Raw genomic sequence first — 55,362 nt, 5'->3', positions numbered from 1 at the left:
TGGCCGGGCGCGCTGCGGCGGCCGGGGCGGCCGATGCGGTTGCGCCGGCGGCGGCCTTGGGCTTGCTGCCCAGCTTCTGGCGCAGTTCGATCTGGCCGGGGCGGAAACCACCGCGCATCGCGTCGACGCCCTCTTCCAGGGTGCCGTAGGACGTCTGCGCGGCAACGCGGTCGATGCGGATGGTGCAGCACGGATGCTCGCTGCGGCCGAGCGAACGGCCGGTCTGCGGGTCCTTCAGCTCTTCGCCCAGGCGCACGGCCTGCCAGCGCTGGCCGACCTGCACGGTGTCACCGCCCTGGCTCAGCACCACCTGGTCGCCATCGACGGACACCACCGACACCGGGAACAGCGTGGTGACGATCGTGCTGCCGATCTGCCCGGACAGCGAGTCCATCATCGAGGCGGCCATGCTGCGGCCATTGACCACGCGCGGCAGCGTGCTCGGGCCGGTCGAGGCCAACTGATGGTCGAAGCTGTCGGACATCACCACCTGGCCGGTGGTGGCGTTGACCAGGCGCAGGGTGATGCGGCCGCCACCGGAATACGAGGTCACCTGGCGATCGGACATGCGCAGGTTGCGCACGCTGCGCGGGTACTCAAACCGCTCGATGGTCGGAATCAGGATCAGGTCGGTCGCCAGCTGCTGGCCAACGCGCGCGGTGTCCTGCAGGCGCACGTTGCCACTGTTGATGTGGTCGATCTCGGCCTGCAGCTCGTCGCCGAACTCGCGGTCCAGCACGATGAAGCGCTGGGTCTGGGTAAGCGTGTCGGACAGCCGCGCACGGATCGCCTGGGCGACCTCGTCGGCGTTCACCCGGCCATCGCCAACGGCATAGCTGCCCGACTTGGTGCGCGGCAGGGCCACCACGATCTTCGGCTTGCCTTCTTCATCCGGTGCGCGGTACTGGGCAATCTGCGCACGTACACGCACCTTCCAGTAACTGCGCATGCTGCGCCGGGTGACGTCCGAATCGAAGGAGCTGGCACCGCGCTTGGCGTCTACCTTGACCTGCTCTTCGTAGTTTTCCTTGACGCTGGCCGAGGCCGAGCCGCCCTTGGCGGAGGCTTCGCCGGAAGCGCTGGCCGAGGCCGAACCCTTGAAGCTCCAGCCTTCGTCGCTGGCGCGCACGCGGGCGATGGTTTCTTCGTCGAGCTGGCTCACTTCATCCTGCGAGAGGATTTCATAGCCCAGCACCGCGCCCTGCGAGCCGGCAATCATCTGCTGGGAGAACGCGTCGGCGCGGATATCGCCGACGTGTTCACCGTCCACGTCCACATGCAGGCCTGCGCGCAGGCTCTGCATCTGGCTGGCCACGCGTACGCCGTTGACCTGGGCCACGGCCGACTGCAATGCCGCCAGCACCGCCAGTTCCGGGGTGCTGCCGATACCGTCGGCCTCACGCGCGACCTGGGTGGTGCCGCCGAAATCCGGCGTGCCACGCAGGGGCGCTTCCTGCACCGGCGCATTGCTGGCCAGTGCACTGGCAGCCTTGTCCTTGGCCGGAGCGGTTTCTGCCGGTGCATCCTGCTTGCCGCAGGCTGCCAGCAGGGCCGCTGCCAGGCCCAGGCCGATCAATCGAGTCGTCGTACGCATGCGGAGCTGCCTCGTATCAGAGCGAATCCAGCATCGAATCGGCGTTGGACGGCACCTTCACCTTGCTCTTCTTGGCGAAGGTCACAGCCGACTTGGTCGAGCCGTACAGGCCCTTGATGAAGCCCGGCGATTCCTTGGCAACCCAGGCACCGGCGGCCAGCTTGCGGCCAACGGTGGCCATCTGGGTGGCGCCCAGGTTCTTCATGCCGGCCGCAAAGCCGCTGGCTTCGCCGCTCAGCTTCTGTGCTTCGGCAGCCGAGGCCAGCAGCGAGACCAGGCCTTCGGCGTAGTGCTGCTTGGATTCAGCGTTCAGTTCCGGCTGTGCGGCCTGGCGCTCGTCGATGGCGGCCTGGGCGGCTTCGCTGACCGACACCGACTTCTTCATCGCATCGACGTTCACCGAACCGGACGACAGCGCTTGGCGCTCGGCTTCCAGCAGCTGCACCTGCTCGGCCAGGCCGAAGGCACGGGCGAAGGAGGTCTGTGCCTGCAGCGAGTGCGACTGCGAGCTGACGAAACGACGGACCAGCGCTTCCTGCGCGGCTTCGTCCGGGGCGGCAGCGCTGGCGCTGCTGCTGGAGCTGCCGGTGGCGCCACCGGCCAGGTCCTTCAGCTTGCCGAACTGGGCGTGGGCCGGCATCGACAGGGTGGCGGCCGCGATGGCAACGACGAGAGCGGTATTACGGAACATGGAAGAGTCCTTTGGGAGAGACGGCCGCAATGCGGCGCGCGGGATCGGGGATAGCAGCGGGTCAGTGCCGAGCACGCTCGGCACCCACCAGGGCCGGTAACGCCGGGCCATGCCCGGCGAGCGCAGCGGTAACGTCAGCGGACCGCCTTGACGTTCAGTTCGTTGATCATCTGCTGGGCGGCCTTTTCGGCAGCCAGCTGCAGTGCATTGGTGCGGGCGACGGTTTCGTTCGGGCCGGTACCGGAGAACTGCACCGGGCCCACCGACGACACGGTGCGCGGGAAGCGACCGGTCACGTCCAGCACCTTGCCGGTGACAGTGACGAACACGCGGGTGTTGCCGCTGGCCGGATCACGGTCGCGCATGCCGACGTCGAGGGTACCGACGGCGATGTACGGGATGTTCGCCGCGCGGATGCCGTTGGCGGTATCGCGCAGGGTGGCCGCGGAGAGATCGTTGCCGGTGCTGAAGTCCTTGCGGATGCGCTCGATGCTGAGCAGGCCGCGCGACTCGCCTTCCACGTATTCGGCTTCAACCACTTCGTAGCCGGCGGCGCTGAAGGCACCGGTCATGGCCGTGTTGACTTCGGCGGCGTTGGCCACCTTCCAGCTGATGTTGTCGCTGCGGGCGGTGGTGCTGCCGCCGCTGGTAACCGACACCGAACCGTTCTGGTTGATGCTGCCGTTGGTGCTGACCGAGTTGCCGCGGAAGCTGTCGCCCTCACGGGTGTTCTCGCTGTAGCTGCTGCTGGCGTCGACGCGGCGGTATTCCTTGTCCTGGAACGACTGCACGGTGTCCTGCGAGCGCGCCATGAACAGGAAGGTCAGCAGCGAGCGCTGTGCGGCGGTGGCACCGGCCACGGCCGAACCGGCATCCAGCTTGGTCTGCAGCAGGGTGGTGTTGATTTCGGCGCGGACGGTGACGCTGTAGGTCTTGGCCTTCTTGTCTTCGTTGTCCGACAGCTGCACGGCGCTGAGCACGTAGCGGTCGATTTCACCGAGGAACTCGGCGCGACGCGATTCGAACAGGCGCAGCTTGGCCGCACCGGATTCGGCGATGTACGCCTCCAGTGCATTGGCCTTGGCCTTGTTCAGGGCCTGCGCACGTGTATCGGCACTCAGGCGCAGGCTGTAGCTGGCCGAACCGGTACCGCGCGAGCTGGCGGTCTGCGCGGCGACCGGCGAGGCCACCGCCAGGGCGATGAGGATGAGCAGGATGGTACGCATCAACGACATGATTTGATCAACTCCTGGAGGGCTTGGGTCTGTTGCTGCAGCGGGCGTCCGCCGGGCTTCTGCTCGTCCAGCCAGGCGCGCGAATCGGCACGCTTGGCGGCGGCGCCGGCGAAGGCATCGAAGCCTGCCAGCAGGGTTTCGTAGCTGGCCGACCACTGGTCGACCTGCCACTGCGTGACCGGCACCACCTTGGTGGCGCCCTTGCGCAGCGGCTGTTCGAAGTACACCTTGCCGGAGAACGGCTCGGTGACCTTGGCGGTGAAGAACGCGCCGAACAGCATCGTCTTCATCGCCGGCGTTTCACTGATGACGCCGTTCTTCAGCGCATCCACCTGCAGGCTGATGACGTAGTCGGCCTCGGGGATCTTCAGCTGGTAGACCTTGCCGTCGGCAAAGCGCGCGGCCATGGCACCGCCGATCGCCTGGCCCGAGGCCGGCGGCAGCAGGCCGACACCGGTATTGGACGACAGCGTCTTGGACAGCTCATGGGCCAGCGTGGCGCGCAGCGGACCGGCCCACTTCGGGTCGGGCAGCTTGGCCAGCGTGGCGTCGGACAAGGTCACCGCACCCACCTGCAGGCGACGCGTGGCCGCTTCCGGCAGTTTGGCCTGGGCCAGGGTGGTGGCCAGCACCTGCGACAGGCTGGTATCGGCACCGCCGTACAGCAGATCGGCGACGATCGCATCGATATCGTCGCTGTCCGGGCGGTACTCCTGCACGTCGATGCGCTGCAGGGTAAGCGGATAGGAGGCGATCACCTGGCGCTCGCGGAAATCGAAGAACAGCGCCTGCAGTGCCACTTCCACCAGCACCTTGTACTGGTCGCCGATCGGTTCGACCGATACCAGCTCGCGGTCCAGCGCAGCGGCCAGCACCACGGCGCTGGTGGTGCCATCGAGCATCGCCACCGGCTGGTCGATCAGTTCCAGGTTGGCCGGTGCGCGGCGCTTGAGCGCCTGTGCCAGGGTCTGGTTGAGCGGAATCAGGCCACGCTTTTCCAGCACGGCATGCGCATGCGGGGTGGTCGCCTGTACGGCGGCGGCGTCAGCGGTATAGGCAAAGCCGGCCCAGTAGGCCTGCTGCGATTTGTCTGCGGCCTGGCTGGCCAACGGCCATACGGCCAGGCACAGGGCATAGGCAAGCAGGCGCGCAAAAGCGCGCGGTGCGCTCTTCGTCCTTGAAAACATCCAACCGCTCCTCGGTCACGACACACGAATGACAGGCGCGAACACGCCCGCTGGGCGCGAAACATAGCCGCTCCGGGGCAAACCGACAAGTGCTGACCTTGTCGGCTTCAATTTTCCTGCGGCAGGCCGGCCCGTTGCCGCAGCAGGGTCCGCTCTGCCTGGTTCTGGCTCAACGCCGCTGCCGAGGCGAATGCGTCACGCGCGTCCTGCTCACGTCCCAGCTGCTGCAGCAGTTCGCCGCGCACCACCATCAGCGGTGCGTAGCCCTGCAGGCGGGGCTCATCCAGCAGCGGCTGCAACAGTGCCCATGCCGCGAACGCGCCTTCGCTGCGCGACACCGCCACCACCCGGTTCAATGCCACCACCGGCGATGGCATTACCTGCAGCAGCTGCGCATACAGTGCAGCGATGCGCGCCCAGTCGGTGTCTTCGGCACGCCGCGCACTGGCATGGCAGAAAGCGATCCGCGCTTGCAGCACATAGGGGTCATCGCCGCCACCCGCCGACACCGCACGCGCCAGTGCCTGCTGGCCGCGTTCGATCTGCAGCCAGTCCCAGCGCGCCCGGTTCTGCTGGTCCAGCAGGATCGGCGCACCCTGCGCATCCACCCGTGCCGCCGCGCGCGAGGCCTGCAGTTCCATCAGCGCCAACAGACCCAGTACCGGCGGCACCGACATGCGATGGGCGAGGATGCGCGCCAGCCGCAGCGCCTCAGCGCACAGCGCCGGTCGCATCCAGTCGTCGCCTGCACTGGCTGCATAGCCTTCGTTGAACACCAGGTAGATCGCCTCCAGCACCGAGGCCAGTCGCTCCGGCAATGCATCGGCACGCGGCACTTCGTAGGGGATCTGCTTCTGCGCCAACGTGCGCTTGGCACGCACGATGCGCTGGGCGATGGTCGGCTCCGGCTGCAGGAACGCGCGGGCGATCTCGGTCGTGGTCAGCCCGCCCAGCAGGCGCAGGCTCAGCGCTACCCGCGCGTCGGCAGGCAGGACTGGATGGCAGGCCACGAACATCAGCCGCAGCAGGTCATCGCCGATGTCGTCTTCCAGCGCCTGGCTGTCGTCCGGCGCGGGCAATGCGGCCGGATGCAGTTCCTCTCCCCATTGCGCATGCTGCTGCGCCACCCGACGGTGCTGGCGCAGCACATCGATGGCACGGTTGCGCGCGGTGGTCATCAGCCAGGCTCCAGGATTGTCCGGGATGCCCTGCACCGGCCAACGCTCCAGCGCGGCCAGCCAGGTGTCCTGGGCCAGCTCTTCGGCACGACCGACATCGCCGCCGAGCAGGCGCGCCAGGCGCGCGATCAACACTGGCGATTCCATCCGCCAGAGGGTGTCCAGGCGCTGGCTCAGGGCGGGCTCGTGCATGCGCCGATCACAGCATGCGGGCCCGGCCCGCACAAGCGCCGGCGTTCACGCTTCCACGATCGGCTTGAAGCCGCCCCAGAACATGCGCTTGGTATCGAACGGCATGTCCTTCGGGCCGATATGCGCCAGCCGCGGGTCGGCCATCACCTTCTTGTTGATGCGGTCGCGCGCGGCACGCGTGCGGAACACCACGAAGGCCACGATCACCGTTTCGCCCGGCTTGAGCTTCACCGCCTGCGGGAACGAGGTCGATTTCCCGGGTTGCACGTCATCGGCCACGCATTCCATGTACTGCAGCGCGCCGTGGTCCTTCCACACTGCGCCGGCCTGGCGGGCAAGGCGGCGATAGGCCGCCACCTTGTCCTGCGGGCACGGCAATACGTAAGCATCCACGTAAGCCATGGGGATTCTCCCTGCGGCGGCCGCTCAGCCCGGCTCGCCGTCCATGTGTGCGATTTCCCAGAGGTGCCCATCTAGGTCCTGGAAGCCGCGCTGGTACATGAAACCGTAGTCGCGCGCCGGTTGCGGTTCGCTGGCACCGGCGGCCAGCGCCTTGTCCACCATGGCGTCCACCGCCTTGCGGCTGTCAGCCGACAGGCAGGTGATCACCTCGGTCTGCGCATGCGCGTCGGCGATGCCCTTGGTGGTGAACTGCTGGAAGAACGGCTTGACCAGCAGCATCACGAAGATGCTCTCGCTGACCACCATGCAGGCGGCATTCTCGTCGGTGAAGGCCGGGTTGAAGCTGTAGCCCAGCGCGGCGAAGAACGCCTTGGCTTTTTCCAGATCCTGCACGGGCAGGTTGACGAAGATCATCTGCGGTTGCGGTGTACTCATCGGTGCGGTTCCCTGCGATGGATGGAGAAAAGGAAAATCAGGGCTGCTTCATGCAGTTGACCATCCACGGCTTGCCGTAGCGGTCGGTCAACATGCCCCAGCGGTGGGCCCAGAAGGTTTCGGCGATCGGCATCTGCACCTGGCCACCCTCGGCCAGCGCCGCGAAAACGCGCTCGGCTTCTTCGATGCTGTCCACGTCGACGTTGATGGTGGTCGAACCACCCTCGCCGCCGCCGGGACCATCGGCTGCCATCAGGATCGCCGCGCCGATCTCCAGCTGGCTGTGGGCCACATGGTCGAGGGTGTCGGCCGGCATTTCATTGCAGCCCGGCGAGCCGTCGGACGGCGGCATGTCGCGGTACTTCATTTCCGACGTGACCTGGCCGCCGAGTGCCTTGGCGTAGAACGCCATTGCGTCGTGGGCCTGGCCGCTGAAGCCGAGGAAGGGAATCAGTTTCATGGGAATGCTCCGTAGGATGGGATGAATGCGCGGCCGTGCTCAGGCACGGTCGAGCTGCTCACGCAGACGCTGTTCCTGCTGCTGTAATTCAGGGGTGAAGGCTTCGCCGAAGTCTTCGGCGGAGATCAACGGGCGCAGTTCGAGGGCACCGCCCGCGCCGAAGGGCGCACGGCTGGCCCATTCGGTGGCCTCGTCCAGCGAGCGCACCTCCCACAGCCAGAACCCGGCGATCTGCTCGCCGGCCGGGCCGAACGGGCCGCTCTCGACCCGGGGCGTACCACCACCGAAATGGACGCGCCGGCCGCGCTGGGTGGCATGCAGGCCTTCCCCGGCAAGCATGATGCCGGCGGCCACCAGTTGTTCGTTGTAGGCGCCCATGGTGGCCAGTTCCTGTTCGCTGGGCATGCGCCCGGCTTCGGAATCGGCATTGGCTTTGACGATCACCATCACTTTCATTGCGGTCTCCGCTGGGCTGCGGGTGCGTGCCCTTCCCTCTTACAACGAACCAGGGGCGCGAGGATCGACACCGTCGTGCAAATTATTTTTCCTGCGGAGAGCGTGCCTTCGGCGGGGATCGGCGAACGGCGGGGCCCCTCCGTGGTGGGGTTGGTTGGTCGTGAAGAGCTGCATCTCTGTGGGTTGGCCGGGCGAGTGGGCTGCGCAGGGGACGCCGTGAATACGTCCCTGTAGGCTCGGGCGCGCCATCCATGGCGCTTACGCCCCTGCGCAACCCACCCGCCCGGCCACGGACAGATTCCTGCCTCCGATCCACCACGGGAAGATCAGGAAAAAAAAGGCAGAAGCAACAGCAAAGGCGGTTGGCTGGCAGCCTCGGCTTTGCGAGCGAAGCGACCCGCTTTTGCCTTTGTTTGTGATTTTCCGTGGTAGACGCCGCAGGAAACTGTCCAGGGCCGGGTGGGTAGGCGGGGCGGGGGTGTCCGCGGCATGGATGCCGCGGCCAAGCCCCCAGGGATGGGTTCACGGCGTCCCCCGACCCGCCTACCCACCCGGCCAATCCCATGGCTCACGCTTGTGCTTGTGCTTCCACCACGGAGGGCCCCCGCCGTTCGCCGATCCACGCCGAAGGCGCGCTTCCCGCTCTGCCTTTCGCAGTGCAGCATGCCCCCGCGCAAACCTGCGCGATCATGGACCCCCGCCCCCGCCAGGACTCCGCCATGCAGCAGTACCTGCTTCTGATCTACATCGACCCGTCACTGCTGCGCACACTGCCCATCGACGACTTCAATACGTTGATGCGCGACTGCCTCGCCCATGCCGACAAACTGCAGGCCGAAGGCACGTTGCTGGCCGCGCAGAAACTGCAGCCGATCGAATCAGCACAGACCCTGCGCGTGCGCGATGGCCACAGCCGGGTACTCGATGGCCCCTTCGCCGAAACCCGCGAACTGCTGGCCGGCTTCAACCTGATCGTCGCTCGTGACCGCGATGAGGCCATGCGTATCGCCCAGGGCTTCCCGTGGGCGCGCTTCGGCAGCATCGAGGTGCGGCCGCTGGAAGACATGGACGCCGAGCGCGAACGCTGCGGCGCCCCGGCCGCGGCTACGGCAGCAGCCGTACCCTGATGTCGCGCGGGCCCACGCCTTCGTTGCCGCTGTAGTCGCGCGCACTGGCACGCACGATGTACTCGCCCGGCGGCAACGCCGCCGGCTGCCAGCGCCCGGTTTCCATCAGCCCATCGCGCACGGTGTTGGTCACCAGATAACGGAAGCGGGTGACCGCGCTGCCATGCACGGTGATGCCGCTGTCGGGTGCGTAAGCCACTTTCACCGCCTGCTTCTGCGGTGGCATGCGGTTGAAGACGATGTTCCAGCGCGGCTGCTCGTAGCCCTGCAGTGGCTGCCCGGCGGCATCGAGGATCTGGTAGCCCACCTGGTACGGCCCCAGCCGGCGACGCGGCAGGTTGTTGTCCACCTGGTCCCAGGCCTCCACCACGATCTGCACGCCGCGTCCCTGCCGGGCCAGCATCACCACGCCATCGCTGCCGGCGGCCAGTGGCTGGTCGTTGTCGTCCAGCAGCGCCACATCGGTGATGCGCGGCGCGAAGTGGTCGGCATAGTTCTTGAACCCCAACGCCACCGCATTGGTCTCGAAACCGCCATGGCCCACGGCCAGGTGCACGTGCGCCTGGTTGTTGATGCTGCCCAGGCGGTCGCCGACGTGGATGCGTGTACCACGGCGCACGCGGATGCGCTCCAGCGTGCCGTCTTCGGCGTACAGCGGCTGCCAGCGCGCGTCGAACGGTTCGCCGCGTGGCGTGCGACCGACGCGCATGTGGATGTATTTCAACCGGTCCACGGCCAGGCCCTCAGCCTGCCCACCGAGGCTCCAGGCGGCAATCGGGCTGCTGATCTTGCCCTCGGCGATCGCCAGCACGGTCTGGCCGACATCGCCGCGCACATCGAAGCCGCCGTGCAGGTGGTGGCGGCTCTCGCCCTGGAAGGTGCCGCGCACCTCGCCGAGCGTGCCGACCACTTCGTGCCAGCCATCCTGCGGTGCCAGTGGCCAGCGCCCGCCACTGTCCGGCAGCGCCGCATCCGAGGCCGGGCCCACCAGCGCCGGTGCGGGCAGTTCACCCACCGGCAACGGGCGCAGGCGATGCAGGCGATAAGCCGCGGAATCGGCCACCAGCAGGGTGCCGTCGGCCTCCACCGCCAGACCGCTGGGGCGCGCCAAGCGTGGCAGGCGGTCATTGCCCAGCAGTGCCAGCTGATGCCCCTGCGGGGTCACCTGCACGATGCGTCCATCCAGGTCACCCACGTACAGCACGCCGTCATGCGTGGTGGCCAGTGACAGCGGGCCATTGATGACCTCCCCGCGGCCAACGACGGTGCTGACCATGCCATCGGTGCCGACGCGACGCACTGCGTTGTTGAACAGATCGGCCACCAGCAGTGCGCCGTGCGCATCGAAGGCCAGCGCCACCGGCGTATCGAAACGAGCGTCAGCGCCAAGTGCATCGGCGAAGCCCGGGCGGTCGCCGCCGGCCAACGTACGCACGTTGCCATCGGTACCGATCACCCGGATGCGGTCATTCCAGGTATCAGCCACATAGACCTGTCCCTGCGCATCCACGGCGATGCCCATCGGCCCATCGAAGCGCGCCTGCGCGGCAGGACCATCGGCGAAGCCTTGCTGGCCACCGGCCAGCGTCGTCACCTGTCCATCGGTACTGACGCGCCGGATCGCATGATTGCCGGTGTCGGCCACATACAGGTTGCCCTGCGCATCGGCGGCAATACCCGAAGGCGTGTTGAAACTTGCCTGCAGGGCAGGCCCATCAACACGACCCTCGCCCTGCCCCGCTACCGTTTCAATACGGCCATCGGGCAGGCGGCGGCGAATGCGGTTGTTGTCACCGGCATCGGTGAAGTAGACGCTGCCATCGGCGCTGGCCAGCAGCGCGTAGGGGTCGGCAAAGCGTGCCTGTGCGGCGGCGCCATCGCGATCACCGGGATGGCCATCACCAGCCAGCAGTTCGATCTGTGCGGTCCAGCCCAGCGGCGTGGCGGCCGGACCACTCGCTACTGTCGGGCCCGATGCCGGAAACTCCCACCAGGTTGCCGCCAGCGCCACCGCTGTTGCCACCACTACGCCTGCCGCCATCCAATGCCGCCGTGCCATCGTTCCTGTTCGCCTGCCAGACCGTGAAGAGGGTCAGACGATAGTCGCTGCACTCCCGGCTGCCAAGGCCGCGCCGCAGCAAATGCGGGGGTGCTTGTGGTGGCAGCCCTTTGCGGGTTCAAATCAACGCACTTCGCATTCAAATCAACGCACTTTCCAAGGATGGATGCCGTCATGTCCCGACCTACCCTGCCTCTCGCCGCGCTGCTGCTCACCGTGCTGGCGGCAGCATCTGCACACGCCGTCGAGCCCCATCCCGAGGCGCCAGCGCAGGAGATTGCGGATACCCCCTTTTCCGCCTACCAGCAACGGTGGGAGTCGGCGTTGATGATGGCCGGCAGCGGCAACATGCTGGGTGCCATGATCGCGTTCGAACGGCTGATGGACGATCCGTTGTTCGCCCGTCTCGAGCCCGCCGTGCGTGGGCGCAACGCGCAGATCGCCGGTGCCACCGCGTTGATGCAGCATGCCCCCGGCGTTGCCCGCCGCTACCTGCAGCAGGCACTGACCGCGCTGCCGAACGACCCGGCCACGCTGGCCACCCTGGTATCGGTGGAACTGGCCGAGGACAACACCGCCGCCGCAACCCTCCACCTGCTGCAAGCGGCCACCCATGCAGATGGCCCCGTGCAGGTTGATACGCAGACCGTCAGCTACCTGCAGTACACGCTGCGTGCGCAGCCGGCTCAACGCATGGCCCTGCTGAAGAGCCTGTTCGACAACCAGTGGACGGGGGATGGCGTTGAACCCACCGGCCTCTGGCTGGTGCTGGCGACATTGCAGGTCGAGCACGGCCACAGCGCAGAGGCAGCTGCCACGATTGCCCGCATCGATACACCGTTGGAGGTGATCGCATTACGCAGCGACAAGCGCTTCGACCGCTACGTCGATCGCCGCGATCCGCGGTTCGATCCGCAGCAGGTGGCACAGCGCAAGCTGGATGACCTGCGCGTGTCGGGCCTGCTCGACCGCCGCTTGAATGCCAAGCTGGCTGCGTTCGGCTTCATCCAGCTGATGGTGGGCGAGAACGAGCAGATCGTGCAGTTCACCGATGACATGGCGCGGATGGTCAGTGCCGGCCAGCGTCCTGCGGGTGAGGAGGCAACGTGGCTGGCGTGGCTGCTGGACTACCGCACGCTGGCACTGCGCCGGCTGGATCGCATCGACGACTCGGTGGCGGCCGCACGACTGACCGATGCGGTCGGTGCCCTTGGCCCGGACGCGGCCGAGCACCGCATGAACCTGGCCTTCATGCTGTCTGCCACTGGCCACGAACGCGAGAGCGACACCCTGCTTGCCGGCATGGACGGGCTGTCGCCCTTCGGGCTGGCGGCGCGCGCCTACCTGACCTTCGTGCATGCGCGCGAGAACAACGATCCGGCGGCAGCGGCGGCGGCCCGCGCGGAAATCGCCAGCCACCGCAAGGACGCACCCCAGATCCATATGGAACTGCTGATTGAAGAAGGCGACATGGAGGCCGCCGCAGCCGCGCTGATAAGCCAACTGGAATCCGCAGAGGATCGCACCGACGCACTGCTCAGCCTGCAGGACATGCGCGTGTATCCCTCGCTGCCCGCGGAGCGGGTGGCCGACGAACGCTGGCGCGAACTGAAACAGCGTGCCGATGTGCGTGCCGCGATCAACCGCGTCGGCCGGATTGAGCGCTACCCTCTCTACAGCATTTCCACATCGCGCTGATCGCCGGTCATTTCGCCGGCACTTCGATACGGATGCCCATCGCTTCGCGGTAGCGCGTATACAGGGCCATCACCTTGTCCACGTAGGCCAGGGTTTCGGCATACGGTGGCACGCCCTTGTAGCGCGCCACCGCACCGATGCCGGCGTTGTAGGCCGCCGCTGCCAGCGGACGGTCGCCGTTGTAGCGACGCAGCAGCGCGCGCATATAGCGGGCGCCGCCGTCGATGGACTGCTGCGGCGAGAACGGGTCGCGCACGCCGTATTCCAGCGCGGTGTCCGGCATTAGCTGCATCACGCCCTGCGCGCCCTTGCTGGACACCGCCAGCGCGTCGAAATTGCTTTCGGCGTGGGCGATCGCCCGCAACCAGGCATCGTCCACGCCGGTGGCCTTGGCCGCCGCCTTGAACTGTTTTGCGTGCTGGGCCAGCTGGGGCTTGCCGACCTTGCCCAGGCCTTCATGCGCCGGTTCGCCCGGCGGTGTGGCCACGGTGAACTTCAGGAACACCCGTGAGCCGGGCAGGTTGCGGGTGGAGTAGACAAGCTTGCCGTCCTGCTCGCGCTCGTACAGCACGCCACTGAACACGCCCATGTTGCCCCACAGGTTGGGGGTCTGCACGGCGCTGTCGTCGATCTCCTTCGGCGTGCAGCGCGAGCCGGGCTCCGGTGCGGTGGCCAGGCTGACGGTGTTGCCCTGCACGCAGCGGTAGACCGTGCGCGCTGTCGCCAGCCCCGGCCACAGGCTAGACAGCAGCAACAGCGCGACGAGGGCGGGACGGAGGGACATGGCGGCGGGATGATCCGGCTGCGGCCGCTAACGCTGAGTGAATGGGGGTTCGGCCGGGCGGCGCCCGGCACCCGCAGACGCAACGGCGCCAGCAACAGCAACAGCAACAGCCGAAGCAACAGCAGAAGCTGGTTTCCTGAAGGTAGGCGGGGTGGGTCCGGTTGCGGGGGACGCCGTGAATACGTCCATGTAGGCTCGGTCGCCGCATCCATGCGGCTCACGCCCCCGCAACCGGACCCACCCCGCCTTCGACAGATTTCCGCGATCTGGGAACGGTGTTCTGTGCTGCTGTTGGTGGGTGTCGACCATGCGGCTGTTGATGGGTGTCGACCACGCGGCTTCTGGTGGGTGTCGACCTTGGTCGACACGTGTAGATCCACGCCATGCGTGGATGGGACTCGCCGAGGCCGCTCGATCTGTTGGCGAGGGTCTTGCTGACTACTGCGCCATCTCCCGCGGCTGCTGGTGGGTGTCGACCTTGGTCGACACGTAGATCCACGCCCCATGCGTGGATGGGGCTCACCGGGGCCGTTGGATCTGTTGGCGAGGGTCTTGCTGACTATCTCGCCATCTTCCGCCGCAGCCAATAACCGGCGCCCAGCAGCACGAACCACGCTGGGCTGGCGATCAGCGCCTGGCGGGTGTCGGCCTGCAGGCTCAGCAGTACCAGCACGGCGGCGAAGAACAGCAGGCAGGCCCAGCACATCGCCACGCCGCCGGGCATCTTGAAGATCGAGGCCGCGTGGCGCTCGGGGTAGCGGCGGCGGTAGACCATGTAGGCCACCAGGATCAGCGACCAGACGAAGATGAACAACACCGTCGCCAGGGTCGTCACCAGGGTGAAGGCGGTCACCAGGTTGGGGATCAGGTAGATCAGCAGGGTGCCGCCCAGCAGGCACAGGCAGGAAAACAGCAGGCCCCGTGCCGGCACTGCAGCGCGCGAGAGCTTGGACAGGCCACGTGGCGCGTGGCCTTCCTCGGCCAGGCCATACAGCATGCGGCTGGTGGAGAAGATGCCGCTGTTGGCCGAGGACGTGGCCGAGGTCAGCACCACGAAGTTGATCAGGCTGGCGGCGGCGGGAATGCCGGCCAGCACGAACAGCTGCACGAACGGGCTCTTGTCCGGCACCACCTGGCGCCATGGGGTCACCGCCATGATCGCGATCAGCGCCAGCACGTAGAAGATGATGATGCGCACGGGGATCGAGTTGATCGCCTTGGGCAGGTTGCGCTCGGGGTCAGCCGTTTCCGCAGCGGTGGTGCCCACCAGCTCGATGCCGACGAAGGCGAACACCGCGATCTGGAAACCGGCGAAGAAACCCACCAGGCCCATCGGGAACATGCCGCCGTCATTCCACAGGTTCGACAGCGATGCGGTGTGGCCGCTGGGCGAAGTGAAGCCCCAGGCCACCAGTCCAGCACCGGTGATGATCAGCGCGCAGATCGCCACGATCTTGATCAGCGCGAACCAGAACTCCATTTCGCCAAACAGCTTCACCGTCACCAGGTTCAACGACAGCAGCAGCATCACGCAGGCCAGCGCCGGTTTCCACGCTTCCAGTCCCGGGAACCAGAACTGCGCATAGGCGGCGATGGCGATCACGTCGGCGATGGCGGTGACGATCCAGCAGAACCAGTACGTCCACCCGCAGAAGAACCCGGCCCACGGCCCGAGCAGATCGGTGGAGAAATCGATGAAGGATTTGTACTGCAGGTTGGACAGCAGCAACTCGCCCATCGCCCGCATCACGAAGAACAGCATCGCGCCGATGATCAGGTAGACCAATACGATGGACGGGCCGGCCAGGCTGATGGTCTTGCCCGAACCCATGAACAGGCCGGTGCCGATGGCACCGCCGATGGCGATCAGTTGCAGGTGGCGGTTGGACAGGCTGCGGCGCAGGTGCTCGGGGGGCGTGGCGGGCTCGGTCATGGGCGCGGGAAGGGGGCGGGTGAAGCGTTCGACGTTAGTCCTCCCGCTGCCACAACGCCAGCGCCGGACGGCCCAGGGCCGTCAGCAAGTGTCACTTTCACCACAATGTGACCCGTTACCGCCTTTGTCCCATTCCGCCCAGCCCTGCGCCGTGTTCATATACCGCCATCGCCCAAGGACCGGCCCCGCCCATGTGCCCAGCCCTGCACACCTCTCTGGAGCCCCGGTCATGAGCCGACTGCGGGTCATCATCGGCGGCACCGTCCTGGCCGTGCTGGCCGCTGCAGTGCCGATCGCGGTCATGGTCTATGCCACCTGGGACCGTGCCGTAAGTGTCGAACAGCAGCGGCTGCATGCCATCGCCGAGCGCAGCCTGCGCCGTACCGAAGTGTCCTACCAGGAAGCACTGGCGGCATTGAAGTCGGCCGAGGCCACCGTGCTGCCGCCCTGCGGGGCCGAACACATCCAGCGCATGCAGACCCTGGTGATGACCACGCCGTCGTCGGACCAGATGGGCTACTTCGAGGGCGGCAAGCTGCGCTGCACGTCGTGGGGGCCGTTCCAGCAGGATGTGGACCAGCCCACGCCGGACCACGTCACCAGCGATGGTGCCGGCATCACCGTCAACGTGCGCCCCGAGGCGGCTGGCCGGCGGCCGATGCTGTCCATGATGTACGGGTCCTATGACGTGCTGGTCGACCCTCGGCGCTTCGTCGACGTCATCGTCGATCCGGACGTGCGGCTGGCCCTGGCAAGTCCGGATGGACGGCTGCTGACCCAGCAGGACGGCATGGACCCGGCCCTGCTGCAGCGCCTGCTGCGTGAGCCCGGCGAAGGCCTGGACCGCGACACCCTGTATGCCAGCGCGCGCAGCGGTGAATGGCTGGCAATCGCCACGGCGCCGCGCACCGCGCTGGCGGCCACGTTCCGGCAGCAGGCGTGGCTGTTCGTGCCCTTGGGCCTGCTGATGGCCGCCGCCGGTGCCGGGCTGGTGATCTGGCTGTCGCGACGACGGCTGTCGATGCGCGGCGAACTGGGCATCGCCATCCGCCGCCGCGAACTCTACCTGCACTACCAGCCCATCATCGAACTGGACACCGGCATCTGCGTCGGCGCCGAAGCGCTGGTGCGCTGGCAGCGCCCCGACGGCACGCAGGTGCGTCCGGACCTGTTCATTCCCTTGGCCGAAGAAGCCGGGATGATCGCCGCCATCACCGACCTGGTGATCGAGAACGTGGTTGCCGACATGCGTGAGCTGCTGGCCGAGGATCGCAGTGCACACATCGCGATCAACCTGGCGGCCGAGGACATCAGCAGCGGACGGGCGCTGAAGGTGATCTCGCAGCGCATGGCCGGCAGCGGCATCCTGCCGCAGCAGATCTGGCTGGAGGCCACCGAACATGGCTTCCTCGACATCGACCGTGCCCGCACCATGCTGGCCGCGGCGCGGCGCGCGGGCCACAGCGTGGCCATCGATGATTTCGGCGTCGGCTATTCCAGCCTGCAGTACCTGCAGCAGCTGCCGCTGGATGCGCTGAAGATCGACAAGTCCTTCGTCGATGCGATCGGCACCGAAAGCGCGACCAGCCCGGTCACGCCGCACATCATCGGCATGGCCCGCGAGCTGGGCCTGTGGGTGGTGGCCGAAGGCGTGGAAACCGAAGCGCAGCTGGCCTACCTGCACAGCCAGCACGTGCAGTTCGGCCAGGGCTGGCTGTTCTCGCGGCCGTTGCCGCGCGATGAGTTCATCGCCTTCCACCGCAAGCGCCAGCAGCAGTACGGCGCGGCGCGGGAGCACATGCAGAATCCGCGCAGCGTGCCGTTCGAGCGCGAGCAGGCGGGGGAGTAGCCGGCGAACGGCGCCGCCCCTCGTGGTGGGTCGCATAAAGCTGTTCGTGGGCTGGCCGGGCGGTACAGATCTCTGCGGCGTTCCACCACGTAAAAGAGAAGAGAAAAGCAACAGCGGGTCGCTGCGCTCGCGCGCGCTGTTGAGCTTCGGCTGGGGTAGTGCCGGCCGCTGGCCGGCAACCCCGTCTTCCTCGATCGACGCCTACGCCCAGGCCTTCGGCCGCGCCCACACCCACAGGCCGCACACCACCAGCAGCAGCAACGGCAGCCAGGCCAGGTGCTGGGCGCCGCTGGCCTGCAGCATCAGGCCGCCGCCCACGCCGCCGGCGGCGATGGCCAGGTTCCAGCCGGTCACCAGCATCGACTGCGCCAGGTCGGCGGCGGCACCGGCGCGGCGGGCCAGGGCGGTCTGGAACAGGGTGGGTACGGCACCGAACGCGACGCCCCACAGCATCGTCACCAGCAGCAGCACGCCCGGCACGCCTGGCCAAAGCAGCAGCGAAACCACCGCCATCACGAAGCCCACCACGCTGGCCCACACCAGCGCGCGCAGGTGGCGGTCCACGCCCCAGCCGGCGATGGCGATGCCCACGATCGCGGCAATGCCGAATGCCAGCAGCAGCCGGTCCAGCCACGCCCCGGCGCCGGCCTGCACTGCCAACGGCTCGATGTAGGTGTACAGCACGTTGTGCGCCAGCACGTACAGCACCATCACCAGCAGCGTGCTGCGGATGCCGGGCATGCGCCAGACCGACCCCAGCGACAGGCGCCGGCCTGCACCGGCCGCCGGCAACGCGGGCAGCGCCCATCGGGCGTAGCCGAGCAGCAGCACCGCCAACACGCTCATCAACGCGAACGCCCAGCGCCACCCGATCTGCTGGCCCAGCAAGGTGCCGGCCGGCACCCCCAGCGACAGCGCCAGCGGCGAGCCGATCATCGCCACCGCGATCGCCCTTCCCTGCAGTTCCGGCACCACCATGCGCGCGGCATAGCCGGCCACCAGCGACCACAACAGGCCCGCCCCCACACCCGCCAGGAAGCGCGCCACCAGGGTCAGCACGTAGTCGTGGCTCAGCGCGGTCACGGTGTTGACCACCATGAAGCCGGCAATCGCCGCCAGCAGCAGCGGACGACGTGGCAGGCGCTGGGTCAGCGCGGTCATCGGCAACGCAGCCAGCACCGAGCCCAGTGCATACACGCTCACCAGCTGCCCTGCGGCCGCGTCGCTGACGCCGAGGCTCTCGCCCATCAGCCGCAGCACGCCCGCTGGCAGCGTTTCGGTCAGCAGAGTGATGAAGCCACCACCGGCCAGTGCCAGCAGCCCGCGCCACGGCAAGCGCGTTGCTTCACCCGCCGGAGCCGCTGCATCGATTGCGTGGCCGCTCATCGCACCGTCTCCAGATCGGCGTACACCGCATCGCGCAGTTCATCGACAAACGCGCCATGCATGCCTTCGTACAGCGTGTTGGTCAGCGCGACCACGCTCAGGCCACGCGCCGGGTCCACGAACCAGCTGTGGCCGTAAGCACCGCCCCAACGCCATGTCCCTGCGGTCTGCGGTGTGCCGCTGGCCGCTGCATCACGCAGCACCGCAAAGCCGAGGCCGAATCCCCAACCCGGCGGATCAACCGGTCCCAGCTCGCCGACCTGCGGGGTTCCCATCTGTGCAACCACGCTGTCCGGCAGCAGCTGCGAGGCGCGCACATCGCGCAACGCTTCCAGCACGGCCATCACCTCATCGGCACTGCCCACCAGCCCCGCGCCTGCCGACGGATAGCGGTGTGAGTCGGTCGCCCGCGCCACGCTGTATTCGATGCCCACCGAGCCCTCGAACGCAGGCACCACCTCGCCCTCCCGCAACCGATGCGGCTGCGGCATGTCACTGACATACGGCGTGGCCAGACGACTACCCTCGGCGGTGGCGAACGCGGTGTCGCGCAGGCCCAGCGGCTGCGCCAGCAGCCGGTCGAACAACACCTGCAACCTTTCGCCGGTGGCCGCTTCAGCCACGGCGCCCGCCACATCCACGCCCAGCGAGTACAGCCACTGGCTGCCCGGCGCGAACAACAGCGGCGCCTGCGCGATACGCTGCACGTTCTGCTGCAGCGTCACCGGGTTCGCGTCCATGCCATCGCTCACACCCGCCTGCGCATAGGGCCCCTGGGCATCGGCTTCCAGGAAGCGGTAGCCCAGCCCACTGCTGTGGCTGAGCAACTGGCGCAGGCTGATCGGCGGGCGGCTGCCATCGGCGAGTGCCGGGCGGAACGCCGGCAACCAGCGCTGCACCGGCGCGTCCAGGTCCAGCACCCCGTCTGCTACCAGGCGCAGGATCACCGTGGTCAGCAGCGGCTTGCTCACCGAGGCCAGCCGGAACAGGTGGTCGCGGCGCATCGGCGTGTTCGATTCACGGTCGGCCAGGCCACTGGCGCTGGCGTGGCGCAGCACGCCGTGCTCGCGCACCAGTACCACCGCACCGACCAGGCGCTGCGGATGCACGGTCCGCAGCAGTGCGCTCACCGCGGGCAGCGCCGGTGCGGTATCAACAGGAAGGGCGAGTGTCATCGGGGTGATCCGTGGGGAGAGGCCCGCCACGGTAGGCAGCTCCGGCGCCGGCACAAAGCGGGGCGGGGCTCCGTGCATCATGGACCGCAAGGTCCGCAATCGGCATGATGCCCGGAACCACTGGGCCGCACCGCCCCGCCAGGCCCGCGCACCGCAGTGTTGCGCGGGCCACGTCAGCGGGCCGGACTGCCGCACCCTACCCTGCCCACTTTCGCAGCGACCTTCCCCATGTCCGTCCTCGACAACCTGGCCAACCTGCAGACCTTCGTCCACGCCGCAGACACCCGCAGCTTCGTCGACACCGGCCGCATGCAGGGCATCTCCGCCTCGGCCGCCGGCAAGTGCGTGGCCCGGCTTGAACACGCACTCGGCGTGCGCCTGTTCCACCGCAGCACGCGCAGCATCACCCTCACGGCCGAGGGCCAGCTGTTCCTGGCACGCTGCCGCCGCATCCTCGACGAACGCGATGCCGCACGCACCGAACTGGCCCAGCAACATGCAACCCCCAGCGGCACCCTGCGCATCAGCCTGCCGCTGGTGGGCGACCTGACCCTGCCGCTGATGGCCGAGTTCATGGCGGCCTACCCGGACATCCGGCTGGAGCTGGATTTCTGCGATCGCCTGGTCGATGTCATCGAGGAAGGCTTCGACGCCGTGCTGCGCGTTGGCGAGCCCAGCGATTCACGCCTCACCGCACGCCGCCTCGGGGTGTTCCCACGCCGCGTGGTTGCATCGCCGGCGTACCTGCAACGGCATGGCGTTCCACGCACGCCGGCCGACCTGCTGCAGCACCGCCTGCTGCACTACCGCTTCCCCAGCACCGGCAAGCTCGAGCCATGGCCCATCCTCTGGCCCGAAGGCGAAACGGCACAGGATCTGCCGGTGCACCTGGTCGCCAACACCATCGAAGCGCGGGTGGCACTGGCGCTGCGCGACGGAGGCCTGGCGTTCGTGCCGGTGCATTCGGTGCGCGATGCACTGGCCGATGGCCGGCTGGTCACCGTGCTTGAAGAGCACGTGCATTCCTGCGGCATCTTCCACCTGCTGTGGCCCTCCGGCCGCCACGTGCTGCCGAAGCTGCGGGTATTCATCGAATTTGTCGGCGCGCGGCTGGATACGGTGCCCTGACCCAGCGCCACGGCCGCGACCATTCAGCTCGCGGCGCTATACTGCCCGCTCATTCCCCACCGAGGCTCGCGACCAATGCGCCAGTGATGCCGCCGTCTTCGCACTAGACGGCCCGACTCTTCCCGCCCCTGCGCGCAGGGGAGAACCAGGCATCCATGGAGGTCGCATGACTTCGCATTCCCTCACGCTCGATCGCGTGTCGTATCGGTTGGCCGATGGCCGACCGTTGTTTTCCGATCTGTCCTTTTCCTTCGAACCGGTGGCCACCGGGCTGGTCGGCGCCAATGGCGCCGGCAAGAGCGTGCTCGCGCGCCTGCTCGCCGGCCAACTGTCGCCCGACGATGGCCGCGTGCACCGCAGTGGCCAGGTGTTCCTGTTGCCTACGCCGGGCTATCCGCCACGTGGCACGGTGGGTGAACTGGCCGGCGTCGGCGCCGAACTGGCGGCACTGGCGCGCATCGAAGCAGGCAGCATCGATGAAGCCGATTTCGCCTGCGTGGGCGACCACTGGAACCTGCGCGAACGCCTGCAGCAGCAGTGGCAGGCGATGCAGTTGCCGACCGACCTTGATCCGGCGCAGCCCGCCTCCCGGCTCAGTGGCGGCCAGGCGATGCAGGTGGCGCTGTCCGGTGCGTGGGCCAGCGGCGCGGACTGGCTGATCCTCGACGAGCCGAGCAATCATCTCGACGCCCGTCATCGCCACCAGCTGTACGTACAGCTGCAGCAGTGGCAGGGCGGCCTGCTGGCCATCAGCCACGACCGTGGCCTGCTCGCGCAGATGGCGCAGATCGTCGAACTGGACGCGCACGGCCTGCATCGTTACGGCGGACCGTGGCAGCACTATGCCGACACACGCGCCGCCGAACGCGAGGCCGCCGCCGCGCAGCTGGAGCATGCCCGTGCCCAGCACCGGCAGCAGCAACGCAGCGCGCGCGAACAGAACGAGCGCCAGCAGCAGCGGCAGGCACGTGGCAACCGCGAAGCGCGCGAGGCCAACCAGGCACCGATCCTGCTCGGTCGGCAGAAGCAGCGCGCCGAAGCCAGCCACGGCCGTGCGCAGCAGATCCAGAGCGACCGCCTGCAGGCCAGCGCGGCGCAGGTGCGCGCCGCCGCTGCGGCAGTACACGTGGCACCAGAACTGGCGTTGTTCAGTGGCGAGAGCGAGCGTGGCCAGGCCCGCCTGCTGCAGGCCCACGATCTGGTGCTGCCGCATGGCTGCAACGCGGCGCTGCAGCTGGAGATCCGGCGCGGCCAGCGCATCGCCGTGGTGGGCGACAACGGCAGCGGCAAGTCGACGCTGCTGCGCGTGCTGGCCGGGCAGCTGGCGGCGCGCAGCGGTCAGGTGCAGCGGCATGCGCCGCTGGCCCTGCTCGACCAGCAACTGCTGGGGCTTGCAGGTGAGCAGAGCATCCTTGATGCCGTGTGCGCTGCGAATCCCGCGGCCGATGCGGGTGAACTGCGTACGCGTCTTGCCCTGCTGGGCCTGGATGCGCAGCGCGTCCAACGCCCGGCCAGCAGCCTCAGCGATGGCGAGCGGGTGAAAGGGGCACTGGCCAGCGTGCTGTACGCCGATCCTGCCCCGCAGCTGCTGTTGCTGGACGAGCCGGGCAACGCCCTGGACCTTGCCGCGCTGCAGGCGCTGGAAGAATTGCTGGCGGCGTGGCCGGGGGCCTTGCTGATGGTCAGCCATGACACCCACCTGCTGCAGGCGCTGCGGCCAACGCAGGTGCTGCAGGTCGGTGATGCAGGTTGGCGGTGGCGCGATGCGTTGTAGGGCCGAGCAGGTGCTCGGCTCCTGCAGGCATTCATCCACGCATGGCGTGGATCTACTACCAGCCTCTCATCCACGCATGGCGTGGATCTACTGCCAGCCTTTCATCCACGCATGGCGTGGATCTACTGCCAGCCTCTCATCCACGCGTGGCGCAGACGCATCAACGCTTCCACACCGGGAACGCCTGCGGCATCTGCTGCCACAGCAAGGGCCCGGCCTGCAGCTCGGTGTCGTTGAGCAGGCACGCATCCAGCGTGGCACGCACCACACGCTCGTCCATGTGCACGCCGATCACCACCAGTTCCTGCCGGCGGTCACCCCACAGCGGATGCCAGAGGCGTGCCATCGCCGAGTGCGCGGCCGCGTCCGGGAATTCCCGTACGTCCGGCAGCGGCGCGCTCCAGCAGTCGGCCTGCTGCCGGGCCCAGCCCAGATCGCTGTAAGGCAGCGGCGTTGGCGGCAGCAACGGCGTGGTGTCCTCCTGGCCGGCGCGCACCCGCTCGCGCGCCGCATACCAGAAGCCCGCCGCCTGGGTGCGTGTGGCCGCGCCCACACTGTTCAACTCACCCACCCAGTCCATGCGGTTGGCCAGCCAGAACCAGCCCTTGCTGCGGATCACCCCGGGCATGCCGTGCTGCAATGTGCGCGCGAAACGGGCGGGATGGAACGGCCGCCGTGAGCGATAGACGAAGCTGCCGATGCCGTACTCCTCGGTTTCCGGCGTGTGCTCGCCACGCAGTTCCTTCACCCAACCGGGGGCCTGCTGCGCGCGCTCGAAATCGAAGCGACCGGTATCCAGCAGCTCGGCAAGCGGCACGTCGCCGAAACTGGACAGCAGCAGCTTCGCGTCGCGATTCAAGCCGCGCAGCACGGCCAGCGTGTCCTGCAGCACTTCGTCGTCCACCTGGTCCACCTTGCTGACCACGATCACATCGGCGAATTCCACCTGCTCGCACAGCAGGTCGACCACGCCACGATCATCATCCGGCCCCGCCTGCTGGCCACGCTCGGCCAGGCGCAGTGTCGAACCGAAATCGGCCAGGAAGGCACTGCCATCCACCACCGTCACCATCGTGTCCAGCCGTGCGATATCGCTCAGGCTGAAGCCGTGTTCGTCGCGCACCGCGAAGGTGGCCGCCACCGGCATCGGCTCGCCGATCCCGGTCGATTCGATCAGCAGGTAGTCGTAGCGGCCGCTGTCGGCCAGGCGCCGCACCTCCTGCAGCAGATCGTCGCGCAGCGTGCAGCAGATGCAGCCGTTGCTGAACTCCACCAGCGTCTCTTCGGTGCGACGCAGTTCGGCGCCGCCATCGCGCACCAGCTGCGCATCGATGTTGACCTCGCTCATGTCGTTGACGATCACCGCCACCCGCAGGCCATCGCGGTTGCGCAGGATCTGGTTGAGCAGGGTGGTCTTGCCGGCACCGAGGAAGCCGGAAAGCACGGTGACCGGAAGGCGGCGGTCGGCGCGGGAAACAGTGTTCATGTCGGAGCGGGCTGGCTGCGGAATGGAAATGTTACTGTATAACAATTGTCGCGCAAGGAATCCTCCCCGCATGAAGTCGCCCTCTGCCGCCCTGCTTGATGCCGGCGCCGTCGCCCTGTCCAGCCTGTGCCTGCTGCATTGCCTCGCGCTGCCCCTGCTGGCGGCCGCACTGCCGCTGTTCGGCGTCTGGGGCGAAGCGGAGTGGGTGCACCTGGTCTTCGTGGCCATCGCCCTGCCAATCACCGGCTTGGCCCTGTGGCGCGCCGAACGCCGCCAGCCGCTGCCTGCGCTGGCATGGCTGAGCGCGGGCATGGGCCTGGCGCTGTTGATGGCCGGGGCGCTGGCACTGCCCTCGCACGCCTGGGAGACCCCGCTGACGGTCACCGGCAGCCTGCTGCTGGCCGCCACGCACCTGTGGAACGCGCAGCACCGGCACCGCAGAAGCTAGTGCCGGCCGCTGGCCGACAACTGCAGGCATCGTCCGCAGGTCATGAGGTTGCCGGCCAGCGGCCGGCACTACCCAGCTATTTGCCGTAACGCCGCAGCAGTTCCACCAGTACCTCGGCTTCGGCCGCCCGTTGCGCCGGGTCGTCCGCGCCCACCACGTGTTCCTGCAGATGCTCGTGCAGCAGTTCCATCAGCAGGCTGTGGGCAGCGCCACGCACGGCCGCCACCTGCACCAGCACATCGGCGCAGTCGCCTGCCTCGCCCTCGGGCGTGTTCAATGCCTGTTCCAGCGCCGCCACCTGCCCGCCGATGCGACGCACCCGGGTCAGCAGCTGCTTTCGATTTCTGTGTACATGGGCCATCGCGGGATCATATACCCTATGGGGGTATCCACCCAAGCCTGACCGCCGCCATGCACCTGGACGCCCTCGCCGCCGCCCGTCGCCACGAGCACCGCTTCGACGACGGCAATCCGCTGGCCGAACGCAACACCCGCCGCGCGATGTGGCTCACCGTCAGCATGATGCTGGTGGAGATCGTCGGTGGCTGGTGGTTCAACTCCATGGCCGTGCTGGCCGACGGCTGGCACATGAGCTCGCACGCGCTGGCACTGGGCCTGTCGGTGTTCGCCTACCGCTGCGCACGGCGCTACGCGCACGATCCGCGCTTCGCCTTCGGCACCTGGAAGATCGAGATCCTGGCCGGCTATACCAGCGCCATCGCCCTGCTCGGCGTTGCCGCGCTGATGGCCGTGCAATCGCTGGAACGCCTGTGGGTGCCCGCGCCCATCCACTACAACGAAGCCATCGCCATTGCCGCGGTCGGCCTGGGTGTGAACCTGCTGTGCGCGTGGTGGCTGCACGACAGCCCCGGCCACGCCCATCACCACCATGGACACGGGCACGACCATGGCGATCATCATGGTCATCACCACGATCACGACCACGACCATTCCCACGGCCACGACCTCAACCTGCGGTCGGCCTACGTGCACGTGCTGGCCGACGCCGCCACCTCGGTGCTGGCCATCGTCGCCCTGCTGGGCGGCAAGCTGCTCGGCCTGACCTGGCTGGATCCGGTGATGGGCCTGGTCGGCGCGGTGCTGGTCACCGTCTGGGCAATCGGCCTGCTGCGCGACAGCGGCCGCATCCTGCTCGACGCGCAGATGGATGCGCCGGTGGTGGCCGAGGTACGCGAAGTGATCGAGCAGGGTCCGTGGCCGGCACGCCTGGCCGACCTGCACGTGTGGCAGGTGGGGCGCGGCAAGTACGCCGTCGCCGCCAGCGTGGTCACCAGTGATGCCACGCTCGATCCGGACACCGTGCGCCAGGCGCTGGCGATCCACGAGGAACTGGTGCATGTCACCGTGGAGATCCACCGCAGCGCGTGACGCCAGCAGGGCGACGGTTCTTGCCGAAAATCTGTACCGGCCACGGCTGCGTGCTGCCTACACTGGCCGCACCTGCCCCGTCGGGACATCCCATGCGCACGCTCCGCCTGCTGCTGCCCGGTGCCCTCCTGCTGCTGGTGGCCTGTTCCGGCGACACCCAGCTGCCGTTCTCCTCCGACCCGATGCTCGGCTGCTTTGCCACCAGCCCGCGCAAGTCCGCCGAGTTCCGCATCGAAAAGGAAGCAAGCCAGTACTTCGTCTCGTTCGAACGCGATGGCCACTGGCAGCGCGAACCCAATGCGCTGTACAAGGCCAGCCGCAGCGACATCCAGCAGTACTTCCGCGATGACGCTGACCAGATCGACAGCGCGCTGATCCGGATGGCCGGCGGCTTCGGCATCTTCCGCGTCAAGGACGGCGCCACGCTGAAGGCCCGGGCACGCGACAGCGACTACATGGCGCTGCTGCTGATCGGCGCCGGACCGGTGTATGCGGTGAAGTGCCAGTAGCGGCCACATTGCAATTCTTCCCATGGCCTCAGCGATGCCGCTGGCACACGCTGCCGGTTTCGAGGAGGAATTCCGATGACCGTTCTTCTCCTGCTGGCCGCAATCGTTGCAAAGACCCAGGGTGCTTACGACGAGGTGCGTGAGACCGCTGATGGCGAGATCCTGGTGATGCGTACCTTCGACTGGGAGATCGAAGGGCAACGCGCCGAGCGCGTAACCGTGCACTGGCTGCTGCAGGAAGACGGCAGCATGCGCTACGACTTCGACCGGCAGCCAGCCGCCACCCAGGATGTCCATCGCCGTTCGTGCGCGTTGCGGGGAATGCAGCCGTCGCGAGGCGTCGGCCTCATCTCGGGAGAGGGAACCATCCACGGATTCAGCTGCACCGACCTGCGGTAGCGCCGCGTCCATGTCCGGCTCGGCTGCACAGCGCCTGCGGTACCATGCCCTCCCCCGAATCCTCCCGCTACCCACCGTGCCCCACTACTCCGGCCCCCTGCTGACCCGCGACAGCGCTGACACCCTGCGCCGTGCCCACGACAAGGGCGCCACCGAGTGGTCGGGCTCGCTCGATCTGGGCCGCAGCGAAGCGGCGGTACAGCTGGATGCCGAGGGTTTCACCTTCCGCGGCCAGCACTATCCGTGGCCGGGCAAGCTGAAGGACCGCACGCTGTACTACTGGGATGGCGAGGAGTTCTGCTCCATCTCCCGCTTCAGCGGCTCGCTGATCAAGCTGGTGCCGACCGAGTGGGGCGCACCGACCTTCGAGATCGACGGCATCAAGATGCTGCCGACCTCCAAGCTGTCGCCGTTCGAGGACGCGCGCCGCAAGGTCGAGCTGGTCGCCCCGGCGGGCAAAAGCCTCCTCGATACCTGCGGTGGGCTTGGCTACTTCGCCGCCTGCGCACTGGAGGCCGGCGTCGGCCAGATCCGCTCGTTCGAGAAGAACGCCGACGTGATGTGGCTGCGCACGCTCAATCCGTGGTCGCCCGATCCTGACTCAGCCGCCGCGGGCGGCCGCCTGCACTTCAGCCACGGCGACGTCTCGCAGCAGATCGAACAGGTCGCCAGCAACAGCGTCGATGCGATCCTGCACGACCCGCCGCGCTTCGGCATTGCCGGCGAACTGTACTCGCAGGTGTTCTACGACCATCTCGCCCGCGTCATCCGCAAGGGCGGTCGCCTGTTCCACTACACCGGCGCGCCGAACAAGCTGACCAGCGGCCGCGACGTGCCGCGCGAAGTGGCCAAGCGCCTGGAAAAGGCCGGCTTCAAGGCCGAGCTGGCGCTCGATGGCGTGCTGGCCGTCAAGCGCTGAGGCTCACTCGCCTTCCACCTTGGCCAGCTTCATCACCCACTTCGGTACTTCCGGCTCGCCGGCGTAGAACGCCTTGGGCTTGTTCTCGGCCATCGCCCAGCGGTGCAGCCAGCTCGGCCCATAGCGACCACTGTAGCCCTCGGCGCCGCGCGCATAGGCGGGGTCGCGCACGGCTTCTTGCAGCGACACAAAGCGATAGCCACGGCGCTTGGTGGCCGCCACCAGCTCGGCGAACGTCGCCGCGTTGAGCTCGTTGGCATGCATCAGCCACACCTGCGGCACCGCATACCCCAGCAGCGCCTGTGACTGCTGCTCGTAGTAATCCACCTTGTTCAGCATGTACGGCACATAGCCCTTGCGCAGGCTCGCCAGCGTCGCCTCGCGCTGCGGTGAATCGGGCTGCTCGTTCATCACGTTGGCATAGGCGAAGGCCCACACCCACTCACCGTTGTCGACCGTCACCGGCGCCACGCGGTAGCCGTGCTGCTTGAAGAACACGTCCATCGCCACGCGGTCTTCCGGCGTACGGCCCGCACGCAGGTAAGGGTGGCGCATCCATTGCGGCGTCTGCCCACGCTCGGCCAGCAGCGGCCGCAGCACCTGCTCGCCGCGCAGGAAGTCCTGCTGGAACGCCGGCACGCCTTTGGCGTTGAGGTCCATGTGCGACCAGGTGTGGTTGCCGAGTTCGTAGCCGGCATCCAACCAGTCGCGCAGCATCTGCACGCGCGCCGGCTGCACCTGGCCATCCACTTCCAGCTTGTTTTCGTTGACGAAGCCCACCACCGGCACATCGGCCTGGCGCAGCTGCGCCATCAGTGCGGCATGGCGTGCCTGCAGATCGGCCGGCACGATCTCATCCAGGCGCGCCCACGGCAGATCGTCAATGGTCACCGCGATGCGCCGATCGACTTCGGCAGCGTGGACAGTCAATGACAACAACAGCAACGGCAACGCACGCAGGAACAGACGCATCGGTACATCCATGGGACCAGGATGCAGCGACTGTAACGCGATTGGGCCTTGCCGCCGAGTGTGGACCCGGCCGCAGCGCCAGAGCGGGTCAGTCGGCGATGTACTGCGGCTGCACGTGGTCGGTCAACCAGACACCATTGGCCGAGCGGTGGAATACGTGCCCATCGGCATGCATGCGTCCGGCGTGCACGCTGAGGATCACCGGCGCACCGCGGCGAGAACCGACCTGGTGGGCCGTCTCCCGGTCCAGTGACAGATGCACGTGATGGCGCTCGCCCGCATGCAGGCCCTGCTCGCGGATCGAGCCGACGAAGCGCGGCACCGTGCCGTGGTACAGCCACTGCGGCGGCGCCACCGGCACCAGTCCAAGATCGACCGCGACCGAATGCCCCTGGTTTGCGCGGATACGCTGGCCATCATCGCTCAGTGCAAAGCGTTGCTTGTTGCAGCTCGCCACGATGTGCTGCAGTCCGCCACGGTCGAGCGCGTGCCCGTGTGCAGCCAGCTTCTGCAGCAGTTCGTCGACGTTGGCCCAGCCCTGGCCGTCCAGGATCAACCCGATTTTCCCGGGTTCATGGCGCAGCACCAGGCTGAGGAACTTGCTGGTCTGCTTGGTTGAGGTTTCCGTATTCATCTGCATAGCGTGCCGCAGAAGCACCGGTCGATGCCAGTCAGCGGCCCGCGCTGGCGTCAGAACCGGGTCAGCTGCGAGGTGGTGCGCCACAGCCAGAGCCCAACCACCATCGCGGCCAGCAGCAGTCCACACAGGATGATCGCCAGCGCGTCAGGCGCGTGCGGCGGCATCAGGTCGGCCCTGGCGAAGATCTGCAACAGCCATCGCCGCATCGAGGACGGGAGCGCATGTCCGTCTGGTGTCAGGTCTGTCATGCATGCTGCAGGCAGCGCAGTGGTGATGCCCGCCCAGACATGCTCATACAGTCGAAGCATCACGCTCGCCAGCAGCAGCGCCGCCGCATGCAGGGCAAGCAGGCCCCAAGCGCTGCGGCGCAGCGGTGCATCTACATGGCGCAGCCAGTGCACGCAGACCAGCAGCGTACCCAGCAGGGCCAGCACCAGCGTTGCCATCGGCAGCCAGCACAGCGGCTGCCAGTCGTCCAGCGCGCCGGCACGTGCCAACAGCTGCTCGGCAACCAGCATCCGGGCAGCAGGATCGGCGCCGCCGCAGGCCAAAGACAGGGGCTCCAGCAGCAAGGCCACGCGCTGGTGGAAATGGCCTGCGGCCAAGCCCACCGACAGCAGCGCCAGCACCTGCAGCAGCAACAACATCAGGCCGGCGCCAAAGAAGCGTCCGAGGCGGGCAGTGAAGGCGGTCATCGACGTAGTCCCAGCGAGTGACGCGCATGCTAGCCAAGCCAACGGCCGCTGTCGGCTGGCAGATGCGACACGCCCCTGGAGGATGCGCGATCATGTCCACTCCTTCAGGAGAGCTGGCGATGGTAGGGCTGTATCTGCTCGTGCGTACCCTGCTGCCGGTTCTGCTTGGCGGGTTGGTTGCGATGCTCGGCGCACGCGTGATCAATGCGCGGCTGGCCCGCCTTCCGCCGCGCGTGATTGCGCTGCCGGATGAAAGCCTGCTGCCCAGCCCCGCAGCACAGCGACGCTATCGCCGCCTACGTCGGCGCAGACCGCATCTGCAGAGCTTCACCGTGCCACCCAAGGTACCGCGCAGCTGGGTCCTGCTCGCGGCAATGGCGTTCATCGGCACGGTGGGCCTGACCGTCTACCTGATGCCCGATGGCCCCCGCTTCCAGGTGCTGGTCGAGAGCACCTTGGGATATCCCTCTACCGTCATCGAGGTCCGCGCGCCCATGCAGCAGCAGCTGCACCTGCTGGACGCCTGCGCACCTGTGCTGCATCGCACTGTCCGCCCCATCACCATGCGCTACCGCAGAGCCCGTACCGGCAATCCGGTCGAGGTGCACGGAGTGCTGCCGGTGCAGGTGCGGCACCGCGGCACGCTGCTGCAGGTGGCCACGGCGCAGCCGGTGGATGCGGCCCTGCTGCGCGACGCACTGTACAAGTGCAGCGCATCGTCCAACGTTACGCTGACGATACAGCCGCGCACCGTCGCGCCATGGCGGGAATGGGGTTGGCAGCCGTGGCCGGGGCGCAACAGCCAGTAAGGCTTCAACCGCGCGGCAGTTTCGCCGCCCACATGTTGTCCACCAGGTTCGGGTAACGGCGCCCGTTCTCCTCTGCCCGCTGCCGCGCCGCTGCCTTCTGCGCCTCCGTCAGCGGCTGCGTCTTCTGGCCCTTCGGGTTGGGCTTCTTCCAGGGCGGCGTGCGGGCAGTGGGCATGTGCGGATGATGCCGTAGTGGGTGTTACTTCTTCAGGAATTCCAGCAACGCCAGATTGAAGTCATCGGCGTGGCTGGTATTGCAGCCATGAGGTGCATTCTTCAGCACCACCACCTCGCTGCCGGCGATGGCCGCATGCGTGCGCTTGCCTGAACCTTCGAACGGCACCGTCGCATCGCTGTCACCGTGCAGCACCAGCGTCGGTACGGTCACTTTCTTCAGGTCCGCGCGGAAATCGGTGGTGGCGAACGCCTTCATGCACCCCAGCGCAGCGGTCTGGTCAGATTGATGGGCAAGCGCGATGGCGGCCTGGCGCTCGTCCTCGGTGACCATCAGCTTGCCGTCGGCACTGAAGAAATCGCGGGTAAAGCCGTCGAAGAACGACTCCCGGTCCTTCTCCAGCCCCTGGCGCATCTCATCCGCCTTTTCCTGGGTCAGCGGCCCTTCGGGATTGTCCGCGCCCTTCAACAGGTACGGCGGAACGGCCGCAGCGAACACCACGCTGTGCAGGCGGTCTTCACCATGGTTGGCGATGTAGCGCGCCACTTCGCCACCGCCCATCGAGAAGCCGACCAGGGTGACATCACGCAGGTCGCGTTCGTCGATCAGGCCGGCCAGGTCAGCGGCCAAGGTGTCGTACTCGTAGCCATCGGCGGGCTTGTCCGAGCGGCCAAAGCCGCGACGGTCGTAACTGATCACGCGATAACCGGCATCACGCAGCAGCGGCACCTGCGCCTTCCAGGATTCGGCAGACAGCGGCCAGCCATGGATCAGGATGACCGGGCGGCCGGTGCCGCCGGTGTCTTCAATGTGCAGTCGGACGGAGGAGGTAGCCATGGGAACTCCCGGGGGAAAGAGGAGCCCAGCCTAGGCAATCGCACCGGAGGCGCCCGTGATGGATCCGGCTCAGGCCATGACATCGCGTACACGGCACCGGCCAGCCGGCACATCGGTTCACACCCGCCAGTACGGCATTGGTCGAGCCCTGCCCCGGTTTCGTCATGCCCCGGTTACCGTGCGCCATCGTCCATGCCAGTCTGCGCCGGACCTCAATGGAGCCACGCCATGCTGCTCGCCCTGCCCCTGCTCGCCGCCGCCGTCGCCGTCGCCGGCACCTCCCCCACCAGCGACACCCTGCGCGAGCAGATCCGCGCGGCCGACACGCAGCTGTTCGCCGTGGCCTTCGATGCCTGCGATGCCGACAGGGCCGCCGCGATGACCACCGAAGACATGGAGTTCTTCCATGACAAGGACGGCAAGTCGGCCAACAGCCGCGAGGACTTCCGCCGCAGCGTGGCCACCCTGTGCGACAACGCGCGCAAGGGAGGCTGGCACCTGCGGCGCGAGCTGGTGGAGAGCTCACTGCAGGTCTTTCCGCTGCAGGACGATCGCGCCCTGGAAATGGGCGATCACCGCTTCCATGAGCGCGGCGCCGATGGCGTTGAACGCTGGACCGGCCAGGCCCGTTTCATCCAGGTCTGGCGCCGCGTGGATGGCCAATGGCAGGCCGAGCGGGTGATCAGTTACGACCACCACCCGGCAGACAAATAAATATCACCACCGCAGCGCCCGCTCAGTCGCGCAGGTTGCTGGCGCGCGTCAGCATCCAGCAGCCGTAGCGGCGCGCGAAGGTGTAGGTATCGCGCTCGGCGTCGCTGCCGAAGGTCACGCGCTGCCCGTTGTCATCGATCGCTTCGATGCGTGTGGGCGCGTTGTAGGTGCCGGCGCGCATGTGCTCCAGCGCTGCCGGATCGCGGCTTACCGGTGAAGGCACGAACAGATTGAACGCGGCCAGGTAGCGGTAGCTGAAACGTTTCAACCGCGCGGCACCCTGCTCCAGCACGATGTGTGTGGGCGCCAGCCCCTCGTGGTCATCGCGCACGGTGTGCATCGGCACCTCGTACTCCAGTGGGTCGGAGGTGTAACGCAGGCGCACCCGGTCATCGGCCGGGTCGGCGAAGCGTTGCAGGAAACGGGTGAAGTCCTGCGAAGGGCAAGCGGGATCGTCCGCCGCCACGGGCGTATCAGCCACTGCAATACCTGCGCAGGCCCACAGCCCCATGCCCAGCAGCAACCGCACAGCCGCCTGCCCCCGTATCCGGTTTGTCTCCCCGTGCACCACCTTCTCCCTCCATCCCATTGCAGCCGGGCGCCATCCCCTGCGCCCCGGGCCACAGGCTAGCAACAAAGCGGTTACCGGCGCAGCCCGCGACCGTTTTACACTGGCCACATCCGGCCACACGGTAGCGGCCACATGGAGCCTCCAATGACCCCTGATGATTCCCTGCACCAGCAGATCCGCCAGAACGTAGCCGCACTGGACGAGAAGCACGGCCGTGCGTTCGACGCCACCAGCGAGAACGTGGCCGCCAGCCTGGCCGTCAAAGCCCGCGAACAGGGTCTGGAACGCGCCGACCACGTGGTGGTGAGCAACGCCACGGCCAACCTCCCGGCCGGGCACAACATCTTCGTGGTGCAGGGCGATCCGGCCAACCCGGCGCACCTGCGGGCGATGCTGCCGACCGCCGTGGCCGCGCAGACGCCGGCCGAGCAGTCACTGCAGAAACTCGGGTTGGGTGGACAGCAGCCGGTGCAGGCCGAGCAGCAGACGCTGGATGCACAGGCGCAGGATCAGCAGCAGAACCCTGCGCATCGCATGGGGTGAATGCCGTCAGGCGTCGATGCCATCGACGCCTGTCGCATGGGCCGGTATCAGCCCATTCGCGGCTGAGCGTGCTGCGTCTGCTGCAGCTGATCTTCCTGCGCGACGCGGCTGGCCTCGCGGCCCTGATGCTGCACGCTGGCTTGCTGGTACACCTCTTCCACCGTGCCCTGCTGGGCATCGGCCAGGGAAAGACGCTGGCGGTTCGCTGCAGGGTCCGGTGAGGCGGTGTCGCCCGTGCGCTGCAGGAAGACATAGCCCGGCAAATCCACCGCACCGCCACTGCTGAAGGCCACCTGCAAGGTATCGCGTTCGGTGTAGCCCCCCTGCACCGCCAATCGCGTCAGGTGGCCCGCCAACAGCTCGGGCTGCTGTCCCGGCGGCAACCCTTGGCGCTCGGCCGCTTCCCCCAGCGCCGCACGCACCCGCTGGTCCAGCGGATGCAATGTGTCACCCGGTACACGTGCGTCGTTGGCCAACCGCTCACCGCTGCGCTCACCGATGTCGTCGTTCTCGCTCAGCAAGCGATGCTTCCACGTGCGCTCGGGCATCGGGTTGGTCTTCGTACGATTGAGATCGCTGTTCGGGAACGGCGGCTCGATGCTGTCCACGCCGTGGATGTTGCGCAGCGGGCGAAAACCGTCCTTGCCCGCGCCCTTGCTGTCCAGGGGAATGCGGACATCCGGAAAGAGCTGCCCTGCGGGGCCTCCAAAAGCATTCGCGTCGATGCTTCTTTTCCGCTCGATGCCAGCGTGGTTCAGCGCCTCCCAGGTGAAGTCCACGCAGTTGTGGCGCACGTCCTCGTAGTGCTTGCTGAAGCCGAACTTCTCCGGGTCCGAACCGAAGGCCTCAAGCTTCTTGTATTGCTCTTCGCTTATCTCGAGGGTGCGGGTGTAGCGTGGGTCTTTATAGACATCTGCGTCATCCGGCATGATGTCACCGGGCCCGTTGATGCTTCCGTGTACCTTGGGCGCGAACCCGAAACTCTTCGCGGGCTGGCCTGATGCATGCAGGACATAAAACACATGACCTGGAGAGGATGTCTGCGGAACACCGTCAAGGACCTCCTGTCGACCGGTCTTCGGGTCCATCAGAGGCGTGCCAGGTGCGGCGATGACGATCTCTACGGTATAGCGCGGCTTATCCATAAGGTGGCTCCTTCAGTTCCTTCCAAGGGTGAGGTGCTGACTACTTTCCAACCGGGCGGGCGGCGTGAACCTTCAAACGAGCCGAATAGTGCTTCAACTCGGCGCTGGGCTGAACCGTGCGCACATCCAGCCGGTAACGGGCATCAAGATCCAACGGCAGGGCAACGATGCTCCATCGATACTGGCCACCGCTGCCCGCGCTTAACGCTGCATAGCGCCAGGCAGCGGATGTGTGCCATGCAGGAAGCGGCTTCCCCGCGTTGAGCGCGAGTGCCTGGTAGCTGTCATGGGTGGGAACGTCCTGCCAGGCACCTGCGCCCCATCGCTGCAATGACACCTCAAAGGGAAGATTCAACTTGCGCATGTCCGGTTCGCCGTTCTCGCGCCCGCCCTGCCGCTGCACCTCAAGCTCCAGCGCATAGGTGCGGCCTGGATCGAAATTGCGCGCATTCGTCTCGAACTCGAACCGCACCTCCTGGCCGGGCTGATCCACCGTAATCGGCTGCGTCAGTTCCAGTGGTTCGGGTGGCTCCGGGATGCGGCTGGAACAGGCACCCAGCGCGGTGCTCAAGATGATCAACAGACCGACGTGCAGCCAGCGGTGGATACCCAGCATGTTCAGACCCTTTGGCTCCCTGCCATGGGTTTCCACCCTAGCGGGTTGGCGGTGAGGACCGCAACCGGGCAAAGAAAAAGGCAGGGCAAAAAGCCCTGCCCCTTTCCAGCAGCCAGCTGCCGGGCATGACCCGGCACCATCCCTTACAGCTGGATCCGCGCCACGCTCTCGTCCGAGCCCTTGGCATCCTTCTCGCCGTTCTTGATGCTCACGTACAGCACGTTGTTCCTGGCATCCAGCGCCAGGCTGTTCGGGTGCGTCGGCACGGCGTAGGTGGCCACCTTTTGGTAGCTGTCGCTGTTGTACGCGGTCACCGTACCGGCTTCGCGGTTGGTCACGTACAGGCGCTTGCGCGGTGCATCCAGTAGGATGCCCAGCGGGCCGGCGTCAGTCGGGATGCTGGCCAGTTCCTTGCCATTGCTGCGGTCAAGCACCAGCACGCGCTGGCCCGGGTGCTTGCTGACCAGCCCGCTGCTCTTGGCCTGGTAACCACGCAGCATTTCCGAGCCCTGGTCGGTCACGAACAGGCGCTTTCCGGCCGGGTCGAGCGCGATGTTCATCGGCTGCTCGGCGGCGATCTTGTGCTGGGCTTCCACCTTGTTGGAGTCGGTGCCGACCACCACCAGATCGGCCAGCAGATTGCTGGTGTACACGCGCTTGTTGGCGGCATCCAGCGCCAGGCCCGGCGCCTTGGCATTACCCAGCCCCGGAATGGTGTTGATCACCTTCAGGGTGTTGGTATCGATCACGAACAGCACGCTGCTCACATCCGGCTGGCTGCTGTGGCCGGTCACGTACAGGCGGTTGGCGGCACTGTCGACCACCAGCTCGCGCAGGTCGTGGGTGTAGGCGGCCTTGCCGTCCTTGCCGGTCTTCTTCTCCATCAGCTGCACCGTGCCGATGGCCTTGTTCTGCGCGGTGTCGACCACGGTTACCGACAGGTCCACGGTGTTGCCCACGTACAGGCGGTCGTGGGCGTCATCCAGCACCACGCCGAACGCCTTGCGCTCCAGCGGGATGGGGGTTTCCACGGCCAACGTGGTCGGGTTCAGGCGCAGCACCTGGGCCGGGCCGGCGTTGTCACCGAAGCCACCGGACGAGGCAACGAACACGGCGTTCTGCTTGGGGCTGTAAGCCAGCTCGTACAGGCCCTGGGCGATGGCCTGGCGCTGCACGGCGGTGGCGGGGCTGGTGGCAGCGGCGGCTTCAGCGGCGAAGGCGGTCGGGGCACCGAGGCTCAGCGACACGGCGACGGCCAGCGCGGCCGAACGGAAAAGGGAATTGCGGATCATGCGAGCGTCCTTCAATGGGCACGGAGGGTGTCCTGGCTCGCGGGGCCGTTCTTCGACGGCCCGGCCCTGCATCTGTCTGCGCGGGGTGGGCTGGCTGGGTAGCGCGGGAATGGTAGCAGGTAGGGGCCGTGGCGTCCGCCTGCGGATGCATGGCGGACGCGCTGTTCGGCGCTGGACGCCTAGACCATGCGCGGGGCGTGCGCCTGGGCCAGCTGCTGCTCTTCCTGTTGACGCTGGGCATCACGCTGCGGCTGTGCCTGCGCCAGTTGCTCGATGCGCTCGAACGAGGCTGCCACCGGCGTCTGCGCGGCGACGTCTGCCGGCAGACTGGCGCGCTGATGCGCCGGGTCGCTGCGATCGCCCTGCACGATGAAGAGGTTGGGGGCGGCATCGCCACGGCGCTCGCCGAGCAGCACATCGTCTACGCGCGTGAACTGCTGCTCCTTGGAGAGCGCCAGGAGGCTGGCGCTGACGTTGCCGTTCTGGGCGCCGAAGGCATTCATGGCAACCACGCGCTCGTGGATCTGATTCAGTCGGGGATTGTCGGCGTGGTTGGGGTCGCCCGGCGTACCGGTCCAGGCCAGTGCATCCGCGCGGGCTGGGTCACTGGCGTCCGTGGACCACCGCTGTATCGCATTGGTCTGCACGGGCATCGGCTTCCATTCTTCCCGATCCAGCTCGCTGCCTTTCACTTGTGGCCGGATGCTCTGCACCGGTCCGATGTTGTCCAGCACCTTCAACGTACCTTCGTACGTCTTGAACTCACCGAAAATGGTGTTGCCGTGAATACCGGCGTGGTTCAAAGCGCCCCATGCGAAGTCCACGCAAGAGCTGGAGGCAAGGTTGTAGTTCTTTGCATCGAAGCCGTGCTTCGCGGGATCTTTCGCGAACTCGATGATCTTGCTGTACTGCTCGTTGCTGATCTCGATCGTTCGCTGGTAGCGGGGGTCCTGGTAGACCCTCACATCATTGGCGTCCACCAAGCCGTGACTGCTGCCATCCGGCTCGATCTTGCGGGTAAAGCCAAAACTCAGCGGGTCTGCCTTCTCGCCGACCCGGTTAAGGGACAGATACATATGGCCGACATCGGAGTCTTCCAGATCAATCCACTCACCGCCCCGCATGCCGCGGCGGGGCGTGCCCGGCGCCGCAAGATGTATGGTGACGGTGTAACGCTCGGCTGCATCCTGCATGATTTACTTTCCTAGCGAGTAATACGCGGCGATGAACTCGACCTGCATCCCCTCGAACTCAGGGCGATCTTCGACAATATCAACGGTAACGCGATACCGACCCGGATCAATCAAACCTGCATCGGCGATCTGCAGAACCTCATAGAACATATCCTCCGACTGGAGCCCGGCCTGCACCAAGGGATAGGCGTCCACGCTGTCTTGGAACAAACGTTCGACGCGGCCATCCTGAGGAAGCTTTTGCCAGCCGCGGCCATCATCGGACGACCTTGAAAGCGGTATGGGCGACGGCTTTGCCATGTCCACGCGCTCCAAGTGAATACGCGCCTGAAACTCCGCGCACCTGAGGCGTTCAGCAGCTTCCGATACAGCCTTCTGCTCAGCTCCCTGCATTCTCAACCCGAGCTTCAGCCAGGACATCTGCGGGTCGACCACCGCCGGCGCCTCAAAGGTGACATCCACGATGCGCCCCGCCTTGTCCAACCTCACGCCTCGCGTGAATGGCACCACGGTACGTGCCTCGGCCTCAGCCCGGGTCAAAAGCTTCGGCACGTCAGCCGGCGGTGAGGCGCTACCGCAGCCCACCAACAAGGCAAGCGCCGCAGATGCAACAACCGCAAGGACCACCCGCATCACTGCTCCTTCAACCGCAGCGAATCGGCCACATCGGTCTGTGCCGCCACCTCCGTAGCGATGCTCGCGCGGCGGTGCCCCGGGTCATCGCGATCACCCTGCACGATGAAGATGCTCTCGGCCTCGTGGCTGCTCTTGGTAGGCCGGCTGAGCAGCACGTGATCCACGCGCGACAGGTTGTTCTGCTTGGCCAACACCAGCAGGCTGGCGCTGATGCGCTGGCTGGTATCGTCGAAGGTGCGCCCGTGTGCAGCGTCCAGCTCGGCCACCTTCTGGATCAGCTGCGCGAACAGCCGGTGATCCGGGTGCGAGGGGTCCAGCAGCGTTCCGGCCACTTCCATCGGGCTGGGCGGCGGCTCGTCGCTTGGGCGACCGCCTTCGCGGTGCAGCTCGGCCTCGCGTTCGGGCATCGGGTGGTGCTGTTCGCCATTCAGTTCACTGGCCGGGAACGGCGCCGCAATGCACTGGATTTCCGGCAGGTTGAACAGCACCGCGAACTCGCCCAGATTGCTGCCGCCATCCAGCGGTGCCGGCTGCGAATGCAGGCCGGCATAGTGCAGCGCGGCCCAGACGAAATCGCTGCAGCGGTTGATGGTGGCCGGGCGATCGACATCGAAGCCGAACTCGGCCGGCTCCTCGGCGAAATCGCGCAGGCAGCCGTAGTGCTCCTCGCTGATCTCCAGGGTGCGGCTGTAGTACGGGTCGCGGTGCTCGTCGGCATCGTCGTGTACGACCTCGGCGTACTGCACACCGGCAGCGGCCTCTCCGGTCGGCAGGCGCGGCGGTGCGAAGCCGTAGCTGTGTGCTTCCTCGCCGGCGGCGGTCTGGAAATACATGTGGCCGCGCGGCGAGCTGCCACCGCTGTTCAGCGGGGTGCCGGGCGCGGCCAGAAAAAGGGTTACCGTGTAGCGTGTTGCTTGCTCCATGCCTGCTCAGCCTTGTTGGGTACTGCGGTCCTGGCCGGATGATCGCATAGGTGGGTTCGCGGGCAGGTGGAGAGCTTGGGCCGGAGTGGCGGTGGCTTGCTGAATGTGTGAACCAGCGTGCAGTACCAGCGCCCCGGAAGCTCGCGGGTGGAGTGGGTTGGGATGCCGCCGTATAGTGGCTGGAACGCTGCAATGGATTTGCTGATGGGTACCCCAACCTCTGGCGCTTCGGCTCGATTGCGCCCGGCCCCTATCTCACTGGATCGGTCGCTCCGACTGCGTTTAATGTCGTATCTGGCCCGAGCCGGGGTAGCCGTCGGGCCATTGGCATTGATCACTCTATCCTCGGCATGCGCGCCCGTATCAGACACGCCTGCTGGCGAGACCCGCCCCTCTGCTTCGTCGAGCCGCCCCGCCGATATCTCAATGTCGGAGCTTCAGAGGAGACTCCTCGCCTACGCCGATTCGCTCAAGTCGCGATCTGACATCAGCCCTGAGAAGTTCGGCGCAGCAATCGGTGTATCCCTGGTGCCGGACGAGAAGGTCAGCATCAGGAGCGTCGCCAAAGATCTGGTGATAACAGAAGGCTTCAATTACGCAGCCTCATACTTCTCTGTTGAATCTCCGCGTGACTACCCCCGGCATTCCGTCGTCTTCTACCAGCTTGGGAAACCTTTAGTAACCGAAGCTCCTGGCGACGTTTGCTATTGGGATGCGGATAGCGCGGGGCAGGCCTTGGAACGATTGGGCTACAGGGGCCTAGGGGAATCGCCGTTCAAGAGAGGCGGAATCAGGCATTTTTGGCGTCCTATCGGCGCGGGTAAGGAAGGCATGAGTACCAGCCTTCTGACATACCGCATCAATGACAGTGCCGGACTCCGAACGTGTGTGTATGAGATCAGGTTTTCAGGAGGTGACATGTGAAAGGAATCGAAGCAAGTATCGAACCGCTGCTGAGCGATTTGAAAGCTGACAAGCGGCTGCCAGAAGGCGCAGAGGAAGCAATTCGCCGCACCATCGCCGATTCGCCCTATCTCAACCATCTTTTGGCAAACGCGGCCAAGGATGGTCAGGTCGGCCGGATCTCCGTGTCCTATGGCCACCACAATGGAGGTCACTTCCAGGACGCACTCCCGGGAAGTCCTCCGACAATCTTCATCAGCGCGTCGAATTTCAAGAATTCGTTAGGTGTCGAACTTGAAGAACGTCTGACCGAAGTACTCGGGCACGAGGCCATGCATGGCATCCTCGCAAAGCAACGCAGAGCAGCCCTCGAGGAATTCAAGGGCTCCTACGCTACAGAGCTTGATGCTGCCCACGCCTCTCGATCAGGCACCGTCAACCTGACCGATCCAGTGAAGAAGTATCTCGACAAGGGCCGCCAGGACGAGGCGCTGGCAGAGGTTTCCGGCCTGCGCGCGCTGGACAGTCGTCTGAGAAACTTGAACCCGACGTTGGATGAGGCTGCGCTTGAGGCACTGCTTGCGGATCGCTCTGGGTCACGCTGCACCGCCGACGACGGGAGGCTTGCAGAAGGGATCTCGTATGAAGCACTCGCCCATCGCCCCAACAAGGATGGTGTGCAACTGACGAAGGCCGTCGAGCAGTGCTTCTACGATGGCAGCGGCACGCTGGGAAGGCATGGCGATTCGGACTATCGGAACTACTACGGCACCTACCCGCTATCTGCGATCGGGGCGAGTCACGCCTTCCTGGCAGAGGGCCGCCAACCACCTTCCATCCGCATCGATCTTCACGAGCTGGGCTTGAACCCCCAACAGCTTGAGCGCAATGGCCTCAACCTTGGCAGCGCCAAAGTCCTTCCGATTGGCGACTTTGGAAAGGACGGGCTGGGCTGGGTTGAACTGAAGAACACGGGTAGTGCGCTTACCACGCCCCCACCGACGCAGGGTGTTGCAGGTACGCAGTCGTCGCCGGCCCACACGCTCAATCCTGCCGACCAAGCTCTGCTGGAACAGATCCGCGGCAAGGTAGAGGCTCTGGACAAAGCAAACGGCCGCGCCTTTGACGAGACCAGCGAGCGCATGTCCGCCAGTCTGCTGGCAAGCGCCAAGGGTGCAGGCATCACCCGGGCCGATCATGTGGTGTTGAGCAGACAGACGGCGAACTCGCCGGCAGCGCAGAACATCTTTGTCGTGCAGGGCGAGATGTCCGATCCGGCGGCACTGCGCACGCACATAGCGACGGCGGAAGCCGCGCAGCGGCCCGTGCAGGAGAGCTTGAACCAGGTTGAGGCGATTGGTCAGCGCCAGGCGCATGAGCAGGCGACAGAGATGCAGCGTGCGCAGGAGCAGCAGCGGGCTTCGGCGCCGTCGATGTAGCCCGCGCTTGTCTCTGAATGCCTCTGTGTGCCGGCACTAGCCCATCTGCATACCGCCAGCCGTCTGCGCCGCCGCCTCGCGCTGCTGCGTTTCTTGCCGGGCCTGCTCAGACACTCGCGTGTCGATCTGCTGACTACGGGCCAGCCCCTCCTCAAGGCTTTGTTGAGACTGGTTCAGATCCACCATGGCCCTGAAGCCAGGCGTCGTGCCCATCACGAAGATTTTCTCTTCCTGCAGCACCACATCGCGCAGTTGTTGCGGCTGGTGAATGCCGTTCTCCCGCGCGGCAACCATCGCTGACATCACCTGCGCATCGCTCACCTTCTCAGGCAAGTCCGATCGCATGCGATCAAACAGTTGCTGCGACTCCGGCGACAGTGCAGCCAATCGCTCGCGCGGCGGTAGTTCGCCCTCCACTTCGGTCAATAGCTTCTGCAACGTGCTCTGCTTCTTGGGAAGCGGAATCTCGTGTGTGGAATTGAGCTTGCTGTCGGGGAACGGCTTGGGAATGCTCTTCAGCGCATCGATGTTCGGAAGCACCTTCATCGTCCCTTCGAAGCCGGGATCGGGCCTTTCGAGCTTGGGGCGCAGGCCGGCCTGACCAAGGCCTGTCCATACGTAATCGACGCAGCTGTTCGACAAACCGTTGTAATAGAGATTGAAGCGGTCCTGATCGCGATTGACGCTCGCCTCGCCGTACGCCTTCAATTTGTCGTACTGATCCTTGGTGATCTCGAGCGTGTAGGAAAACCGAGGGTTCTGGTAGGTCTCGAATTCGCCCTTGACCACGTGCCCGGGCCCGGTGATCCCCGTTTTTATCGGTGAGAACCCATACCCGTCTTTCTTGTCTCCATCGGCAACCATGAAGTAGGCATGGCCTGCTGAAGATGAGTGGGTCGTGCCATCCTTGCCTGCGACAGGTGTGCCAGGCGCAGCGAGGTAGACCGTGACGGTATAAGGTCCCTTCTTGACGTCCTGGGGTGCGGCTGCGCTGTTCGATTGACTGTCCATAGCCCTATTTCACGTTGTAGTTGGCGACGAGAAGCTCGATGTTGAGATGTGCAACTTCCGGGTTGCCCTGAAGGTTGCTCACCTTCAGCCGGTACTTGCCGGCCGTCAGATCCCCAGAATCGGCACGGGCCACCTCGTATTCCCGGTAGGCCAGTGACATGTCGTACTTCCCTACATTGACCAGACTGTTCGAATCCGCGCCGACGGCATTCCTGTATTCGAATACATCGCCCTTGGCCGGTTGATATCGGCTGCCCTGCCACACAGCGGGCAGATCGCGATTCAAGGCGTGCAGCGCGATGGGCATCTCGGTGCCGCCATCCAGCTTCCACAGCTGCACCTTCAAGGGAATCCGGGCGTCTTCAAGAAAGTCGACATCTCCCGGTTTCATGTCCGGGCGCTTGGCAGGCCCACCGGTACGGAAGCCGATGAGGAAGGTGCGAGGTTTGGGATCCTTCTCCCAAGGCGGCGGCAGTTCAAAACGCGCCTCTACCGTTGCACCTGCGTGGACAAGGTCCATCGGCTTGGCGACGGGGAAACCATCGCCATACATCTGGGGTGCCTGGGTGCCACAGCCGCCCATAAGCAGGGGCAGCAGTACCATCCATGGTCTCAGTAGGTGTCGCATCCGTTCCTCACATTCGGGCACTCACTTGTCGGCAGTTTATACACCGCACCGGCCTGCAGGACCTGAACTGGCTTCACATAACCCCGGCGTGGGATGGGGAGCCCTGCCATTGAACATTGCACGGGTCAGTTATGAACGAAGGAGGCACGCAATGGTGCAGGTACTATGCTTGGCGAATGCCCAGCCCTCATCTATCCACGCTCATGGCCGTTCGCGTCGTCATGGCAGCACTCGCCCTTGCTTTGGCCGGTTGCGCTTCGTCGCCACACGAGTCCTCCGCTGCACCCACGTCGTTGGGACTGCCGCACGTCTCCACCGCGCTTTTCATCGAGCCGAATGACAACCCCGAGCTTCCAGCCCTCATTCCGCCGGGTGTGCTCAACTCTCCTGCCCCGCGCGCTCCGGCAGATGCGGCGCCTCTGCTGGAAACGGCGGAGATGATCCTGGTAGTGGACGTCGGTGCTGAAGGGGAAGTGCGTAACGTGATGGTTGCGACGTCAACGCGTGTGCGGGATCTTGATCGCGCGGCGCTGGATGCACTCCGACAGTGGCGCTTCGCGCCTACCGAGCGCGAAGGTTCAGCCGTGGCGGTACGTGTGCGGGTCCGAGTGGCATTTGAGATGCGCGGCCGTTGATTCCGACCCCATGAGATGCGCCAGGTTCATCCTCTGCTGCCCTCGGGAGGATGACCATGACCAAGATCGATCCCGCATGGCTGGAAGCCTTCGAAAAGGAGCTCCTCCGCCTGTTCGCCATCGACCACCGCGATGCCGGCATGGATGAGTACCTGCTGGGCTGCTACGCAGACCTACCGCCGCGCGATGCGGCGCTGGCGTTCGGCAGCGACTACGACCTGGAGCGCGACGATGCGCTGTGGCCACGGCCGGGATTGGCGCCGCAACGCGAGCGGTGACGCATTCGCCACTCTTTGCATCGCGGCCCTGATAGCGAGGTGTCGCAATTGGGACAGCATCCCACCGAAACCGTGCAGCGTGATGCCCGTACGAGTGGCGGCTTAACATCGCTCGAAAGCCCTGCGCCGCAGGAGATGTGCCGCTTCCGTGCTATGCGACAATGCCGTAAGCGTCAGCATTTGCAGCCTCAGTAGCCTGCGACTTCTTGGCATTTGGCATCTGCACGGGTACACCTTGGCGTGCCACCGAAAAAGGGTGGCGCGGGTGTCGAAAGCCCGTTCAGTAACCATGTGTTTTACGCTTGTCAGCCGGCGTCACCTCTGTGTGGCGCCGGCTGGCAATCCGTTCGCGTTCCATGGCGGGCGGTGCGTGGGGGTCTTCGGACCCACCGGCTTGGTTACTGTCCGGCTTTCGAACCACGCATCGTCCGCCGCCTCTATCGGTGGCGCTGCTGTCTGTCCTGTACGGAGCATTGCCATGAACGCATCGGAATTCCGTCCCCTGCACGCGCAGTACGATCCGGCCAACGCCGAGCCGGAGCACGAACTATCCACCGATCCCAACGCCTTCGTCGCCACGCTGCGGCGCATTGGGACGGGGGCAGCCTCAGACGGCCAGGCTTGGCCGGAGCGGCACCAGTTGCCTGGGCGTTGTCTGGAACTGGCGGACGCGGATTGCGCTCTGGCTGGCCTGCGTGTGGTGCAGGAGGTGTTGCTGGCAGCGGAGCGCACGCGGCAGAACGGCGCGCCGGAGGAGTACCTGGGGGACCGGGTGATGGAAGGACTGATGATGGCGTGCGTGGGATTGACTGCGCAGGTGATTGAGCGCTTGCAGGTGCGTGGCTAGTGAGGACTTCGACGATTCCCTTGAGGATCGGTTTACATCATCAGAGACGCGGTTCGGCGCTTCAAAAGCGGCATGATCCCCTCGGTGTCGTGCACCCGACATTCCGATGAGGCCCCTAACGATGGCTGGGTATGCGGTGGGAATTTTTCTATGCCTAGCTGCAAGCCGGGCATATCTGCCGCACGCCACATCGGCTCTCAGAATCTACCCAAGGCTCACTGAATCGGAGTATGCGCTGATGCAGAAAGAGGCCGAAGGCTTGGCGGAGAGCTTGGCTTGCCTAGGCGCCACCATCGAACGTCGTGATCCTAGCAAGAACTTCTTTGAGCTTAGCGTCGGTGGCGACCCAATCCTGCTCGTGGACAACTCGGGATCAGAGCTCCTCGTGTTCACCCCGTCTGGAGATGGGAGCTCAATCGACCTGCGTCGTCGGAAGCGCCGATGGGGCCGCTCTGGACTGAGCAATGGGACGTTGAGCCCAGCTGAAATTACCTGCCGCCGCACCTACTCGCGATAAGCCCTACCGTCGTCGGTCGCCTTTGATCCGATGGTGGGTCTAAAGCGTCAATCGATGTCACAACCAACCTTGTTCTGGCTAGAATCCTGGGTACTTAGCTTCTGGAACAGGGATCTAGAATGGAACTCCCATTCGATGTGGGCGCGCTCTACAACCGCAAAGAGCAAATCCATGCGGTGTTCGGCGGACAACAGCAAGGTGGCATTTCGACACCCAAGGAGCATCCGCTAGTCATCGCGTTCACTGGCGAGGCCGGCGTGTCCCATGGTTACCATGATTTCTGGGACGATGACGAATTTTTTCATTACTTCGGCGAGGGTCAAGTCGGAGACATGAAGTATGTGGCGGGCAACCGAGCGATTGGTGAGCACGTCAAAGATGGCAAGACGCTCGTAGTGTTTCAGATGATGGGCAAGAGGCGGCCCTATCGGTACCTTGGTAGGTTCACGTGCCAGTCCTCCTACGTTCAACCTGGTACGCCAGATCGAGAGGGGCAGCCAAGGTCTGCGATCGTGTTCCGCTTGAGATCACTGGAAGCCTCAATGGGCCTCGCGGCGAGCGAGACAGACCAAGCTGAGATCGGCGCGACGACCACAAGACGCGAAACCGAAGTGCGGACGAAGCAACGCCTGTTCCGTGAGCGCCTGATTGGCGTTGAGAAGGGCTGCCGACTGACCGGCATTGAGGACCTTAGATTCCTCCGCGCGAGCCATATCAAGCCATGGGCAGATAGCACTCATGGCGAGCGCGTTGATGGCGAGAACGGTCTTCTACTGGCTCCGCATGCGGACCTGCTATTTGATCGAGGCTGGATTAGCTTTTCATCGAGCGGGGGCTTGCTGATCTCGAGCGATCTGCCTTCCGATGTGCAAATTCGACTGGGCCTGAGGTTAAATCGGCCTCTTCCATGTAGCGTTTTTTCGCAAAGGCAGCGCAACTATCTAGAGTTCCACCGGGATGTTGTGTTTGAAAGGATGAAACGCTAGTCAAGAGCTTACGTGCGTCTGCTCGTCGCGGCGAGTCTCATCACGCACACCCTATGATTATGCGCTTTCATAGCTAGATGCGATTCACCAGAACGCCAAAGAACGAGTTCCATCGGCCAAACACAGTTGCATAGTTGGCTAGGGCAGTCACTGTACCGGACACCGTTCGAGCACTATGTGCACAAGCCCAGGAAGCTCACGCGCCGCTCAACCCGCTTCACGATGCAGCCGACGAACACGTTGCCCTCATCGCGCCCAATCATTGTGATCGTCGATCGCCTAAGCCTTACTTCATTTCTTCCCGTGGTGCTTTTGAAACGCCGCACGAGGCAGAAAGGTGCGCGACGAGCGCAGAGGACGATTGGTTCGGTGCTTCAAAAGTTCAGGTGAAGAACGATAGATCGCTTTTTGAATTGGCACGCACTTTAGAAGCTGGAAATTTTGTAGCGCCGGAGCGGCGCTACAAATGGTGACCTAGCTTCAAAGCTCACCTGAGAATGCAGAGAGCTCTCAATCTATGACTCTTCGCACATATTTCATACCCAGTCCTTCCTTAAATAGCCTGCCGGCCCGCCATTTAGTCGCGTCACTCGGATGGACCTCAAAGATCCCCATTTCCTTCATCCGACGCAGAGACTCTCTGATTTTCACGCTACCAATTCCGTCGGGAAGGCGTTCTGAAATCTGCTCGACACACTTGTCCAGAACAAACGGAGTTTGGAGACCTGCAAATGCCTGAAGAAGATCAGAAACACCCTTTTTGTTGCTATCTACGGAGCTGTCAAGATCAAGGGCGAAGTTCAATTCCTGCTTGACTTCATTAATAAAATCCTTCGCAGCAAATTCGAATGCCTCAAGGACAACATCATGAGACACTCGCCCTTCATCGGTAGCCTCGCCCCCCCTATCCTCACCAATCGCGCCAATTTTCGCAATGAATTGACCAAAGACGCGGGGATAGAATGAAGACCTATTATCACCCTCACCGGCCGCGTCGGAGAAGTAGGTTTTGAGGAACGTCATGGTGAGCAGGTTATTCCGACGAAGCTTTTGCGGAAATATCATCAATAAAATCGCCTCATATTCCTCAGAACTCAACTTTCCAAGCTTAATTTTATCTTGCATGGAATTTATCTTCGAACAGACATCCGAAAAATTTCTCTTAAACCATTCATTTCTGGCGAGCTCAGCCAGAACATAGTGGAAGATTGAAACCTCATCCCATCGTAGATCCAACTTTCGACCATGGACCTGCTGCTCAATATTTTGAATTCCGACAGGCAGGTCCGCTCGAATAAATAGACGAAATCTTAACTTTTCAGCAAATACAGAATCGTTCTGAACTGTGCTCAGGAATCTAAACAGTGATTCGACAAAGATTCCAGTTTTGGCCGCCTCAACGGCAGTTTCAACACCATCGATTGCTATCGTTATTCGGCCAAGCATATTATCCGCGAGTTTTGCCGAATAAGTTGGAAGCGATGGTTCAATATTTTTTTGTTCAACCCATTGCGCGAGCAGTTCTTTGGCAGAAACCCCGATTTCAGCAGAACGCAGCTCTGCGGCTAGGGCCATCCACCAAACTTTGTCGTAATCTTCACCCGTAAGTGCAATCAAAGATCGAGCCAACGTACCTTGGGATTGAAGAGTGGAATCAGCAAAGTCAGAAGACGAATGCATCGGACGAGCTAACTGCCTGACGGCCAGTTCCCTGAAAAGTCTAGTTTTTCCCGTCCCTTTCCGGCCGTAGACATAATAGGACGGCAAGGAGGGCTGCAGAAGTCTAGCCGCATCTGGGGTTTCCAAGAACCATCCATCATCGAGCGCACCGCTCGGGGATTGGCGCGATGAAAGAGCCGAGTCAAATGCCAGCTGGGGAAGCTGATTGACGGCAGGGGCTGCACTAATACCCAGAACGTCTCTGAGCTGTTTCACGGACGCAACGTTAAGAGCACTGATTTCTTCCAGATGAGGAGCCGCGTTGTCCAAGAACGCCCTATCGTGGTACCAGCTCACAAAAAACTCTCCAAGGTCCGCCGGGTCAATGGAGACCCCTTCTTCCGCGCCTCTCTCAATCGCCAACGCCATGAGTTGAAGCATTGAGTGCTTGAGCCGTTCCTCCGAAACGTTCAGCGCTCCCTTCTTTTTTTCGGGATCGAGTGAGAAGCAGACGAAGGCTCCCGGATAACTTCTATTTGCTGCCAGAAGCGAAGAAACTATTGATTCTTGGCCTTCGGATAATCCATCAGCCCTTGTATTTAGTACAACCGAACCAGGCCATCCGGTGACAATGGGTAGCACAGAGCTCGCTATGCCGGTTCTATGATCAAAGAGAACAAAATCATAATCTCCATTGATCGTGGACCTCAGCCGCTCAATCGATCTATGCAAAAGATCCGAATCAAGATTCATTCTAAGAACAAAGGAGGCGTAGTCCAGATCGAATTGCTCGATCGACGGTCTAGCCTGCAGCAAATGTAGCTGCCCCCCGTTTGAGTTTCCATCAACAGCGATCGGCTCTATGTTCCCGCCCTGCACCAAACCGACCAAACTCGTTGAAATGGAGGAAGACTTAGCATCGAGAGCCGTCGAGAGCGTCGGCGCTTCCAGGTCCGCGTCAACCAGCAGAACTCTGTAGCCCGAACTTACTAGCAGACGCCCTAAAGCAACAAGCACTGTGGAACGAGCTTGCCCCCCTTTAAAGCCATAGAAATGCAACGCGCGACAACCAGACTGAGCCGGCAAGGCGCAGATTTGGCTGGCCCATTCTTCGCGAAGCACCTCATCGAATAGGGCCAGCCAATGATTTCCGGAACTTCTTTGGCGAATGTAGGAGTATTCATTCTGCCACTCCTCTTCACTAAGAAGCAGTAGCGAAATCTGCAGATCACCTAGAATTTTGGCTAACTGGTCCTTTCCGATACCCAATAGAGTACGGAACTGATATCTCCGGACCTCATCGTCCTCCCCGTGAAAATCAGGCATTAAAATAACAACGTGCAGCACTGGATGAACGTACGCAAGGTTTACGTTCGCAACCGCCTTTCTGACGCTAACCAAGAATTCACTGAGAAGCATTTCTACAGTACCCCTTTATTCTTAAGCAGGGCTCGAGTCGAGCTCACCACATTTACCAAGTGCTGCACCTCAGCATCAGAAGAATGGTCTCCTCCCCAGCCGTCCGAGTCATGGCGGAGATAGCGAAGATAGGGATAACAAGAAGGCGGAACTGTTTTGCTGACGCCATTCTTTCCTTGGCTCCACATTGCGCTAAGCGCGCTACTCAATTGCGATGCAAGAGCATTGAACGTGCCGGTCTCATTGGATGCGCCTGCGTATTGCTGCAGGAGAGCCGGGACATCATGACCACCGTTACCACTGTTATGCAATTTCCCAAGAGAGTCTTTAAGAGCCAGCTCAATGGCCACCAAACCACAGTAGGCGAGCTTCAGTTGATGAGGTTCTGCCCCACCAAAGCCAGTCTTGTTGTATGAATACCCCGCCATTCCAGCTCCTTTGGAGTGCCCGACCACATCGATCCATTATGATTCTTGCTATATTCCATATAAAGAATGAGCGGCCGGAGCCGCTCATTTTTTATCCTAATCAAACCCCAACAGGGTTAGCCTTCTCCGGATCAATCTTGTACTGCTTGATTGCCCGGGCCACATCCTTAGCCGTCATCTTCCCGTCCTTCGCCAGCGCCGCAATCGCGGCATGCGCGATGTAGTACCGGTCAACCTCGAAGAACCGACGCAGGTTCGCACGCGTATCCGAACGGCCGAAGCCATCGGTACCCAGCACGGTGTACGACATCGGCACGAACGCGCGGATCTGGTCCGCATACGCACGCACGTAGTCGGTAGCGGCAATCGCCGGGCCCTGGCGACCTTCCAGCAGCTCGGTCACGTAGGCCTTGCGCTGCTCACCTTCCGGATGCAGGCGGTTGGCACGTTCCACGTCGAAACCATCGCGACGCAGTTCGTTGAAGCTCGGGCAGCTCCAGATATCGGCGGTCACGCCGAAGTCCTTGTCCAGCAGCTCGGCCGCGGCAATGGCTTCGCGCAGGATGGTGCCCGAACCCAGCAGCTGCACGCGCAGCTCACCCTTCTTCGGCTTGCCGGCGTCGGTCAGCAGGTACATGCCCTTGACGATGCCTTCGGCCGCACCTTCCGGCATTTCCGGGTGGGTGTAGTTCTCGTTCATCAGGGTGACGTAGTAGTACTCGTCAATCTGATCTTCCATCATCGCCTTGGTGCCGTGCTGCAGGATCACCGTCACTTCGAAGCCGAAGGTCGGGTCGTAGCTGCGCACGTTCGGAATGCCACCGGCCACCAGATGACTGAAGCCATCTTCGTGCTGCAGGCCTTCACCGTTCAGCGTGGTGCGGCCGGCGGTGCCACCCAGCAGGAAGCCGCGGGTACGCATATCCGCTGCCTGCCAGGCGATGTCGCCCACGCGCTGGAAGCCGAACATCGAGTAATAGATGTAGAACGGCAGCATCGGCACGTTGCTGACCGAGTAACTGGTACCGGCGGCCATCCACGAGCTGATCGCACCCGGCTCGCTGATGCCCTGCTGCAGCACCTGGCCGCTCTGATCTTCGCGGTAGAACATCAGCTGGTCGGCGTCGACCGGCTTGTACTTCTGGCCGAACGGGGCGTAGATGCCGATCTGGCGGAACAGGCCTTCCATGCCGAAGGTACGGGCTTCGTCGGCCACGATCGGCACGATGTGCGGGCCCAGTTCCTTGTCGCGCAAGGTGATGTTCAGGCTCTGCACGAAGGCCATGGTGGTGGAGTAGCTGCGCTCGCCGCTGCTCTTCAGCAGGCGCTCGTAGCTTTCCAGCTTCGGTGCGTTGAAGCTCTTTTCGGCCTTGCGGCGACGCTGCGGCAGGTAACCACCCAGCGACGCACGGCGTTCCTGCAGGTACTGCACTTCCGGCGAATCCGGACCCGGGTGGTAGAACGGCACCTGGCCGTCGGCCAGCTGCGCGTCGGTCACCGGAATGTTGAAGCGGTCGCGGAAGTGGCGCACCGCTTCGTCGTCCAGCTTCTTGGTCTGGTGGGTCGGGTTCAGTGCCTCACCGGCGCTGCCCATGCCGTAACCCTTCACGGTCTTGGCCAGGATGACGGTCGGCATGCCCTTGGTGTTCACGGCCTGGTGGTAGGCGGCGTACACCTTGTGCGGGTCGTGGCCGCCACGGTTCAGGCGCCAGATGTCGTCGTCGGAAAGACCGGCCACCATCGCAGCGGTTTCCGGGTACTTGCCGAAGAAATGCTCGCGGGTATACGCGCCGCCGAAGGCCTTGCAGTTCTGGTATTCGCCGTCGACGGTTTCCATCATCAACTTCTTCAGGACGCCATTGGTGTCCTTGGCCAGCAGGGCATCCCAGTAACCGCCCCACAGCAGCTTGATGACATTCCAGCCGCCGCCACGGAACACGCCTTCCAGTTCCTGGATGATCTTGCCGTTGCCGCGCACCGGGCCGTCCAGGCGCTGCAGGTTGCAGTTCACCACGAAGATCAGGTTGTCCAGGCCTTCACGGCCGGCCAGCGCGATGGCACCCAGGGTTTCCGGCTCGTCGCTCTCGCCGTCGCCGATGAAGCACCACACCTTGCGGTCGGACTTCTCGATCAGGCCACGGTTTTCCAGGTAGCGCATGAACTGCGCCTGGTAGATGGCGGCCAGCGGGCCCAGGCCCATCGACACGGTCGGGGTCTGCCAGTATTCCGGCATCAGCCACGGGTGCGGGTACGACGACAGGCCGCCGCCGTCCACTTCCATGCGGAACTTGTCCAGCTGCTCTTCGCTGATGCGGCCTTCCAGGAAGGAACGCGCGTAGATGCCCGGGGCGCTGTGGCCCTGGATGAACAGCAGGTCGCCCGGGTGGCTTTCGCTGGGGGCGCGCCAGAAGTGGTTGAAGCCCACGTCGTACAGCGTTGCGCCGGAGGCGAACGAGGCGATGTGGCCGCCCAGGTCACCCGGCTTGCGGTTGGCGCGCACCACGGTGGCCATCGCGTTCCAGCGGATGATCGAACGGATGCGCCATTCCAGTTCGGCGTTGCCCGGGCTCTTGGCCTCCAGCTGCGGCTCGATGGTGTTGACGTATTCGGTAGTGGGAGAGAACGGCAGATAGGCACCCGAACGACGGGTCAGTTCCACCATGCCTTCCAGCAGCTGATGCGCGCGCTCGGGGCCCTCGACATCAATAACGGCCTTCAACGACTCGATCCACTCCTGGGTTTCCACAGGATTCGGGTCGTTGTTCAGCACCTCGTTCAACCAGTTCATTAGCGCTCCCATTACCGCACGCACGCGCGCGACTGTTGATAGATTTCTAGACCGCAAAGTGTAGCGCACCAAGGGCTTTCGTCACTTGGCTACGCTGGCGTATGGATGCAGGCCACCCATGTCTGTAAGGCCTGTCCCGGGACGTCCACCCGCGGGACAAAGCGCTGACAACGCGCTGCGGCAGGCCGCTGTGGCTGCCTGCAAGGGCTGCGCCAGCTGTCGCTTGCGGCCTGCTGCGCCCATGCGCAGGACGCAGTGTTACCGCCATGGATGACCGTTGTGGGGCAAGGCGGGCGCCATGTCGGCGTTGTCTGACGGGCTGCCGCTGAACCCGCGACAACGTGTCGCGCGCGCCTCTCGACGCGGACGAGGCAGCTGCGCACGGTTGGCCGCGAGCAGGCCCCTTCCCGCGGTTCGCCGCTCGTCTGCTGCGCCCCTGCCCGGGGCGGAAACCCGCAGTGCCGTTGCGTGGCCCGATACGGACGTCAGGCCGCGCAACGGTGGCTTGCGCCGCACGCATCTTTCCCCCTGAGCCCTTGCGCCGCCTGGCTGCGTGGCCCGATCCGGCAAGCGTTGTGGCCGGAATCCTGCTTGCCGCGTGTGGCCTATCGATATATCGTTTGCGATACACGTTACCGATATATCGAAATGGGCCGATCCCCCTCCTCTCGAAGCCGCACCGACGATGCCGCGGTACCCCGCCGCAACGGCCAGCCGCGCGTGCTCAGCCGTGGCGACCTGCGCCTGCTGGTGCTGGCGCTGATCGGCGAGCAGCCGCGCCACGGCTATGAGCTGATGCAGCACATCAGCACCATGTTCATGCAGGCCTACACCCCCAGTGCCGGCACCATGTACCCGCTGCTGGCCAGCTTCGAGCAGGCCGGCTGGGTGGAATCGGAAGAGGTGGACGGCCGCCGTGTGTTCCGCATCACCACCGCTGGCGAGTTCGAGCTGAAGGTGCAGCGCAGCCAGGTGCGATTGGCGCAGCGGCGCGCGTTCGACCGCGCCCGCGAGATCACCAAGGCCTCGCTGCCGGCGCCGCTGGCCGCTGCGCTGCGCGAGTTCAAGCGGGCGCTGGTGCACCACCACGGGCGCTGGGCCGACGGCGAAGCCGAGCAGGTGGCGGCCCTGCTGTCGCGTGCCTCGGCGCTGATCAACGGCCAGGGCGACAACGCGCCTTCTCCCTTTTCAACGACCCAGCCAGACTGATTCCAGCCAGGTCTCCCCCATGCCGCGCGCCCCCGCGCGACCTTCCAACAGGTACCCCCATGACCGAACATCACAACTCGCGCCTGCGCCTGGATGTGCGCTTCCGTGAACTGACGGTGCTGCGCACCGAGACTGTCACCCCGCACATGCGCCGCATCGTGCTGGGCGGCGACGACCTGGCCGGCTTCGATTCGCCCGGCGCCGACGACCACATCAAGCTGTTCTTCCCCAACGCCAGCGGCGAGATGGTGCTGCCGGTGCTGACCGCCGAGGGCCGCAGCTACCCCGAGGGCAAGCAGCCTTCGCCGGCACGCGACTACACCCCGCGCTGGTGGGACCACGAAACCGGTGAGCTGGCCATCGACTTCGTGCTGCACGACCAAGGCGTTGCCGGGCCGTGGGCCGAGCGCGCACAGGCCGGCGACATGCTGGTGATCGGCGGCCCACGCGGCTCGTTCGTGGTGGCCGACAGCTATGACGCCTACGTGCTGATTGGCGATGAGACCGCGCTGCCGGCCATCGCCCGCTGGCTGGACGTGCTGCCCGAAGGCGCGCAGGTGCAGGCGTACATCGAGGTGGCCGACGAGGACGAGCGCCAGGATCTGCCGCAGTACGAGAACGTGCGCATCCACTGGCTGGAGCGCAACGGCTTCCCGGCCGCCAGCAGCACGCTGCTGGAAGACATGCTGACCGACTTCGAGGTACCCGAGGGCGATACGTTCTACTGGATCGCCACCGAATCGCGCCGCGCGCGGATGATGCGCAAGTTCATCGAAGGCCACCTGGGCGTGCCGCGCGACTGGATCCGCTCGACCGGTTACTGGAAGGCGCACCCGGACGAACAGGACGGCGATTGACCGCAAAACGGTAGGTGCGGACCGTTGGTCCGCACGCTCTTCTACGGGTAGTGCCGGCCGCTGGCCGGCAACCTCATGAACCTTCGGCAGCATCCTGCAATTGC

The 55,362-nt window shown here is 65.0% G+C and carries 54 protein-coding genes (1 of these 54 only partly in view); 21 read left to right on the top strand and 33 right to left on the bottom strand.

The genetic code is table 11. The annotated features are described in order from the left end of the window. From AC3WTC_RS10360 to AC3WTC_RS10320, 9 genes are all read right to left on the bottom strand, one after another. On the bottom strand, positions 1–1,594 hold the 5' portion of the coding sequence (locus tag AC3WTC_RS10360) for a CsgG/HfaB family protein (RefSeq protein WP_025878388.1). 53 nt of this gene lie to the left of the window's left edge; the window shows 1,594 of its 1,647 coding nt (coding positions 1–1,594); it begins with the start codon at positions 1,592–1,594; its stop codon lies beyond the left edge, outside the window. Between the two features lie 16 nt (positions 1,595–1,610). Beyond that, entirely contained in the window at positions 1,611–2,285 is a 675-nt protein-coding gene (locus AC3WTC_RS10355; RefSeq protein ID WP_492711387.1) for a hypothetical protein, read from the bottom strand. A 134-nt stretch (positions 2,286–2,419) separates the two neighbouring features. Then, complete coding sequence (locus tag AC3WTC_RS10350) at positions 2,420–3,520, bottom strand: hypothetical protein (RefSeq protein ID WP_025878386.1); 1,101 nt, start codon at positions 3,518–3,520, stop codon at positions 2,420–2,422. Continuing rightward, positions 3,511–4,707 carry a hypothetical protein gene (locus AC3WTC_RS10345; RefSeq protein ID WP_025878385.1) on the bottom strand — a complete coding sequence of 399 codons (1,197 nt, stop codon included), beginning with the start codon at positions 4,705–4,707 and terminating at the stop codon, positions 3,511–3,513. The genes AC3WTC_RS10350 and AC3WTC_RS10345 overlap by 10 nt, the downstream gene beginning before the upstream one ends. A gap of 107 nt (positions 4,708–4,814) precedes the next feature. Further along, positions 4,815–6,077, bottom strand: a complete 1,263-nt coding sequence (locus AC3WTC_RS10340; RefSeq protein WP_140228541.1) for an RNA polymerase sigma factor — start codon at positions 6,075–6,077, stop codon at positions 4,815–4,817. Between the two features lie 45 nt (positions 6,078–6,122). Next, the gene (locus AC3WTC_RS10335) at positions 6,123–6,479 is read right to left on the bottom strand and encodes a DUF1428 domain-containing protein (RefSeq protein ID WP_025878383.1); all 357 of its coding nucleotides are present in this window, start codon (positions 6,477–6,479) and stop codon (positions 6,123–6,125) included. A 24-nt stretch (positions 6,480–6,503) separates the two neighbouring features. Further along, the gene (locus tag AC3WTC_RS10330) at positions 6,504–6,914 is read right to left on the bottom strand and encodes a VOC family protein (protein ID WP_025878382.1); all 411 of its coding nucleotides are present in this window, start codon (positions 6,912–6,914) and stop codon (positions 6,504–6,506) included. Positions 6,915–6,951: 37 nt separating this feature from the next. Next, complete coding sequence (locus AC3WTC_RS10325) at positions 6,952–7,374, bottom strand: VOC family protein (protein WP_025878381.1); 423 nt, start codon at positions 7,372–7,374, stop codon at positions 6,952–6,954. Between the two features lie 39 nt (positions 7,375–7,413). After that, on the bottom strand, positions 7,414–7,830 hold the full coding sequence (locus tag AC3WTC_RS10320) for a YciI family protein (RefSeq protein WP_117309414.1): 417 nt from the start codon (positions 7,828–7,830) through the stop codon (positions 7,414–7,416). A 719-nt stretch (positions 7,831–8,549) separates the two neighbouring features. On the opposite strand from AC3WTC_RS10320, the gene AC3WTC_RS10315 reads away from it, so the two are divergent. Then, a complete protein-coding gene (locus tag AC3WTC_RS10315) occupies positions 8,550–8,957 on the top strand; it encodes a YciI family protein (RefSeq protein ID WP_025879187.1) in 408 nt (135 codons plus the stop codon). Here AC3WTC_RS10315 and AC3WTC_RS10310 read toward each other — a convergent pair. Continuing rightward, positions 8,935–11,016 (bottom strand): SMP-30/gluconolactonase/LRE family protein, encoded by a 2,082-nt coding sequence (locus AC3WTC_RS10310; RefSeq protein ID WP_492711386.1) that lies wholly within the window; start codon positions 11,014–11,016, stop codon positions 8,935–8,937. The genes AC3WTC_RS10315 and AC3WTC_RS10310 overlap by 23 nt on opposite strands. Positions 11,017–11,190: 174 nt before the next feature. Between AC3WTC_RS10310 and AC3WTC_RS10305 the strand changes: the two genes are divergently transcribed. After that, positions 11,191–12,714 carry a hypothetical protein gene (locus AC3WTC_RS10305; protein WP_492711385.1) on the top strand — a complete coding sequence of 508 codons (1,524 nt, stop codon included), beginning with the start codon at positions 11,191–11,193 and terminating at the stop codon, positions 12,712–12,714. Positions 12,715–12,721: 7 nt separating this feature from the next. Here the strand turns inward: AC3WTC_RS10305 and AC3WTC_RS10300 are convergent, their stop codons facing one another. Both AC3WTC_RS10300 and cycA read right to left on the bottom strand, forming a co-directional pair. Then, positions 12,722–13,498, bottom strand: a complete 777-nt coding sequence (locus AC3WTC_RS10300; protein WP_492711384.1) for a lytic transglycosylase domain-containing protein — start codon at positions 13,496–13,498, stop codon at positions 12,722–12,724. A gap of 559 nt (positions 13,499–14,057) precedes the next feature. After that, positions 14,058–15,431 (bottom strand): D-serine/D-alanine/glycine transporter, encoded by a 1,374-nt coding sequence (gene cycA / locus AC3WTC_RS10295; RefSeq protein ID WP_140228218.1) that lies wholly within the window; start codon positions 15,429–15,431, stop codon positions 14,058–14,060. 229 nt (positions 15,432–15,660) lie between these two features. On the opposite strand from cycA, the gene AC3WTC_RS10290 reads away from it, so the two are divergent. Continuing rightward, complete coding sequence (locus AC3WTC_RS10290; RefSeq protein WP_025879192.1) at positions 15,661–17,280, top strand: EAL domain-containing protein; 1,620 nt, start codon at positions 15,661–15,663, stop codon at positions 17,278–17,280. 201 nt (positions 17,281–17,481) lie between these two features. Here the strand turns inward: AC3WTC_RS10290 and AC3WTC_RS10285 are convergent, their stop codons facing one another. After that, the gene (locus AC3WTC_RS10285; RefSeq protein WP_492711383.1) at positions 17,482–18,666 is read right to left on the bottom strand and encodes an MFS transporter; all 1,185 of its coding nucleotides are present in this window, start codon (positions 18,664–18,666) and stop codon (positions 17,482–17,484) included. Further along, a complete protein-coding gene (locus AC3WTC_RS10280) occupies positions 18,663–19,841 on the bottom strand; it encodes a serine hydrolase domain-containing protein (RefSeq protein WP_140228220.1) in 1,179 nt (392 codons plus the stop codon). The genes AC3WTC_RS10285 and AC3WTC_RS10280 overlap by 4 nt, the downstream gene beginning before the upstream one ends. Before the next feature lie 228 nt (positions 19,842–20,069). On the opposite strand from AC3WTC_RS10280, the gene AC3WTC_RS10275 reads away from it, so the two are divergent. Both AC3WTC_RS10275 and AC3WTC_RS10270 read left to right on the top strand, forming a co-directional pair. After that, positions 20,070–20,969 (top strand): LysR family transcriptional regulator, encoded by a 900-nt coding sequence (locus AC3WTC_RS10275; RefSeq protein WP_492711382.1) that lies wholly within the window; start codon positions 20,070–20,072, stop codon positions 20,967–20,969. 166 nt (positions 20,970–21,135) lie between these two features. Continuing rightward, positions 21,136–22,743 carry an ATP-binding cassette domain-containing protein gene (locus tag AC3WTC_RS10270; protein WP_492711381.1) on the top strand — a complete coding sequence of 536 codons (1,608 nt, stop codon included), beginning with the start codon at positions 21,136–21,138 and terminating at the stop codon, positions 22,741–22,743. Between the two features lie 160 nt (positions 22,744–22,903). Here AC3WTC_RS10270 and AC3WTC_RS10265 read toward each other — a convergent pair whose 3' ends face one another. Further along, positions 22,904–24,229 (bottom strand): GTP-binding protein, encoded by a 1,326-nt coding sequence (locus tag AC3WTC_RS10265; RefSeq protein ID WP_492711380.1) that lies wholly within the window; start codon positions 24,227–24,229, stop codon positions 22,904–22,906. 70 nt (positions 24,230–24,299) lie between these two features. On the opposite strand from AC3WTC_RS10265, the gene AC3WTC_RS10260 reads away from it, so the two are divergent. After that, a complete protein-coding gene (locus AC3WTC_RS10260; RefSeq protein WP_492711379.1) occupies positions 24,300–24,677 on the top strand; it encodes a MerC domain-containing protein in 378 nt (125 codons plus the stop codon). 76 nt (positions 24,678–24,753) lie between these two features. On the opposite strand, the gene AC3WTC_RS10255 is transcribed toward AC3WTC_RS10260, so the two are convergent. Further along, the gene (locus AC3WTC_RS10255; RefSeq protein WP_032975559.1) at positions 24,754–25,038 is read right to left on the bottom strand and encodes a metal/formaldehyde-sensitive transcriptional repressor; all 285 of its coding nucleotides are present in this window, start codon (positions 25,036–25,038) and stop codon (positions 24,754–24,756) included. 50 nt (positions 25,039–25,088) lie between these two features. On the opposite strand from AC3WTC_RS10255, the gene dmeF reads away from it, so the two are divergent. The 4 genes from dmeF to AC3WTC_RS10235 all read left to right on the top strand — a co-directional run bounded on the left by dmeF (position 25,089) and on the right by AC3WTC_RS10235 (position 27,893). Continuing rightward, complete coding sequence (gene dmeF / locus AC3WTC_RS10250) at positions 25,089–26,066, top strand: CDF family Co(II)/Ni(II) efflux transporter DmeF (protein ID WP_154879227.1); 978 nt, start codon at positions 25,089–25,091, stop codon at positions 26,064–26,066. A 92-nt stretch (positions 26,067–26,158) separates the two neighbouring features. Next, positions 26,159–26,575 (top strand): hypothetical protein, encoded by a 417-nt coding sequence (locus tag AC3WTC_RS10245; RefSeq protein ID WP_025879201.1) that lies wholly within the window; start codon positions 26,159–26,161, stop codon positions 26,573–26,575. A 75-nt stretch (positions 26,576–26,650) separates the two neighbouring features. Next, positions 26,651–26,974: a hypothetical protein gene (locus tag AC3WTC_RS10240; RefSeq protein ID WP_263930232.1), complete on the top strand. Its 324-nt coding sequence runs from the start codon at positions 26,651–26,653 to the stop codon at positions 26,972–26,974. A gap of 76 nt (positions 26,975–27,050) precedes the next feature. After that, positions 27,051–27,893, top strand: a complete 843-nt coding sequence (locus AC3WTC_RS10235) for a class I SAM-dependent methyltransferase (protein WP_099782633.1) — start codon at positions 27,051–27,053, stop codon at positions 27,891–27,893. 3 nt (positions 27,894–27,896) lie between these two features. Here AC3WTC_RS10235 and AC3WTC_RS10230 read toward each other — a convergent pair whose 3' ends face one another. From AC3WTC_RS10230 to AC3WTC_RS10220, 3 genes are all read right to left on the bottom strand, one after another. Beyond that, positions 27,897–28,865, bottom strand: coding sequence for a polysaccharide deacetylase family protein (locus tag AC3WTC_RS10230; protein ID WP_059065825.1), 969 nt, complete (start codon positions 28,863–28,865; stop codon positions 27,897–27,899). Positions 28,866–28,953: 88 nt separating this feature from the next. Further along, positions 28,954–29,499 (bottom strand): RNA 2'-phosphotransferase, encoded by a 546-nt coding sequence (locus AC3WTC_RS10225; protein ID WP_431601587.1) that lies wholly within the window; start codon positions 29,497–29,499, stop codon positions 28,954–28,956. A gap of 56 nt (positions 29,500–29,555) precedes the next feature. Next, positions 29,556–30,200: a hypothetical protein gene (locus AC3WTC_RS10220; protein WP_025879206.1), complete on the bottom strand. Its 645-nt coding sequence runs from the start codon at positions 30,198–30,200 to the stop codon at positions 29,556–29,558. Between the two features lie 92 nt (positions 30,201–30,292). On the opposite strand from AC3WTC_RS10220, the gene AC3WTC_RS10215 reads away from it, so the two are divergent. After that, positions 30,293–31,009, top strand: a complete 717-nt coding sequence (locus AC3WTC_RS10215) for a hypothetical protein (RefSeq protein ID WP_158684094.1) — start codon at positions 30,293–30,295, stop codon at positions 31,007–31,009. 4 nt (positions 31,010–31,013) lie between these two features. Here AC3WTC_RS10215 and AC3WTC_RS10210 read toward each other — a convergent pair whose 3' ends face one another. Next, positions 31,014–31,184 (bottom strand): hypothetical protein, encoded by a 171-nt coding sequence (locus tag AC3WTC_RS10210; RefSeq protein WP_099782623.1) that lies wholly within the window; start codon positions 31,182–31,184, stop codon positions 31,014–31,016. A gap of 24 nt (positions 31,185–31,208) precedes the next feature. After that, a complete protein-coding gene (locus AC3WTC_RS10205) occupies positions 31,209–32,021 on the bottom strand; it encodes an alpha/beta fold hydrolase (protein WP_025879208.1) in 813 nt (270 codons plus the stop codon). Positions 32,022–32,249: 228 nt separating this feature from the next. Here AC3WTC_RS10205 and AC3WTC_RS10200 point away from each other — a divergent pair, with 228 nt between their 5' ends. After that, on the top strand, positions 32,250–32,735 hold the full coding sequence (locus tag AC3WTC_RS10200) for a DUF4440 domain-containing protein (RefSeq protein WP_492711378.1): 486 nt from the start codon (positions 32,250–32,252) through the stop codon (positions 32,733–32,735). A gap of 22 nt (positions 32,736–32,757) precedes the next feature. Here AC3WTC_RS10200 and AC3WTC_RS10195 read toward each other — a convergent pair whose 3' ends face one another. Beyond that, positions 32,758–33,216 carry a hypothetical protein gene (locus AC3WTC_RS10195; RefSeq protein ID WP_139785003.1) on the bottom strand — a complete coding sequence of 153 codons (459 nt, stop codon included), beginning with the start codon at positions 33,214–33,216 and terminating at the stop codon, positions 32,758–32,760. Between the two features lie 234 nt (positions 33,217–33,450). Here AC3WTC_RS10195 and AC3WTC_RS10190 point away from each other — a divergent pair, with 234 nt between their 5' ends. After that, on the top strand, positions 33,451–33,849 hold the full coding sequence (locus AC3WTC_RS10190) for an XVIPCD domain-containing protein (RefSeq protein WP_223483326.1): 399 nt from the start codon (positions 33,451–33,453) through the stop codon (positions 33,847–33,849). Positions 33,850–33,896: 47 nt separating this feature from the next. On the opposite strand, the gene AC3WTC_RS10185 is transcribed toward AC3WTC_RS10190, so the two are convergent. The 6 genes from AC3WTC_RS10185 to AC3WTC_RS10160 all read right to left on the bottom strand — a co-directional run bounded on the left by AC3WTC_RS10185 (position 33,897) and on the right by AC3WTC_RS10160 (position 39,654). Then, positions 33,897–34,994, bottom strand: coding sequence for a hypothetical protein (locus AC3WTC_RS10185; protein WP_492711377.1), 1,098 nt, complete (start codon positions 34,992–34,994; stop codon positions 33,897–33,899). A 40-nt stretch (positions 34,995–35,034) separates the two neighbouring features. Then, positions 35,035–35,610, bottom strand: coding sequence for a hypothetical protein (locus tag AC3WTC_RS10180; protein ID WP_492711376.1), 576 nt, complete (start codon positions 35,608–35,610; stop codon positions 35,035–35,037). 143 nt (positions 35,611–35,753) lie between these two features. Continuing rightward, positions 35,754–36,902, bottom strand: a complete 1,149-nt coding sequence (locus AC3WTC_RS10175) for a YncE family protein (RefSeq protein ID WP_492711375.1) — start codon at positions 36,900–36,902, stop codon at positions 35,754–35,756. Between the two features lie 179 nt (positions 36,903–37,081). After that, positions 37,082–38,095, bottom strand: coding sequence for an XVIPCD domain-containing protein (locus AC3WTC_RS10170; protein ID WP_492711374.1), 1,014 nt, complete (start codon positions 38,093–38,095; stop codon positions 37,082–37,084). Between the two features lie 3 nt (positions 38,096–38,098). Further along, positions 38,099–38,728, bottom strand: a complete 630-nt coding sequence (locus AC3WTC_RS10165) for a hypothetical protein (RefSeq protein ID WP_492711373.1) — start codon at positions 38,726–38,728, stop codon at positions 38,099–38,101. Beyond that, a complete protein-coding gene (locus tag AC3WTC_RS10160; RefSeq protein ID WP_492711372.1) occupies positions 38,728–39,654 on the bottom strand; it encodes an XVIPCD domain-containing protein in 927 nt (308 codons plus the stop codon). Before AC3WTC_RS10160 ends, AC3WTC_RS10165 begins: the two co-directional genes overlap by 1 nt. A 426-nt stretch (positions 39,655–40,080) precedes the next feature. On the opposite strand from AC3WTC_RS10160, the gene AC3WTC_RS10155 reads away from it, so the two are divergent. Then, a complete protein-coding gene (locus tag AC3WTC_RS10155; protein ID WP_492711371.1) occupies positions 40,081–40,578 on the top strand; it encodes a hypothetical protein in 498 nt (165 codons plus the stop codon). Beyond that, positions 40,575–41,996, top strand: a complete 1,422-nt coding sequence (locus tag AC3WTC_RS10150; RefSeq protein ID WP_492711370.1) for an XVIPCD domain-containing protein — start codon at positions 40,575–40,577, stop codon at positions 41,994–41,996. The genes AC3WTC_RS10155 and AC3WTC_RS10150 overlap by 4 nt, the downstream gene beginning before the upstream one ends. 36 nt (positions 41,997–42,032) lie before the next feature. Here the strand turns inward: AC3WTC_RS10150 and AC3WTC_RS10145 are convergent, their stop codons facing one another. Both AC3WTC_RS10145 and AC3WTC_RS10140 read right to left on the bottom strand, forming a co-directional pair. After that, positions 42,033–43,007, bottom strand: coding sequence for a lytic enzyme (locus AC3WTC_RS10145; protein ID WP_492711369.1), 975 nt, complete (start codon positions 43,005–43,007; stop codon positions 42,033–42,035). Between the two features lie 4 nt (positions 43,008–43,011). Further along, positions 43,012–43,611 (bottom strand): hypothetical protein, encoded by a 600-nt coding sequence (locus tag AC3WTC_RS10140; RefSeq protein WP_492711368.1) that lies wholly within the window; start codon positions 43,609–43,611, stop codon positions 43,012–43,014. A 227-nt stretch (positions 43,612–43,838) separates the two neighbouring features. On the opposite strand from AC3WTC_RS10140, the gene AC3WTC_RS10135 reads away from it, so the two are divergent. The 4 genes from AC3WTC_RS10135 (at position 43,839) to AC3WTC_RS10120 (ending at position 46,898) form a co-directional block, all read left to right on the top strand. Then, a complete protein-coding gene (locus tag AC3WTC_RS10135; protein WP_492711367.1) occupies positions 43,839–44,270 on the top strand; it encodes an energy transducer TonB in 432 nt (143 codons plus the stop codon). A 56-nt stretch (positions 44,271–44,326) separates the two neighbouring features. Beyond that, entirely contained in the window at positions 44,327–44,548 is a 222-nt protein-coding gene (locus AC3WTC_RS10130; protein ID WP_492711366.1) for a hypothetical protein, read from the top strand. A 478-nt stretch (positions 44,549–45,026) separates the two neighbouring features. Further along, positions 45,027–45,395: a hypothetical protein gene (locus AC3WTC_RS10125; RefSeq protein WP_492711365.1), complete on the top strand. Its 369-nt coding sequence runs from the start codon at positions 45,027–45,029 to the stop codon at positions 45,393–45,395. Between the two features lie 636 nt (positions 45,396–46,031). Beyond that, the gene (locus tag AC3WTC_RS10120; protein WP_492711364.1) at positions 46,032–46,898 is read left to right on the top strand and encodes an HNH endonuclease; all 867 of its coding nucleotides are present in this window, start codon (positions 46,032–46,034) and stop codon (positions 46,896–46,898) included. Positions 46,899–47,408: 510 nt separating this feature from the next. Here the strand turns inward: AC3WTC_RS10120 and AC3WTC_RS10115 are convergent. The 3 genes from AC3WTC_RS10115 to aceE form a co-directional block, all read right to left on the bottom strand. Beyond that, complete coding sequence (locus tag AC3WTC_RS10115; RefSeq protein ID WP_492711363.1) at positions 47,409–49,976, bottom strand: AAA family ATPase; 2,568 nt, start codon at positions 49,974–49,976, stop codon at positions 47,409–47,411. A gap of 2 nt (positions 49,977–49,978) precedes the next feature. After that, the gene (locus AC3WTC_RS10110; protein ID WP_492711362.1) at positions 49,979–50,404 is read right to left on the bottom strand and encodes a hypothetical protein; all 426 of its coding nucleotides are present in this window, start codon (positions 50,402–50,404) and stop codon (positions 49,979–49,981) included. Positions 50,405–50,504: 100 nt separating this feature from the next. Beyond that, complete coding sequence (gene aceE / locus AC3WTC_RS10105) at positions 50,505–53,192, bottom strand: pyruvate dehydrogenase (acetyl-transferring), homodimeric type (protein WP_025878207.1); 2,688 nt, start codon at positions 53,190–53,192, stop codon at positions 50,505–50,507. A 648-nt stretch (positions 53,193–53,840) separates the two neighbouring features. Between aceE and AC3WTC_RS10100 the strand changes: the two genes are divergently transcribed. Both AC3WTC_RS10100 and AC3WTC_RS10095 read left to right on the top strand, forming a co-directional pair. Then, complete coding sequence (locus tag AC3WTC_RS10100) at positions 53,841–54,401, top strand: PadR family transcriptional regulator (RefSeq protein WP_492711361.1); 561 nt, start codon at positions 53,841–53,843, stop codon at positions 54,399–54,401. Between the two features lie 59 nt (positions 54,402–54,460). Beyond that, on the top strand, positions 54,461–55,258 hold the full coding sequence (locus AC3WTC_RS10095; protein WP_164280921.1) for a siderophore-interacting protein: 798 nt from the start codon (positions 54,461–54,463) through the stop codon (positions 55,256–55,258). The last annotated feature ends 104 nt before the right edge of the window (positions 55,259–55,362 follow it).

It is taken from the genome of Stenotrophomonas sp. FW305-C-20-S1, from assembly GCF_058783335.1.
Note: the sequence above shows the minus strand (reverse complement) of the source record. Positions and strands in the feature narration are given on the sequence as shown.

Coding starts and splice junctions, on each gene's coding strand:
- AC3WTC_RS10355 (WP_492711387.1), bottom strand. CDS start 2,285: ATGTTCCGTAATACCGCTCTCGTCGTTGCCATCGCGGCCGCCACCCTG.
- AC3WTC_RS10350 (WP_025878386.1), bottom strand. CDS start 3,520: ATGTCGTTGATGCGTACCATCCTGCTCATCCTCATCGCCCTGGCGGTG.
- AC3WTC_RS10345 (WP_025878385.1), bottom strand. CDS start 4,707: ATGTTTTCAAGGACGAAGAGCGCACCGCGCGCTTTTGCGCGCCTGCTT.
- AC3WTC_RS10340 (WP_140228541.1), bottom strand. CDS start 6,077: ATGCACGAGCCCGCCCTGAGCCAGCGCCTGGACACCCTCTGGCGGATG.
- AC3WTC_RS10335 (WP_025878383.1), bottom strand. CDS start 6,479: ATGGCTTACGTGGATGCTTACGTATTGCCGTGCCCGCAGGACAAGGTG.
- AC3WTC_RS10330 (WP_025878382.1), bottom strand. CDS start 6,914: ATGAGTACACCGCAACCGCAGATGATCTTCGTCAACCTGCCCGTGCAG.
- AC3WTC_RS10325 (WP_025878381.1), bottom strand. CDS start 7,374: ATGAAACTGATTCCCTTCCTCGGCTTCAGCGGCCAGGCCCACGACGCA.
- AC3WTC_RS10320 (WP_117309414.1), bottom strand. CDS start 7,830: ATGAAAGTGATGGTGATCGTCAAAGCCAATGCCGATTCCGAAGCCGGG.
- AC3WTC_RS10315 (WP_025879187.1), top strand. CDS start 8,550: ATGCAGCAGTACCTGCTTCTGATCTACATCGACCCGTCACTGCTGCGC.
- AC3WTC_RS10310 (WP_492711386.1), bottom strand. CDS start 11,016: ATGGCACGGCGGCATTGGATGGCGGCAGGCGTAGTGGTGGCAACAGCG.
- AC3WTC_RS10305 (WP_492711385.1), top strand. CDS start 11,191: ATGTCCCGACCTACCCTGCCTCTCGCCGCGCTGCTGCTCACCGTGCTG.
- AC3WTC_RS10300 (WP_492711384.1), bottom strand. CDS start 13,498: ATGTCCCTCCGTCCCGCCCTCGTCGCGCTGTTGCTGCTGTCTAGCCTG.
- cycA (WP_140228218.1), bottom strand. CDS start 15,431: ATGACCGAGCCCGCCACGCCCCCCGAGCACCTGCGCCGCAGCCTGTCC.
- AC3WTC_RS10290 (WP_025879192.1), top strand. CDS start 15,661: ATGAGCCGACTGCGGGTCATCATCGGCGGCACCGTCCTGGCCGTGCTG.
- AC3WTC_RS10285 (WP_492711383.1), bottom strand. CDS start 18,666: ATGAGCGGCCACGCAATCGATGCAGCGGCTCCGGCGGGTGAAGCAACG.
- AC3WTC_RS10280 (WP_140228220.1), bottom strand. CDS start 19,841: ATGACACTCGCCCTTCCTGTTGATACCGCACCGGCGCTGCCCGCGGTG.
- AC3WTC_RS10275 (WP_492711382.1), top strand. CDS start 20,070: ATGTCCGTCCTCGACAACCTGGCCAACCTGCAGACCTTCGTCCACGCC.
- AC3WTC_RS10270 (WP_492711381.1), top strand. CDS start 21,136: ATGACTTCGCATTCCCTCACGCTCGATCGCGTGTCGTATCGGTTGGCC.
- AC3WTC_RS10265 (WP_492711380.1), bottom strand. CDS start 24,229: ATGAACACTGTTTCCCGCGCCGACCGCCGCCTTCCGGTCACCGTGCTT.
- AC3WTC_RS10260 (WP_492711379.1), top strand. CDS start 24,300: ATGAAGTCGCCCTCTGCCGCCCTGCTTGATGCCGGCGCCGTCGCCCTG.
- AC3WTC_RS10255 (WP_032975559.1), bottom strand. CDS start 25,038: ATGGCCCATGTACACAGAAATCGAAAGCAGCTGCTGACCCGGGTGCGT.
- dmeF (WP_154879227.1), top strand. CDS start 25,089: ATGCACCTGGACGCCCTCGCCGCCGCCCGTCGCCACGAGCACCGCTTC.
- AC3WTC_RS10245 (WP_025879201.1), top strand. CDS start 26,159: ATGCGCACGCTCCGCCTGCTGCTGCCCGGTGCCCTCCTGCTGCTGGTG.
- AC3WTC_RS10240 (WP_263930232.1), top strand. CDS start 26,651: ATGACCGTTCTTCTCCTGCTGGCCGCAATCGTTGCAAAGACCCAGGGT.
- AC3WTC_RS10230 (WP_059065825.1), bottom strand. CDS start 28,865: ATGCGTCTGTTCCTGCGTGCGTTGCCGTTGCTGTTGTTGTCATTGACT.
- AC3WTC_RS10225 (WP_431601587.1), bottom strand. CDS start 29,499: ATGAATACGGAAACCTCAACCAAGCAGACCAGCAAGTTCCTCAGCCTG.
- AC3WTC_RS10220 (WP_025879206.1), bottom strand. CDS start 30,200: ATGACCGCCTTCACTGCCCGCCTCGGACGCTTCTTTGGCGCCGGCCTG.
- AC3WTC_RS10215 (WP_158684094.1), top strand. CDS start 30,293: ATGTCCACTCCTTCAGGAGAGCTGGCGATGGTAGGGCTGTATCTGCTC.
- AC3WTC_RS10210 (WP_099782623.1), bottom strand. CDS start 31,184: ATGCCCACTGCCCGCACGCCGCCCTGGAAGAAGCCCAACCCGAAGGGC.
- AC3WTC_RS10205 (WP_025879208.1), bottom strand. CDS start 32,021: ATGGCTACCTCCTCCGTCCGACTGCACATTGAAGACACCGGCGGCACC.
- AC3WTC_RS10200 (WP_492711378.1), top strand. CDS start 32,250: ATGCTGCTCGCCCTGCCCCTGCTCGCCGCCGCCGTCGCCGTCGCCGGC.
- AC3WTC_RS10190 (WP_223483326.1), top strand. CDS start 33,451: ATGACCCCTGATGATTCCCTGCACCAGCAGATCCGCCAGAACGTAGCC.
- AC3WTC_RS10185 (WP_492711377.1), bottom strand. CDS start 34,994: ATGGATAAGCCGCGCTATACCGTAGAGATCGTCATCGCCGCACCTGGC.
- AC3WTC_RS10180 (WP_492711376.1), bottom strand. CDS start 35,610: ATGCTGGGTATCCACCGCTGGCTGCACGTCGGTCTGTTGATCATCTTG.
- AC3WTC_RS10175 (WP_492711375.1), bottom strand. CDS start 36,902: ATGATCCGCAATTCCCTTTTCCGTTCGGCCGCGCTGGCCGTCGCCGTG.
- AC3WTC_RS10170 (WP_492711374.1), bottom strand. CDS start 38,095: ATGCAGGATGCAGCCGAGCGTTACACCGTCACCATACATCTTGCGGCG.
- AC3WTC_RS10165 (WP_492711373.1), bottom strand. CDS start 38,728: ATGCGGGTGGTCCTTGCGGTTGTTGCATCTGCGGCGCTTGCCTTGTTG.
- AC3WTC_RS10160 (WP_492711372.1), bottom strand. CDS start 39,654: ATGGAGCAAGCAACACGCTACACGGTAACCCTTTTTCTGGCCGCGCCC.
- AC3WTC_RS10155 (WP_492711371.1), top strand. CDS start 40,081: ATGTCGGAGCTTCAGAGGAGACTCCTCGCCTACGCCGATTCGCTCAAG.
- AC3WTC_RS10145 (WP_492711369.1), bottom strand. CDS start 43,007: ATGGACAGTCAATCGAACAGCGCAGCCGCACCCCAGGACGTCAAGAAG.
- AC3WTC_RS10140 (WP_492711368.1), bottom strand. CDS start 43,611: ATGGTACTGCTGCCCCTGCTTATGGGCGGCTGTGGCACCCAGGCACCC.
- AC3WTC_RS10135 (WP_492711367.1), top strand. CDS start 43,839: ATGGCCGTTCGCGTCGTCATGGCAGCACTCGCCCTTGCTTTGGCCGGT.
- AC3WTC_RS10130 (WP_492711366.1), top strand. CDS start 44,327: ATGACCAAGATCGATCCCGCATGGCTGGAAGCCTTCGAAAAGGAGCTC.
- AC3WTC_RS10125 (WP_492711365.1), top strand. CDS start 45,027: ATGAACGCATCGGAATTCCGTCCCCTGCACGCGCAGTACGATCCGGCC.
- AC3WTC_RS10120 (WP_492711364.1), top strand. CDS start 46,032: ATGGAACTCCCATTCGATGTGGGCGCGCTCTACAACCGCAAAGAGCAA.
- AC3WTC_RS10115 (WP_492711363.1), bottom strand. CDS start 49,976: ATGCTTCTCAGTGAATTCTTGGTTAGCGTCAGAAAGGCGGTTGCGAAC.
- AC3WTC_RS10110 (WP_492711362.1), bottom strand. CDS start 50,404: ATGGCGGGGTATTCATACAACAAGACTGGCTTTGGTGGGGCAGAACCT.
- aceE (WP_025878207.1), bottom strand. CDS start 53,192: ATGAACTGGTTGAACGAGGTGCTGAACAACGACCCGAATCCTGTGGAA.
- AC3WTC_RS10100 (WP_492711361.1), top strand. CDS start 53,841: ATGGGCCGATCCCCCTCCTCTCGAAGCCGCACCGACGATGCCGCGGTA.
- AC3WTC_RS10095 (WP_164280921.1), top strand. CDS start 54,461: ATGACCGAACATCACAACTCGCGCCTGCGCCTGGATGTGCGCTTCCGT.